At 60.9% G+C, this 54,360-nt stretch carries 59 protein-coding genes and 1 tRNA gene (1 of these 60 only partly in view); 36 read left to right on the top strand and 24 right to left on the bottom strand.

What is annotated here, in order from left to right:
* On the top strand, positions 1–252 hold the end of the coding sequence (locus tag ABWV42_RS15650; protein WP_353340990.1) for a choice-of-anchor L domain-containing protein. Its footprint begins 1,275 nt before the window's first position; only the last 252 of its 1,527 coding nucleotides appear in the window; its start codon lies off the left edge, out of view; it ends in the stop codon at positions 250–252.
* A 99-nt stretch (positions 253–351) separates the two neighbouring features.
* Entirely contained in the window at positions 352–1,428 is a 1,077-nt protein-coding gene (locus ABWV42_RS15645) for a transporter substrate-binding domain-containing protein (protein WP_353340988.1), read from the top strand.
* A 57-nt stretch (positions 1,429–1,485) separates the two neighbouring features.
* Here the strand turns inward: ABWV42_RS15645 and dapD are convergent, their stop codons facing one another.
* Complete coding sequence (gene dapD, locus ABWV42_RS15640) at positions 1,486–2,313, bottom strand: 2,3,4,5-tetrahydropyridine-2,6-dicarboxylate N-succinyltransferase (protein WP_255108983.1); 828 nt, start codon at positions 2,311–2,313, stop codon at positions 1,486–1,488.
* A 182-nt stretch (positions 2,314–2,495) separates the two neighbouring features.
* On the opposite strand from dapD, the gene ABWV42_RS15635 reads away from it, so the two are divergent.
* Positions 2,496–3,332 (top strand): LOG family protein, encoded by an 837-nt coding sequence (locus ABWV42_RS15635; protein WP_255108981.1) that lies wholly within the window; start codon positions 2,496–2,498, stop codon positions 3,330–3,332.
* Here the strand turns inward: ABWV42_RS15635 and ABWV42_RS15630 are convergent.
* Together ABWV42_RS15630 and rlmN are read right to left on the bottom strand one after the other, a co-directional pair.
* Positions 3,329–3,538, bottom strand: coding sequence for a hypothetical protein (locus tag ABWV42_RS15630; protein ID WP_255108979.1), 210 nt, complete (start codon positions 3,536–3,538; stop codon positions 3,329–3,331). The two genes, ABWV42_RS15635 and ABWV42_RS15630, sit on opposite strands and share 4 nt — an antisense overlap.
* A gap of 341 nt (positions 3,539–3,879) precedes the next feature.
* The gene (rlmN, locus tag ABWV42_RS15625; RefSeq protein ID WP_353340987.1) at positions 3,880–5,073 is read right to left on the bottom strand and encodes a dual-specificity RNA methyltransferase RlmN; all 1,194 of its coding nucleotides are present in this window, start codon (positions 5,071–5,073) and stop codon (positions 3,880–3,882) included.
* Positions 5,074–5,235: 162 nt separating this feature from the next.
* Here rlmN and ABWV42_RS15620 point away from each other — a divergent pair, with 162 nt between their 5' ends.
* On the top strand, positions 5,236–5,538 hold the full coding sequence (locus tag ABWV42_RS15620) for a hypothetical protein (RefSeq protein ID WP_353340986.1): 303 nt from the start codon (positions 5,236–5,238) through the stop codon (positions 5,536–5,538).
* A 5-nt stretch (positions 5,539–5,543) separates the two neighbouring features.
* Positions 5,544–6,212 (top strand): helix-turn-helix transcriptional regulator, encoded by a 669-nt coding sequence (locus ABWV42_RS15615; RefSeq protein WP_353340985.1) that lies wholly within the window; start codon positions 5,544–5,546, stop codon positions 6,210–6,212.
* Between the two features lie 10 nt (positions 6,213–6,222).
* On the opposite strand, the gene ABWV42_RS15610 is transcribed toward ABWV42_RS15615, so the two are convergent.
* Together ABWV42_RS15610 and ABWV42_RS15605 are read right to left on the bottom strand one after the other, a co-directional pair.
* Positions 6,223–6,867 (bottom strand): Hint domain-containing protein, encoded by a 645-nt coding sequence (locus ABWV42_RS15610; RefSeq protein WP_255108971.1) that lies wholly within the window; start codon positions 6,865–6,867, stop codon positions 6,223–6,225.
* A 167-nt stretch (positions 6,868–7,034) separates the two neighbouring features.
* Positions 7,035–7,562 (bottom strand): invasion associated locus B family protein, encoded by a 528-nt coding sequence (locus tag ABWV42_RS15605; protein WP_255108969.1) that lies wholly within the window; start codon positions 7,560–7,562, stop codon positions 7,035–7,037.
* A 166-nt stretch (positions 7,563–7,728) separates the two neighbouring features.
* On the opposite strand from ABWV42_RS15605, the gene ABWV42_RS15600 reads away from it, so the two are divergent.
* The gene (locus ABWV42_RS15600) at positions 7,729–8,724 is read left to right on the top strand and encodes an asparaginase (protein WP_353340984.1); all 996 of its coding nucleotides are present in this window, start codon (positions 7,729–7,731) and stop codon (positions 8,722–8,724) included.
* Positions 8,682–9,119, top strand: a complete 438-nt coding sequence (locus tag ABWV42_RS15595) for a VOC family protein (protein ID WP_353341402.1) — start codon at positions 8,682–8,684, stop codon at positions 9,117–9,119. The genes ABWV42_RS15600 and ABWV42_RS15595 overlap by 43 nt, the downstream gene beginning before the upstream one ends.
* A 128-nt stretch (positions 9,120–9,247) precedes the next feature.
* Here ABWV42_RS15595 and ABWV42_RS15590 read toward each other — a convergent pair whose 3' ends face one another.
* The 3 genes from ABWV42_RS15590 to ABWV42_RS15580 form a co-directional block, all read right to left on the bottom strand.
* Positions 9,248–9,781, bottom strand: a complete 534-nt coding sequence (locus tag ABWV42_RS15590; protein ID WP_353340983.1) for an NADPH-dependent FMN reductase — start codon at positions 9,779–9,781, stop codon at positions 9,248–9,250.
* A 104-nt stretch (positions 9,782–9,885) separates the two neighbouring features.
* On the bottom strand, positions 9,886–10,539 hold the full coding sequence (locus tag ABWV42_RS15585) for a YiaD family glycine zipper/OmpA-like lipoprotein (protein WP_353340982.1): 654 nt from the start codon (positions 10,537–10,539) through the stop codon (positions 9,886–9,888).
* 124 nt (positions 10,540–10,663) lie between these two features.
* Positions 10,664–11,512: a methylated-DNA--[protein]-cysteine S-methyltransferase gene (locus ABWV42_RS15580; protein ID WP_255108959.1), complete on the bottom strand. Its 849-nt coding sequence runs from the start codon at positions 11,510–11,512 to the stop codon at positions 10,664–10,666.
* Positions 11,513–11,624: 112 nt separating this feature from the next.
* Here ABWV42_RS15580 and ABWV42_RS15575 point away from each other — a divergent pair, with 112 nt between their 5' ends.
* The 7 genes from ABWV42_RS15575 (at position 11,625) to ABWV42_RS15545 (ending at position 16,936) form a co-directional block, all read left to right on the top strand.
* Positions 11,625–12,512, top strand: coding sequence for a fatty acid desaturase (locus ABWV42_RS15575; protein ID WP_353340981.1), 888 nt, complete (start codon positions 11,625–11,627; stop codon positions 12,510–12,512).
* A 40-nt stretch (positions 12,513–12,552) separates the two neighbouring features.
* Positions 12,553–13,374, top strand: a complete 822-nt coding sequence (locus tag ABWV42_RS15570) for an ion transporter (protein ID WP_353340980.1) — start codon at positions 12,553–12,555, stop codon at positions 13,372–13,374.
* A gap of 35 nt (positions 13,375–13,409) precedes the next feature.
* Entirely contained in the window at positions 13,410–13,757 is a 348-nt protein-coding gene (locus ABWV42_RS15565; protein WP_353340979.1) for a hypothetical protein, read from the top strand.
* A 107-nt stretch (positions 13,758–13,864) separates the two neighbouring features.
* Complete coding sequence (locus ABWV42_RS15560; RefSeq protein WP_353340978.1) at positions 13,865–14,413, top strand: TetR/AcrR family transcriptional regulator; 549 nt, start codon at positions 13,865–13,867, stop codon at positions 14,411–14,413.
* Entirely contained in the window at positions 14,410–15,252 is an 843-nt protein-coding gene (locus tag ABWV42_RS15555) for a sterol desaturase family protein (protein ID WP_353340977.1), read from the top strand. The genes ABWV42_RS15560 and ABWV42_RS15555 overlap by 4 nt, the downstream gene beginning before the upstream one ends.
* 50 nt (positions 15,253–15,302) lie before the next feature.
* Complete coding sequence (gene nth, locus ABWV42_RS15550; protein ID WP_353340976.1) at positions 15,303–15,947, top strand: endonuclease III; 645 nt, start codon at positions 15,303–15,305, stop codon at positions 15,945–15,947.
* Entirely contained in the window at positions 15,944–16,936 is a 993-nt protein-coding gene (locus ABWV42_RS15545; RefSeq protein ID WP_353340975.1) for an adenosine kinase, read from the top strand. The genes nth and ABWV42_RS15545 overlap by 4 nt, the downstream gene beginning before the upstream one ends.
* Before the next feature lie 78 nt (positions 16,937–17,014).
* Here ABWV42_RS15545 and ABWV42_RS15540 read toward each other — a convergent pair whose 3' ends face one another.
* Both ABWV42_RS15540 and ABWV42_RS15535 read right to left on the bottom strand, forming a co-directional pair.
* Positions 17,015–17,431, bottom strand: a complete 417-nt coding sequence (locus ABWV42_RS15540; RefSeq protein ID WP_353340974.1) for an OsmC family protein — start codon at positions 17,429–17,431, stop codon at positions 17,015–17,017.
* Between the two features lie 24 nt (positions 17,432–17,455).
* Positions 17,456–18,274 (bottom strand): sulfotransferase family protein, encoded by an 819-nt coding sequence (locus tag ABWV42_RS15535; RefSeq protein WP_255108945.1) that lies wholly within the window; start codon positions 18,272–18,274, stop codon positions 17,456–17,458.
* 150 nt (positions 18,275–18,424) lie between these two features.
* Here ABWV42_RS15535 and ABWV42_RS15530 point away from each other — a divergent pair, with 150 nt between their 5' ends.
* Positions 18,425–20,002 carry a DUF5928 domain-containing protein gene (locus tag ABWV42_RS15530; RefSeq protein WP_353340973.1) on the top strand — a complete coding sequence of 526 codons (1,578 nt, stop codon included), beginning with the start codon at positions 18,425–18,427 and terminating at the stop codon, positions 20,000–20,002.
* A 93-nt stretch (positions 20,003–20,095) separates the two neighbouring features.
* On the opposite strand, the gene ABWV42_RS15525 is transcribed toward ABWV42_RS15530, so the two are convergent.
* Positions 20,096–21,028 (bottom strand): ABC transporter ATP-binding protein, encoded by a 933-nt coding sequence (locus ABWV42_RS15525; protein WP_353340972.1) that lies wholly within the window; start codon positions 21,026–21,028, stop codon positions 20,096–20,098.
* 97 nt (positions 21,029–21,125) lie between these two features.
* Between ABWV42_RS15525 and ABWV42_RS15520 the strand changes: the two genes are divergently transcribed.
* The gene (locus tag ABWV42_RS15520) at positions 21,126–21,308 is read left to right on the top strand and encodes a zinc-finger domain-containing protein (protein WP_255108939.1); all 183 of its coding nucleotides are present in this window, start codon (positions 21,126–21,128) and stop codon (positions 21,306–21,308) included.
* Positions 21,309–21,382: 74 nt separating this feature from the next.
* Here the strand turns inward: ABWV42_RS15520 and ABWV42_RS15515 are convergent, their stop codons facing one another.
* Positions 21,383–22,042, bottom strand: a complete 660-nt coding sequence (locus tag ABWV42_RS15515) for a histidine phosphatase family protein (protein WP_353340971.1) — start codon at positions 22,040–22,042, stop codon at positions 21,383–21,385.
* A 208-nt stretch (positions 22,043–22,250) separates the two neighbouring features.
* On the opposite strand from ABWV42_RS15515, the gene fdhF reads away from it, so the two are divergent.
* The 3 genes from fdhF (at position 22,251) to ABWV42_RS15500 (ending at position 27,262) form a co-directional block, all read left to right on the top strand.
* Positions 22,251–25,025: a formate dehydrogenase subunit alpha gene (gene fdhF, locus ABWV42_RS15510; RefSeq protein WP_353340970.1), complete on the top strand. Its 2,775-nt coding sequence runs from the start codon at positions 22,251–22,253 to the stop codon at positions 25,023–25,025.
* A gap of 39 nt (positions 25,026–25,064) precedes the next feature.
* Positions 25,065–25,988 carry an HNH endonuclease gene (locus tag ABWV42_RS15505; protein ID WP_255108934.1) on the top strand — a complete coding sequence of 308 codons (924 nt, stop codon included), beginning with the start codon at positions 25,065–25,067 and terminating at the stop codon, positions 25,986–25,988.
* A gap of 74 nt (positions 25,989–26,062) precedes the next feature.
* Positions 26,063–27,262, top strand: coding sequence for a hydantoinase/carbamoylase family amidase (locus tag ABWV42_RS15500; RefSeq protein ID WP_353340968.1), 1,200 nt, complete (start codon positions 26,063–26,065; stop codon positions 27,260–27,262).
* On the opposite strand, the gene ABWV42_RS15495 is transcribed toward ABWV42_RS15500, so the two are convergent.
* The 4 genes from ABWV42_RS15495 to ABWV42_RS15480 form a co-directional block, all read right to left on the bottom strand.
* Entirely contained in the window at positions 27,252–27,500 is a 249-nt protein-coding gene (locus ABWV42_RS15495) for a WGR domain-containing protein (RefSeq protein WP_353340967.1), read from the bottom strand. The two genes, ABWV42_RS15500 and ABWV42_RS15495, sit on opposite strands and share 11 nt — an antisense overlap.
* Positions 27,501–27,735: 235 nt before the next feature.
* On the bottom strand, positions 27,736–28,134 hold the full coding sequence (locus ABWV42_RS15490) for an MAPEG family protein (RefSeq protein WP_255108924.1): 399 nt from the start codon (positions 28,132–28,134) through the stop codon (positions 27,736–27,738).
* 111 nt (positions 28,135–28,245) lie between these two features.
* Entirely contained in the window at positions 28,246–28,950 is a 705-nt protein-coding gene (locus tag ABWV42_RS15485; protein WP_255108922.1) for a response regulator transcription factor, read from the bottom strand.
* A 3-nt stretch (positions 28,951–28,953) separates the two neighbouring features.
* A complete protein-coding gene (locus ABWV42_RS15480; protein WP_353340966.1) occupies positions 28,954–30,861 on the bottom strand; it encodes a hybrid sensor histidine kinase/response regulator in 1,908 nt (635 codons plus the stop codon).
* A 196-nt stretch (positions 30,862–31,057) separates the two neighbouring features.
* Between ABWV42_RS15480 and ABWV42_RS15475 the strand changes: the two genes are divergently transcribed.
* From ABWV42_RS15475 to ABWV42_RS15430, 10 genes are all read left to right on the top strand, one after another.
* The gene (locus ABWV42_RS15475; protein WP_353340965.1) at positions 31,058–33,028 is read left to right on the top strand and encodes an AMP-binding protein; all 1,971 of its coding nucleotides are present in this window, start codon (positions 31,058–31,060) and stop codon (positions 33,026–33,028) included.
* On the top strand, positions 33,025–33,840 hold the full coding sequence (locus tag ABWV42_RS15470) for an ABC transporter ATP-binding protein (protein WP_255108916.1): 816 nt from the start codon (positions 33,025–33,027) through the stop codon (positions 33,838–33,840). Before ABWV42_RS15475 ends, ABWV42_RS15470 begins: the two co-directional genes overlap by 4 nt.
* Before the next feature lie 41 nt (positions 33,841–33,881).
* A complete protein-coding gene (locus ABWV42_RS15465) occupies positions 33,882–34,886 on the top strand; it encodes a branched-chain amino acid ABC transporter permease (protein ID WP_255108915.1) in 1,005 nt (334 codons plus the stop codon).
* Positions 34,887–34,890: 4 nt separating this feature from the next.
* Entirely contained in the window at positions 34,891–35,145 is a 255-nt protein-coding gene (locus tag ABWV42_RS15460) for a hypothetical protein (RefSeq protein ID WP_255108913.1), read from the top strand.
* Between the two features lie 5 nt (positions 35,146–35,150).
* A complete protein-coding gene (locus ABWV42_RS15455) occupies positions 35,151–36,227 on the top strand; it encodes a branched-chain amino acid ABC transporter permease (protein WP_353340964.1) in 1,077 nt (358 codons plus the stop codon).
* A gap of 85 nt (positions 36,228–36,312) precedes the next feature.
* Positions 36,313–37,593, top strand: a complete 1,281-nt coding sequence (locus tag ABWV42_RS15450) for an ABC transporter substrate-binding protein (RefSeq protein WP_255108909.1) — start codon at positions 36,313–36,315, stop codon at positions 37,591–37,593.
* Positions 37,594–37,662: 69 nt separating this feature from the next.
* Positions 37,663–38,487 carry an ABC transporter ATP-binding protein gene (locus tag ABWV42_RS15445; protein ID WP_255108907.1) on the top strand — a complete coding sequence of 275 codons (825 nt, stop codon included), beginning with the start codon at positions 37,663–37,665 and terminating at the stop codon, positions 38,485–38,487.
* 182 nt (positions 38,488–38,669) lie between these two features.
* The gene (locus tag ABWV42_RS15440; RefSeq protein WP_353340963.1) at positions 38,670–39,890 is read left to right on the top strand and encodes a phenylacetate--CoA ligase family protein; all 1,221 of its coding nucleotides are present in this window, start codon (positions 38,670–38,672) and stop codon (positions 39,888–39,890) included.
* A gap of 197 nt (positions 39,891–40,087) precedes the next feature.
* Positions 40,088–41,161 (top strand): cysteine synthase A, encoded by a 1,074-nt coding sequence (gene cysK / locus ABWV42_RS15435; protein ID WP_353340962.1) that lies wholly within the window; start codon positions 40,088–40,090, stop codon positions 41,159–41,161.
* A 130-nt stretch (positions 41,162–41,291) separates the two neighbouring features.
* A complete protein-coding gene (locus ABWV42_RS15430) occupies positions 41,292–41,624 on the top strand; it encodes a DUF1330 domain-containing protein (RefSeq protein ID WP_255108902.1) in 333 nt (110 codons plus the stop codon).
* A 2-nt stretch (positions 41,625–41,626) separates the two neighbouring features.
* On the opposite strand, the gene ABWV42_RS15425 is transcribed toward ABWV42_RS15430, so the two are convergent.
* From ABWV42_RS15425 to ABWV42_RS15415, 3 genes are all read right to left on the bottom strand, one after another.
* Positions 41,627–42,121: a hypothetical protein gene (locus ABWV42_RS15425; protein ID WP_353340961.1), complete on the bottom strand. Its 495-nt coding sequence runs from the start codon at positions 42,119–42,121 to the stop codon at positions 41,627–41,629.
* Between the two features lie 134 nt (positions 42,122–42,255).
* A complete protein-coding gene (ykgO, locus tag ABWV42_RS15420; protein ID WP_012177066.1) occupies positions 42,256–42,381 on the bottom strand; it encodes a type B 50S ribosomal protein L36 in 126 nt (41 codons plus the stop codon).
* 78 nt (positions 42,382–42,459) lie between these two features.
* A tRNA-Val gene (locus tag ABWV42_RS15415) sits at positions 42,460–42,534 on the bottom strand.
* Positions 42,535–42,684: 150 nt separating this feature from the next.
* Here ABWV42_RS15415 and ABWV42_RS15410 point away from each other — a divergent pair.
* The gene (locus ABWV42_RS15410; RefSeq protein WP_255108898.1) at positions 42,685–43,545 is read left to right on the top strand and encodes an N-formylglutamate amidohydrolase; all 861 of its coding nucleotides are present in this window, start codon (positions 42,685–42,687) and stop codon (positions 43,543–43,545) included.
* 6 nt (positions 43,546–43,551) lie between these two features.
* On the opposite strand, the gene ABWV42_RS15405 is transcribed toward ABWV42_RS15410, so the two are convergent.
* Positions 43,552–44,805, bottom strand: a complete 1,254-nt coding sequence (locus tag ABWV42_RS15405; protein WP_353340960.1) for a DNA polymerase IV — start codon at positions 44,803–44,805, stop codon at positions 43,552–43,554.
* Between the two features lie 30 nt (positions 44,806–44,835).
* On the opposite strand from ABWV42_RS15405, the gene ABWV42_RS15400 reads away from it, so the two are divergent.
* Positions 44,836–45,267, top strand: coding sequence for an NUDIX hydrolase (locus ABWV42_RS15400; protein WP_353340958.1), 432 nt, complete (start codon positions 44,836–44,838; stop codon positions 45,265–45,267).
* 66 nt (positions 45,268–45,333) lie between these two features.
* Here ABWV42_RS15400 and pyrF read toward each other — a convergent pair whose 3' ends face one another.
* Positions 45,334–46,029, bottom strand: coding sequence for an orotidine-5'-phosphate decarboxylase (pyrF, locus tag ABWV42_RS15395; RefSeq protein ID WP_353340956.1), 696 nt, complete (start codon positions 46,027–46,029; stop codon positions 45,334–45,336).
* An 80-nt stretch (positions 46,030–46,109) separates the two neighbouring features.
* Entirely contained in the window at positions 46,110–46,364 is a 255-nt protein-coding gene (locus tag ABWV42_RS15390) for a hypothetical protein (RefSeq protein ID WP_353340954.1), read from the bottom strand.
* Positions 46,365–46,579: 215 nt separating this feature from the next.
* Here ABWV42_RS15390 and clpB point away from each other — a divergent pair, with 215 nt between their 5' ends.
* Positions 46,580–49,195: an ATP-dependent chaperone ClpB gene (gene clpB / locus ABWV42_RS15385; protein WP_353340953.1), complete on the top strand. Its 2,616-nt coding sequence runs from the start codon at positions 46,580–46,582 to the stop codon at positions 49,193–49,195.
* A 158-nt stretch (positions 49,196–49,353) separates the two neighbouring features.
* Here the strand turns inward: clpB and ABWV42_RS15380 are convergent, their stop codons facing one another.
* The gene (locus tag ABWV42_RS15380; RefSeq protein WP_353340951.1) at positions 49,354–49,797 is read right to left on the bottom strand and encodes a DUF302 domain-containing protein; all 444 of its coding nucleotides are present in this window, start codon (positions 49,795–49,797) and stop codon (positions 49,354–49,356) included.
* 129 nt (positions 49,798–49,926) lie between these two features.
* Here ABWV42_RS15380 and ABWV42_RS15375 point away from each other — a divergent pair, with 129 nt between their 5' ends.
* From ABWV42_RS15375 to ABWV42_RS15365, 3 genes are all read left to right on the top strand, one after another.
* Positions 49,927–51,420 carry an FMN-binding glutamate synthase family protein gene (locus tag ABWV42_RS15375; protein WP_502930973.1) on the top strand — a complete coding sequence of 498 codons (1,494 nt, stop codon included), beginning with the start codon at positions 49,927–49,929 and terminating at the stop codon, positions 51,418–51,420.
* Positions 51,421–51,490: 70 nt separating this feature from the next.
* Positions 51,491–52,393 carry a protein-methionine-sulfoxide reductase catalytic subunit MsrP gene (gene msrP, locus ABWV42_RS15370; protein WP_353340949.1) on the top strand — a complete coding sequence of 301 codons (903 nt, stop codon included), beginning with the start codon at positions 51,491–51,493 and terminating at the stop codon, positions 52,391–52,393.
* Positions 52,393–52,602: a GDCCVxC domain-containing (seleno)protein gene (locus tag ABWV42_RS15365; RefSeq protein ID WP_255108884.1), complete on the top strand. Its 210-nt coding sequence runs from the start codon at positions 52,393–52,395 to the stop codon at positions 52,600–52,602. The genes msrP and ABWV42_RS15365 overlap by 1 nt, the downstream gene beginning before the upstream one ends.
* Before the next feature lie 16 nt (positions 52,603–52,618).
* Here ABWV42_RS15365 and ABWV42_RS15360 read toward each other — a convergent pair whose 3' ends face one another.
* Positions 52,619–53,278: a hypothetical protein gene (locus tag ABWV42_RS15360; RefSeq protein ID WP_353340948.1), complete on the bottom strand. Its 660-nt coding sequence runs from the start codon at positions 53,276–53,278 to the stop codon at positions 52,619–52,621.
* Between the two features lie 148 nt (positions 53,279–53,426).
* Here ABWV42_RS15360 and msrQ point away from each other — a divergent pair, with 148 nt between their 5' ends.
* A complete protein-coding gene (gene msrQ, locus ABWV42_RS15355) occupies positions 53,427–54,029 on the top strand; it encodes a protein-methionine-sulfoxide reductase heme-binding subunit MsrQ (protein ID WP_353340947.1) in 603 nt (200 codons plus the stop codon).
* The last annotated feature ends 331 nt before the right edge of the window (positions 54,030–54,360 follow it).

The raw sequence follows: 54,360 nt of genomic DNA, 5'->3' as shown, positions 1-54,360 counted from the left end.
CGTCGTGCCGATGGATCGGACGTGACCTATGTACACATCCTGTTTGACCGCCACGAGATCGTGCGCGGCAACGGTCTGGACAGCGAGAGCTATCATCCGGGCGAGGAAACTGTCGGGGCGTTTGACGCCGAAACCCGCGAAGAGATCCTGCGGCTGATGCCATCGCGCGACTGGTCGAAGGGTTTTGACTATGGTCCAAGCGCGCGGATTTCGCTTCGTGGTTTCGAAGCGCGGGCGCTGCTTGTCCAATAACGTGTATTTACAGGTGACGTAGCGCCATGCCGCGTTGACCCTGCCGCCATGACGGGCCATGAAGGAAGACGGTCCGAACAAATGGGATGGGTTGGGTCTATGAAAATCGTGAAGACCGTCACGCTTGCCGTGGCGCTATTGGTATCCGTGGTTCAGTCGTCTTATGCGCAGAGCACGGACTCCTTAGTCTTCTCGTCGGTCCACCGCCCGCCTTTTGCCATTCTCGATGAGGGCGAGGCATCTGGCTTCAGCATTGACCTGATGCGCGAGATCGCGACGCGCCTTGGCCACGAGGTACGCTTTGTGCCCTCGCCGACGTTTGGCGAGATGTTGGACCAGGTGCGCAACGACAGCGTCGATGGTGCGATTGCCAATATCTCGATCACCGCGGCCCGCGAAAGCGAGATGGATTTCTCGCTGCCGATCTTTGAAAGCGGCTTGCAGATCATGCTGCCGCGCGAAGAGGGCACCTTTCAGCAGATCGGCGTTCTGATGACCCGAGAAATCCTGTTCCTCGGGCTGATCGCGCTGGGCGTGCTGTTCGGTGGCGGCATGTTGATGTGGGTTTTCGAACGGCGGCACCAGCCGTTTTTCGACCGCTCTGCCAAGGATGCGATGTTCCCGTCCTTCTGGTGGGCGCTGAACCTCGTGGTGAACGGCGGTTTCGAAGAGCGGATGCCGATGTCGCGCTTCGGGCGGTTTTTTGCGGTGGTTCTGGTGGTGTCGAGCCTGTTCGTGGTGTCGGTCTTCGTGGCGACGATCACGGCTGCGGTGACGGTGGACGCGCTGCAGTCGAACGTGGATTCGATCAACGATCTGGACAACCGGACCGTGGCCACCGTGAGCGGCTCGACCAGTTCCGAATTCCTTGCCGGGCGTCAGATCGATTATGTCGGTCATGATGATCCGCAAAAGATGCTGCGCGCCTTTGCAACCGGCGACGCGGATGCGGTGGTCTTTGATGGCCCGATCCTTGCCTACTATGCGCAGGGCGAAGGGGCCGGTAAGGCGCGCCTGATCGACCGGGTGTACCGGCCGGAGAACTATGGCATCGCCCTGCCCACCGGCAGCATGATGCGCGAGCCGATCAACCGCACCCTGCTCGAGTTGCAGGAAGACGGCACCTATAACGCGCTTCTGGAAAAGTGGTTCGGGTCGACCTACCGGGCGGATTAAAAAAGCCGCGCGAGACAGGGTCTCGCACGGCTTGGATCATCAGGCTGGCGTCCGGGATCAGTCGCGCAGCAGATCGTTGATCGAGGTTTTCGAACGGGTCTTGGCGTCAACGCGTTTCACGATCACGGCGCAGTAGAGGTTGATGCCGTTCTTCGAGGGCATCGAGCCCGCAACAACAACCGAACCTGCCGGCACTTCGCCGTACATTACTTCGCCGGTTTCGCGATCGACGATCTTGGTCGACTGGCCGATGAAAACACCCATGCCAAGGACCGAGCCTTCGCGCACGATGCAGCCTTCGACAACTTCCGAACGGGCGCCGATAAAGCAGTTGTCCTCGATGATGGTCGGACCGGCCTGCATCGGTTCCAGAACGCCGCCGATACCGACGCCACCGGAGAGGTGCACGTTCTTGCCGATCTGCGCGCAGGAGCCAACGGTGGCCCAGGTGTCAACCATGGTGCCTTCGTCGACATAGGCGCCGAGGTTCACGAAGGACGGCATCAGGACCGCACCCGGTGCGATGAAGGCGGATTTGCGGACAACGCAGTTCGGCACGGCACGGAAGCCGGCTTCTTTCCACTCGTGGTCGCCCCAGCCCTTGAACTTGGAGTCGACCTTGTCCCACCAGCCGCCGCCCTGCGGGCCGCCGTCGTGGATTTCCATGTCCTTGATGCGGAAGCCAAGGAGGACGGCTTTCTTGGCCCATTGGTTCACGTGCCAGTCGCCGTTTTCCATCTTCTCGGCAACACGCAGTTTGCCCGAATCCAGCGCGTTCAGCGTGTCTTCGATGGCTTCACGGGTTTCACCGCCGGTCGAGGGGGTGATGGTATCGCGGGCTTCCCACGCGGCTTCGATGGCGGCTTCAAGTTGCGCGTTCGACATGTTTTCAAGGCTCCAAGGTTCAGGATTCGCGACTTTCTAACGGCATCGGAGGGGTCTGGCCAGTTCACAATGCGACGCGGCGGGCGTGCAGACCGGCAAAATGCGTCACGGGGGTGTCACTGGCCAAGGGCGGGCATCTGGGATACGCCTGAAAGAAAGTGTCGAACAGGAAAGTACCAGTGATGAACGAACAGAGCCGCCGCAACCCGCTGCCGAGCGCCCATACGGATGCCGATACCGCCAGCCACGTGCCGCAGACGCCGCAGACCATGTCGCCGGCCTATCGGCTGGCCTATGCGGATCAGGATTTTCTGTGTCGGGACGAAATGCGGTCGGTGCGGCTTCAGCTTGAGCTGCACAAGCCCGAGTTGGAACTGGTGGACCAGGGGGTCGAAGGCACCATCGTGATGTTTGGTGGGGCGCGCATTCCGGAGCCTGCCAAACGTGACACCGCGCGCACCGAGACGCTAGCCAACCTGTCGAAGTATTACGATGAGGCGCGCGAGTTTGCCCGGCTGATGACCCTGCGCAGTGATGGCAAGACCAACGTGATCGTGACGGGCGGTGGCCCCGGTGTGATGGAGGCCGGCAACCGTGGTGCGATTGATGCGGGTGGCAAGTCGATCGGTCTGAATATCGTGTTGCCGCACGAGCAGGCGCCGAATGAGTTCGTGACGCCGGAGCTGTGTTTCAACTTCCACTATTTCGCGATCCGCAAGATGCACTTCCTGATGCGGGCGCAGGCGATCTGCTGCTTCCCGGGCGGGTTTGGCACGCTTGACGAGATGTTCGAGTCGCTGACCCTGATCCAGACCGGGCGCATGGAATGCGTGCCCTTCCTGCTGTTCGGGCGCGACTTCTGGGAGAAGATCATCAACTGGGAGGCGCTGGCGGATGCGGGCACCATCTCGGCGGACGATCTCGAGCTGTTCCGTTTCGTGGAGACGGCCCAAGAGGCGATCGAGGTGATCGACAGCTGGGGCGACTGTGCCCCGCGGGATGTGATCCCGGGCCGTTAGTGGATCTGCGAGGGAAGCACGCCCAGTTCGGTGCCCTGCGGCAGCTTGGTGACGACCTGGGCGCCTTTGACGTCCTTGATCGCATAGCCGTAGCCGGCAAGACGGAATTTCCATTCGCGGGTGCTCAGCGCCTTGCTGCGCTCGCGGGTGATCAGGTCGAGGGTCGGCGAATCGATGCAAGCGCCGCCAATATCTGCATGTGCCATGGGTCGTTTCCTTCCAAAGGTTAACTGTTCACAGTTTGGAAACTGACTGTTGATCTGGGCGGTTTTCTACCGGAAATGAGGAAAGTTTGGGGCAGGTGCGGGGGCTTTGCCCCCCACGACGCCCCCACCCGAAGGGCGGTTGCGCCGCTCCCCCAGGGTATTTTTCCAAGAAGAAGCAAGGTTTCCTTAATCCCGACCGTGTTCAATAGACGCGCGGTACAGGCTGGGGAGCCGATGGCCGCCCAAGGAGAAGACGCCCCGAACTCCGCTTTGGAATTCGGGGCGCATCTTTTCTTCTTGGGGCAAATACCCCGGAGCGCGAGGCAGCGCCTCGCAAAATATCAGCTGCCGGAGAGGCCCGCTTCGGCCTCGATCTGCTTGCGCGACTTGCGGGCGCGTTCGGTGGCCGATTTCAGCTGCCCGCAGGCGGCCATGATGTCTTCGCCGCGCGGGGTGCGGATCGGCGAGGCATAACCGGCCTGGTAGATGATGTTGGCGAAAGCGCGGATGCGGTTGTTGGACGACCGTTTGTAGGGTGAGCCGGGCCATTCGTTGAACGGGATCAGGTTGATCTTGGCCGGGATGTCGTGGCGCTTGATGTGGTCGATCAGGCGGTGGGCGTCTTCGTCGCTGTCGTTCACGCCGGCCAGCATCACGTATTCAAAGGTGATGCGTTCCGAGTTCGAGGCCTTGGGATAGGAGGCCAGCGCCTCGAGCAGGGTTTCGATGTTCCAGCGTTTGTTGATCGGCACCAGCACGTCGCGGGTTTCATCGGTGGTGGCGTGGAAAGAGATCGCCAGCAGGCAGCCGATTTCCTGTGCCGTGCGGGCGATTTCCGGCACCACGCCGGAGGTGGAAAGCGTGATGCGGCGGCGCGAGAGCGAGATGCCCTCGGGGTCCATCGCGATCTTCATCGCGTCGCGGACGTTTTCGAAATTGTAGAGCGGTTCGCCCATGCCCATCAGCACGATGTTCGACAGGAGGCGGGTTTCGTCCTTGGGTGCGCCGCGTTCCGGCCATTCGCCAAGGTCGTCGCGCGCCATCATGATCTGGCCGACGATTTCGGCCGCCGTCAGGTTGCGCACGAGTTTCTGGGTGCCGGTGTGGCAGAAGGAACAGGTGAGGGTGCAGCCGACCTGCGAGGAGACGCAGAGGGTGCCGCGATCTTCCTCGGGGATATAGACCACTTCGACCTCGTGGCCGCCGGCAATGCGGACGAGGTATTTGCGGGTGCCGTCTTCGCTGACCTGTTTGCTGACCACCTCGGGCACGGCGACTTCGAACTTTTCGTCGAGTTCGGCGCGGTAGGCCTTGGAGAGGTTGGTCATCTCGTGGAAGTCACGCACGCCCCATTGGTAGATCCACTGCCAGATCTGGCCGGTGCGCATCTTGGCCTGTTTCTCGGGGGTGCCATTGGCGATCAGCACCTCGCGCATGGCGTCACGCGTCAGGCCGACAAGGTTGATCTTGTCGCCTTCGGGGGTTTTCCGCGGGATGGTCATCACGTCCTGCGTGATCGGTGCGCTGGCGGTCATGGGCTTTGGGTCCTGGGTGTGAAATCAGACGCGTCAGATATACCATTAGCACGAAATTGCAAGAAAACCTGGCAATTTTGGTTTCATGTGTGGCCAACTGACAGACCCTGTCAGTTGGGGGCTGTCATGAGGGCGGCATCACAACTGAAAAGGAGACACGTGATGTCAGTCATCGAAACCGTTCGATTTTCCCTCAACCCCGGCGTTGGTGCCGAAGAGATCAAGATGGCCTGGTGCGGCAGCGAAGGCTTTGTACGCGCGCAGCCAGGGTTTCAGCGGCGGCGGCTTGTCGAGGGGGAAGACGGCACCTGGCAGGATATTGTTGAATGGCAGGACATGGAGAGCGCCAAGGCCGCCAGCGCCGCTTTTGATCCCGAGGCGCATCCGGAACTGGGGCAGTTGATGGCGGCGATTGATCCGGGCACTGTGCAGATGAGCCACGCCACCGTTCACGGAGAAATGTAACCCCGATGCGCCGGACCGATCGTCTTTTTGATCTCATCCAGGTGTTGCGCGATGGACGTCTGCACAAGGCGCAGGACCTGGCGGAGCGGATGGAGGTATCGGTCCGGACCATCTATCGCGACATGGATTCGCTGGTGGCGAGCGGTATCCCCGTCGAGGGGGAGCGCGGCGTGGGATATCTCTTGCGCGCGCCGGTGTTCCTGCCGCCGATGTCCTTCACGCAGATCGAGCTGGAGGCGCTGCACCTTGGGGCGGCGCTTGTGCGGCAGACTTCGGACCCGGAGTTGCAGCAGGCGGCGGCGCGGGTTCTGGGCAAGGTGGATGCGGCGATGCCGGAGCCAGAGGCCGCGCCCGACAGCGGTGTTTCGGTCTATGCCTCGCCCGAGATCGAGGCCGGGTTTGCCCATATGCCGGTGATCCGGTCCGCCATTCGCGGCCGCGAGGTGCTGGCGTTAAAATACAGGCGGCTGGATGGGGTGGGCAGCACGCGGCATGTCTGGCCACTTCAGTTGGAATACTGGGGGCGCGTCTGGACGATGTGCGCCTGGTGCGAGTTGCGCGAAGATTTTCGGGTGTTCCGGGTGGACCGGATCGAGGCGACCCTGCCGACGGGGCGGTTTTACGAGGATATGCCGGGGCGGACACTGCGCGATTACCTCGCGCAGTACGACTAGCCCCTCGGACTTAATGGCGGCGGTGGCTGGCCATCGCGCTTTGGGCCTCAGTCCGGTCAAGACGGCGGCGGGGGGCGCCTCCGGCTCCGGCGAGGTGGGTGAGTTCGGGGAACAGGGCGATCATGGCGTCGCGGGCGGTGCAGGCGAAGGCATCGAGTGAGCCGCCGGGATGCACGCTTTCGACCTGAAGGCCGTCGGCGACGATGATCTCGCTCTGGTCGAACAGTACGAGATGGTATTCCGCGTCGGGCACATAGGTGACCTGTGAGATGCCGTGCCAGCCAACAAGGTGACGGGCCGGGATCAGAACTTCGTGCGAGGCAAAGAGATCTTTGAAGGCCGCGCCGCGCAGCCAGAGGCGTTGATCGGGGGCGACATAGAGATCACGGATCGGGACATTGCGGCCAAGCGCGCCGCGCGGGATTTTCACCGGGGCCTCGTCCGAGGTGAGGTGGCTGTCGACTTGGAGAACGCCGATCCAGCGCACGGTGGCAAGACCGCGATCGCGCGAGACAACGCGGTCTCCGGCCTGAAGGTCTTCGACGGGAATCTCGCCGCGTTGCGTGGCAATCATGGTGCCGCGCAGGACGCACGGCAGACCGGCTGCGGATACGGGTTTGGGTTCAGGCAACGCCTGTTGCGCCTGTAGTTTCACTGCTCTGCCCCCCTTTGACGGTTTGCCCGGCCGTTCGTGCGGCCGATGTCCTCCGTGGGTGTGCCTGTTATATGGGCCCTTTGTGGGTCCCGGTGTGCCCTTACTTTGGGATGCACTTGTTATTCTGGTGCCATCGGGCGCGTGGGCGTCCGGATGGCGGGGCTGACTTACTTACACTGTTTGTCAGCTTCCTCGACGGCGGCGGTGAAGCCGAGCAGCGAGAAGCTGTCTTCGGTCTTGGTGCCGCGGGCCGACATGGCGGTCAGCTTGGCCTTGGAGCCGCGTTTCATGGCGGTGACGATCTTGGCGTCATCGGCGGTCGAGGCAGGCCAGGCCCATTCACCCTCGGTGAACAGTTCGAAGCTCTGGCCGTCGATATTGAGGTTCACGGTCGAGCCGCCCTTGAACGGGTAGCCGCCGGTAAAGCCGACCTGGCCGGCGACATTCACCTCGGGGCGGAAGACCACCATGAACAGGATGTCGGAACGGCGCACGGCCACGACGTTGCCATCCTTGGTGTTCACGCTTTCCTCGGCGGTGGAAACGGCCCAGCATTCCTTGGGGCTGTTTTCCTTGAAAACGCTCCACGAGGTCATCGCGGCGATCTGGTTCGTGCTTGCCTCCTGCGCATGCGCAGCGAATGCACCCAGTGCCATCGTTGCCGTGGCAACAAGTTTCACAAGACGTGATCCCATATAAACAGCCTCCAAGCTGTGCTTTGCCTCTGGTTGTTCCGTCTCGGGCTTGTTGCCCGTTTTTGTCCCGCGGAACATTTCTTTCTCGATACAATCATATTAGCCTGATTTGGCCAGTGGGGAAAAGACCTGTTGGCACAAATTTGCCCATATGAACGAGTGAAACATGACTGAACCTGTCCCGATGGTAGAGCTTTGGCGCGGACCGTTCCTTGAAAGTGTGCATCGCGGCCACGCGGTGGTGTGCGACGCGAGTGGCCAGATTGTCGAAGCCTGGGGCGATCCCGAGGCTGTTGTGCTGCCGCGATCGTCTTCGAAGATGCTTCAGGCGCTGCCCCTGATCGAAAGCGGGGCGGCGGATGCGGCGGGGCTGACAGACGAGCAGCTGGCACTGGCCTGTGCCTCGCATAACGGGGCCGAGATCCATTCGGTTCGGGTGAAGGCATGGCTGGAGGACCTTGGGTTCAGCGACGAGGATTTCCGCTGTGGCCCGCAGGAGCCGCGCGATATCGAGGCGCGGGACGCGCTGATCCGCGAAGGCAAGCCGGTGTGCCGCTATCACAACAACTGTTCGGGCAAGCATTCGGGGTTCCTGACGCTGACCAGACACCTTGGCGCGGGGCCGGAATATGTTGATCCCGACCATCCGGTGCAGGTGGCGGTGAAGGCGGCCTTTGAAGAGGTCACGCAGGAGGAGACGCCGGGGTTCGGGATTGATGGCTGCTCCGCCCCGAACTTTGCCACCACCATGCACGGCATGGCGCGTGCGATGGCCTTCTTCGCGGCGGCCGATCGCGAGGGGAACACGCGCGAAAGGGCGGCGGCGCGGTTGCGCGATGCGATGGCGGTCTATCCCGAACTGGTGGCGGGCGAAGGGCGGGCCTGTACCGAACTGATGCGGGCGATGGATCACAAGGTGGCGGTGAAAACCGGGGCCGAGGCCTATTTCATCGCGATCATTCCCGAAAAGAAGATGGGCGTGTCGGTCAAGGTGGTCGACGGTGGCACCCGCGGTGCGGAATGCGTTATGGCGGCAATCCTCGTGCGTTTGGGCGTGCTGGACACGGCCCATCCGACGGCGCAGAAGTTCGTGAACGGGGCGATCCGTAATTGGGACGGATTGGTCACCGGGCGCATGAAGCCGACGGCGGCCCTGTTGTGAAGTCGGTGCTGTCGTCGCTTGATCACCTCGTGCTGACCGTCGCCGATGTGGCGGCAACGCGCGCGTTCTATTGCGATGTGCTGGGCATGGAGGCGGAAGAGTTCCGCCCTGCTGACGGGACGGTGCGCTGGGCTTTGAAGTTCGGGGCGCAGAAGATCAATCTGCACCAGAGCGGGGCCGAGTTCGAGCCCAAGGCGGCGCGGGTGATGGCGGGATCGGCCGACCTGTGTTTCCTGAGCGAGGTGCCAGTTGCGGAGTGGCAGGCGCATTTGGCGGCCAAGGGCATCGAGGTCGAGGAAGGCCCGGTGCGCCGGACGGGGGCGACGGGGCCGATCCTGTCGGTCTATCTGCGTGATCCGGATGGCAACCTGATCGAGGTCAGCAACCGGATTTAGCGGGTACTTCTTGAGATAGAGATGAAGAGTCGAGGGCTGTGCCTGCCTGGGCGGGCGCAATTGCGCCTGCCGGGGGGCAGGCAGGCGCAGCCCGGCGGGAGCGCCGGGCGGACCTGTGCTGTGCGGCTCTAGCGGGCGATTTCGGCGCGTAGGGTGTCCATCAGCGCGGTCAGGTTCTTGACGTAGCTATCGGCGATGCGGCCATCCTCGTCGAACTGGCTGCCGGAGGCGGCAACCATGACTTCGGGGCCGTTCACGACGCGGGCGCGGAAAGGGGCCATGGCAAGGCGCAGGTTGTTGTGGGCGCGGGCACCACCTGCGCGACCGGCCGCTGCCGTCATCAGGGCGACGGGCTTGTCGGTCCAGGGTTTCACGTCGGCGCGGCTGGCCCAGTCGAGGGCGTTTTTCAGAACACCGGGGATGCCGCTGTTATATTCGGGCGAGGAAATCAACACCGCGTCTGCCTCGGCGATCTGCTGCACGAGGGTCTGCGCGGCGGCGGGCAGGCCGGAGGCCTCTTCGAGGTCGCCGTCGTAAAGCGGCATGTTCAGATCTGCTTCGACATAGGTGGCATCGCCGAACAGGCGGGCCGCCTCGCGCAGGAGTTTGCGGTTGGTGGACTCGCGGCGCAGGGCACCGGACAGGCCGAGAAGTTTGGTCATGGGGAAATCCTGTTCGCTGTTGTCTGATCAGAACCTATGACGGGCGAGTAGGAAAACAACAGGGGCCTGCCGCGCAGACCCCTGTGCAGGAATGCAGAGGTGGATCAGGTCGCGTTCGGAAGGATCACGATCTCGACGCGGCGGTTCTGGGCCTTGCCGTCCTCGGTCAGGTTCGAGGCGATGGGCTGGTTCTCGCCACGGCCGATGGTCTGGATGCGGTCGAAATCGACGCCGGCTTCCATCAAGCGGTCGGCCACGGCTTCGGCGCGGCGTTCGGAGAGATCCTGATTGTGTTCGGCAGAGCCGGTGTTGTCGGTGTGGCCGATCACCTGCACAACCGAGTCGGGATACTTCTGAAGGCTGCGGGCGACGGCGACCAGATCGTCGGACAGGGCTGGGCTGACATAGGCGCTGTCGGAGTCGAACAGGATGTCCTGTGGCAGGGTGACGATCAGGCGATCGCCGGTGTTTTCGATGGTGACATCGTCATCCAGTTCGCTGCGCAGCTCGGCCTCTTGCTTGTCGAGGTGGTTGCCGATCAGGGCGCCCGCACCGGCCCCGATCACGGCGCCCTTGAGGGCATCGCCGCCCGTGACCTTGGCGGCGCCGGCCCCAAGCAAGCCACCCAGCAGGGCGCCCTGTTTGGTCTGGCGATAGCGGTCGCGCTCGCCCGCGTCACCGGTCACGTAACCGGGATCGGTACAGGCGGCCAAGCCACCGAGCGCGAGGGCGAAAAGGGGAAGGGTGATACGTTTCATGACTGCTGCCTCGTTTTGACTGTCGTTGCCGTCTTTTGCGGCCTTTCTTCCAATATAGGCGAACAGATGCCATCCCCCAAAGGTTTAGAGGGGGAAAAATAGGCGGATTTCGGCAAATTGGGGTCTATTCCGCGTCTGCGCGCGCCCCTTCATAGGCCAAAAGGCAGCGTTTGACCGGCAGTCCCCAGTGATAGCCGCCCAGCGCGCCGGATTTGCGCAGCGCCCGGTGGCAGGGGATCAGCCAGCTGACCGGGTTGCGGCCGACGGCGGTGCCAACCGCACGCACGGCACGCGGCATACCGATCGACTGGGCGATTTCCGAATAGGTGCTGACCTGCCCCGAGGGGATGCGCATGAGGGCTTCCCAGACCTTGATCTGCAGCGGCGAGCCGATCATGTAGAGCGGCGTCTTGTCGAGGGCGGCGCTGTCGGTCTGGTAGGCCGCAAGCACCCAGGGGCGCAGGAACATCGGATCTTCGACAAAGGTGGCCTTGGGCCAGCGCGACACGAGATCCTGCATCGCCCATTCCTCGCCGGTTTCCGAGGCAAAGCCGATGCCGCAGATGCCCTTTTCGGTGCCCATCACGAGGGACAGGCCGAAGGGGCTGTCGAACCAGCCCCAATAGATGGTCAGACCCGCGCCCTTGCGGGCGTATTCGCCGGGGCTCATGGCTTCCCAGCGCAGGAACAGATCGTGCAGGCGGCCCGACCCGGAGAGACCCACAGAGTTCGATGTTTCCAGCGTGGTGAAGTGATCGTGCAGCAGGGCCTTGGCATGGCCGAGGGTGAGGTATTGCTGGTATTTCTTGGGGCTGACGCCGGCCCACTTGGTGAAGAGGCGCTGGAAATGGGCCGGGCTCATGTCCATCGCGCGGGCGAGATCTTCGAGCGACATCGACTCGCCGCCCTGATCGATCAGGTCGATGGCGCGGCGCATGACGTTGAAATGATAGCCTTCGGTCATGTCGTTCATGGAAGCTCTCCTCGCTGCTTTTCCTGACAATAGGTGCGTGGCGGGCGCAATTCGACCCGATTGTTGCGCTTTTGACTTTGACCCGCTGGGCCAAGATGGCGTTACTGGGCGCATGGACCACAAGACGTTTCTGAAATCCCTTCCCGCCGAGGTGTCCGGGGCTTTGACGCGGCGCAGTGATGCGGCGGGTCTGCGGCATCTGGTGGCGCATCTGGGGTTGATTGCCCTTGCGGCGGTCTGGATCGCATCGGGCGGCCCGCTGTGGTGGGCGGTGGTGCCGGTGCAGGGTGTCATGATCGTTTTCCTGTTCACGCTCGAGCATGAGGCGACACACAAGACGCCCTTTGCCAGTGAGGCGCTGAACGAGTGGGTGGGCCGGTTCTGCGGCCTGCTTCTGCTGTTGCCGTTCGAGTGGTTCCGGTATTTCCACCTTGCGCATCACCGGTTCACCAACATCCCTGGCAAAGACCCGGAACTGGCCGATTATGACCGCAAACTTGACGCCTGGGGGCCGTTCCTGTGGCACGTGACGGGGTTGCCGTACTGGGGATCGCTGGCGAAACAGCTTTGGGTCAATGCGCGCGGGCGGGCGGATGCGCCCTATCTGCCCGAGCGGGTGAAGCCGCGCCTGAAACAAGAGGCGCGGATCATGCTGGGCCTTTACCTTTTGCTGGCGCTGAGCCTGTTGGTCACGCCGGTGGTGTTGTGGGTCTGGGTGTTGCCGGTGCTGGTCGGACAGCCGTTTCTGCGGCTCTACCTGATGGCGGAACATGGGCGCTGTCCGAAGGTGGCGAACATGTTCGACAACACGCGCACGACCTATACCAACGCGATTGTCCGCTTTCTTGCCTGGAACATGCCCTACCACACCGAGCATCATGTTTTCCCCGCGGTGCCATTCTACAAGTTGCCGGAATTGCATGGGGTGATGAAGGCGCATCTGCTGCATGAACAGACGGGATACGCGGAATTCACCAAGGAGACGATCAAAGGCTTCTGAGCCTGTTGTCGTATGCACGGACCTGCCCCATATACGCCCCATGACACAGGCCCCTGATTCCCCCGTTTCGAGCTTGCGCGACCGCATTGGTGCGGTTCTGGATCGCGCGATTGTCCGCAATGTCATCCTTGGCGTGATCCTGTTCAACGCGATCATCCTTGGGTTGGAAACTTCGCCCGCCGTGATGGCGCAGGTTGGCGGGCTGATCCATTTCCTTGACGTGATCTGTCTGACGATTTTCGTGGTCGAGATCGTGGCCAAGCTGTTCGTGCACCGGATGCGGTTCTGGCGAGACGGTTGGAACATCTTCGACTTCATCATCGTGGCGGTGTCTCTTGTGCCAGCGGCCCAAGGGCTTTCGGTGCTGCGGGCGATGCGTATCCTGCGTCTGTTGCGGGTGGTGTCGGTTGCACCGTCGCTGCGCCGCGTGATCGAGGGGCTGATCAACGCCCTGCCGGGGATGGGATCGGTGTTCCTTCTGATGGGGCTGATCTTCTATATCGGCGCGGTGATGGCGACCAAGCTGTTTGGCGAGTTGTTCCCTGAGTGGTTCGGCACCCTTGGCCAGTCGATGTATTCGCTGTTCCAGATCATGACGCTGGAAAGCTGGTCGATGGGGATCGTTCGCCCGGTGATGGAGGTTGCGCCCTACGCCTGGGCGTTTTTCGTGCCCTTCATCCTTGCCACGACCTTTATCATCCTGAACCTCGTGGTGGGTCTGGTGGTGAACTCGATGCAGGATGCACACCACGCCGAGGCGGACGAGCGCACCGATACCTACCGTGACGAGGTGCTGAACCGTCTGGGCGAGATCGAAGCGATGCTAAAGGCCCAGGCACGAGACAAAGACACGCAAGCGTGACTTGTGAGCCGCATGGCCTGCCGTATGGTGGGGCCATGCGATACCTGATCCCTTTTCTTCTTTTAGCCACGCCCGCGTTGGCGGAGTTTCCCGTTGTCGAGTCCGCGAAGGCGCAGAAGGCGGGGTCGGGATGGCGCTATGACGTGACGCTAAGCCACCCGGACACGGGATGGGAGCACTATGCCGATGGCTGGCGGGTGGAAACGCCCGAGGGTGAGGTGCTTGGGGTGCGCGAGTTGCTGCATCCCCATGTGACCGAACAACCCTTTACGCGCTCCTTGTCGGGCGTGGTGGTTCCGGAGGGGCTCAAAACGGTGCACATCCGGGCGCGCTGCAATCTTGATGGGTGGTCTGACACGGTGTTTGTGCTGCCGCTGGAGTAGACAGCCGCCGCGCAAGTTTGAAAAAATAACCTTTGATTACCGTGCTTTGCACGGTTTTGCTTTGCGTATTATTGACATTTTTGTCTCGAATGAGACATTTGTGTATCATGATGAGTAAAACAGAAACATCCATAATCGAAGCGGGCTTTGCTGTCTTTGCGGCGAAACCCACCGCCACCCTTGCCGATGTGGCCGAGGCCGCCGGTGTTGGCCGTGCCACCCTGCATCGCCATTTCAAGGGCCGCGAGGACCTGATGATCGCGCTTGCGCATCGGGCGATGGAAGAGCTGGACGCGGCTGTCGAGGCCGCGACCAAGAACGCCACCAGCTATACCGAGGGCCTGCGCCTTGCGCTTGAGGCGATGATCCCTCTGGCCGAACGGCAGATGTTCCTCGAGAAAGAGCCGCTGGACAACGTGCCGTCGATTGCCGAGGCGCGAAAACGCGACGCGCTCGAGCTTGCCGAAGCTGTTGAAGAGGCCAAGGCCGAAGGCGGGTTTGCACAGGATGTGCCGACGCCCTGGATCGTGCAGGCCTATGAAAACCTGCTGTTCGCCGCGTGGACCATGGTGCGCGACGGTGAGGCAACCCATCGACAGGCAGCGGCGCTGGCCTGGCGCACCCTTCAATCCGGCGTACGGGGAGGCACGGCATGACATCCGAAACCTTTACCACTCTGGCCACCCAGATCGACGAGGTGTTCTTTCTGATCGGCGCGGCCATCCTGTTGATCGAGATCGCCGAGGCCGCCTTCAAGGGCACTTTCCGCCGCAAGACATTCTTTGAGATGATCGCCAGCGCTTCGACGCAGATCCCCTATCTGCTGATCGAGATCACGCTGATGACCTTTGCCTACGGGGTTCTGTTCGTGCTGAGCGCGACGTTCATATCTTGGCAGATCCCGACCACCTGGGTGACGGTTGTGGCCGCCATCGCGCTGGCCGATTTCACCTATTACTGGGAGCACCGGATCGCCCACGAGGTGCGCCTGCTGTGGACACAGCACGCGGTGCATCATTCCTCGCGGGATTATAACATCATCACCGGCATCCGGTTTGGCCCGCTGGAAAGTCTGTGGTCGCTGATCGCCCATGTGCCCATGGTCCTGATCGGGTTCAGCCCTGAAGTGGTCCTTGGATCGGCCCTCGTGGTGCTGGCCTACCAGACCTGGCTGCACACCGAGCTGATCGGCAAACTGGGTCCGTTGGAGTGGGTGCTGAACACCCCGTCGCACCACCGGGTGCATCACGGCAGCGATGCTAAGTACCTTGATCGCAACTATGGTGGCATCACCATCATCTGGGATCGCCTGTTCAACACCTTCCAGGTGGAAGAAGAGCGGCCGCGCTATGGGCTGACCACCGATTTCGACAGCCAGAACCCGATCAAGGTGTGGTTCTCGGAAATCCCGGCGCTGGTGCGTGATCTGCGACGCGCGAAAGCGGGGCGTGAAGTCTGGCACTATCTGTTCTCCGGACCCGGCTGGAAACCCTGAGCCGTGCATTGCCCCTTGCCGGGTCAACCGGCAAAGGGCATACCGCACACATGGCCAAGCAAATTGATTATCATACAATCCGCGAGATCTTTACGCGGTTCCAGGCAGCCGAAGCCGAGCCCAAGGGCGAGCTGGACCACGTCAACGCCTTTACGCTGGTGGTGGCGGTGGCCCTGTCTGCGCAAGCCACCGACAAGGGCGTGAACCGCGCCACGGCCGAACTGTTCAAGATCGCCGACACGCCCGACAAGATGCTGGCGCTGGGCGAAGAAGGGGTGATCGAACACATCAAGACGATCGGTCTCTACCGGAACAAGGCAAAGAACGTCATCAAGCTGTCGCGCATCCTTGTTGAACAATACGGCGGTGAAGTTCCCTGTTCGCGGGCCGCGCTCGAGAGCCTGCCAGGCGTCGGGCGCAAGACGGCAAACGTGGTGCTGAACATGTGGTGGCACTATCCGGCACAGGCCGTGGACACCCATATCTACCGGTTCGGCAACCGCTCGGGCGTGTGTCCGGGCAAGGACGTGGTCGCGGTTGAACGCGCCATCGAAGACAATATACCTGTGGATTTCCAACTCCACGCTCACCACTGGATGATTCTGCACGGACGCTATGTCTGCAAGGCGCGCAAACCCCTGTGCGGCACCTGTCTCATCCGTGATCTCTGCATGTTTGAGGACAAGAACCTATGAGCAAGACCTACAAGGTTGTCGGCATCGGCAACGCCATCGTGGATGTGCTGACCACGGCGGAAGACACTTTCCTTGAGATGATGGGCATCGAAAAGGGCATCATGCAGCTGGTCGAGAAGGACCGCGCCGAGGTGCTTTACGGCGCGATGGACAACCGCAAGCAGGCCGCCGGTGGTTCGGTCGCAAACACGCTGGCGGGGATCGGCAAGTTGGGTCTGAAAACCGGCTTTGTCGGGCGTGTGCATGATGACGCGCTGGGCCATTTCTATGCCGACGCGATGGAGATGGACGGCACCCGTTTCGTGAACCCGCCGGTGGCGGGCGGCGAACTGCCGACCTCGCGCTCGATGATCTTCGTCTCGCCCGATGGCGAGCGATCGATGAACACCTACCTTGGCATTTCCGCCGAACTTGGCCCCGAGGACGTGGACGCCGCCGTGGCCGCCGATACCGAGATTGTCTTCCTCGAGGGCTATCTGTTCGACAAGGACAAGGGCAAGGAAGCCTTTATCGCGATGGCCCGGGCCTGCCGCGCCGCGGGCGGCAAGGCGGGGATCGCGATTTCCGATCCCTTCTGTGTCGAGCGGCACCGCACCGATTTCCTGATGCTGATCGAACACGAGCTGGACTATGTCATCGGCAACGAGGACGAGATCAAATCGCTGTTCGAGACCGATGACCTCGAAGCGGCGCTCGAGAAAACCGCCGCGATCTGCCCGCTTGTGGCCTGTACCCGCTCGGGCGATGGCGTCTCGATCATCCAGAACGGTGTTCGGGTCGACGTGCCGGTCGAAAAGATCATCCCGGTGGATGCCACCGGTGCCGGCGACGGTTTTGCCGCCGGTTTCCTGTTTGGCCTCGCCACCGGCGCCGACATCCGCACCTGTGGAGAGATGGGCTGTACCGTGGCCGGCGAAGTGATCCGCCACATGGGCCCGCGCGCCGACCGCAACCTTCAGGCCCTGTTCCGCGACAAGGGGCTGCTCTAAGCGCCCCTGTCTTCTTCTTGGAAAAATACCCCGGGGTGAGCCCGCAGGGCGAGGGGCAGAGCCCCTTTCTCGCGGGGCTTACTCGGTGTCCACCACTTCAAAGTCGTGAGTAACCTCTGCCGTGGCCGCCATCATGGCCGAGGCCGAGCAATACTTGTCGACCGAAAGCGCGATGGCCTTTTCGACCTGGGCTTCACCGACACCACGGCCCTTGACGATGAAATGCAGGTGGATGCGGGTAAAGACCTTGGGGTCGGTCTCGGCGCGGTCGGCGTCAACCTCGACCTGCACGTCCTCGATGCGCTGGCGCTGTTTCTCGAGGATCGACACCACGTCATAGGCCGAACAGCCCGCGGTGCCGAGCAGCAAAAGCTCCATCGGGCTCGGGCCGGGGGTGCCGCCTTCGCCGTGGCTGGTGCCCAGAACGATGCTGTGGCCCGTGCCCGAGGTGCCGACAAAGCTGCGGCCCTCGGCCCATTTGATCCGTGCTTTCATGGTGGTCTTCCTGACTACGGGGCCTTAGTCGCCCAGCTTTGCGTGGACTTCTTCAAGGTCGATCTCGCCGATCGGCATCTTGTTGGACGGGTCTTCGAAATCGTATTTGAACAGATCGAAATCGCGTTTGTAGATTTCGTAGACCAGATGCATCGACAGGTCGTCGAAATAGTCTTCAACCGGGTGGGCACGCTTGGGGCCGTGGCCTTCGGATTCGTTGAATCGCGGGATGGCGTTGATGTCGACCTCGGCCTTGGTGTCGATGGCGTCCAGCACCGATTGCATGCCGTCGTTGAACTTTTCGGTCCAGAAGATGTTGTCGTACCGCCCGCCGTTCACGATGAAGGTCGAGACGTGGCCGGACATGGCCGACCAGTGGATGTCGGGGTCCATCGGGCGACGCCAGCGGATGGTGTCGCGGGCGAACAGCAGGAAGCGGCGGAAGCTCTTGATCTGGTCGAACTCCTGCTTGCCGTCATCGCCACCGACCTCGATGCCGTATTTCTGGATCAGCATCGGCACGAGATTGCCGCGGTAACGTTTGCCGTTGCGCTGGATGCCGCAGATCTTGTCGAAGAAGGACGACAGGATGCGGGTATAGGGGTTGCGCACGCAGGTGAAGGCGTAAGAGCCGTGTGACTGCACGTTGCGCGTGATCGGATCCTGGCTCGCGTCGATGGCCCACTTGTGCATGCCGCCGGTGGCATCGTGAATATCGCCGTCAAAAAATTCGCCGTGATCGGAATAATACATGATCTGACCGATGGTCGAACACGCGCATTTGGGAACAACGCGGTAAACCACGCTTTCGCTTTCGGTCATCCAGGTGCCGGGAAAGCCCATATCTCAATTGCCTCCAGTATCACCGTGATCCGGACATTTCGGCCACAGTTTGGTTTGCCCGTAAAAAAGCAAAGAAAGTCTGTTTATTCAACGTCCGTTCAGCATTATTGAGATAAACAATCAATGTAAAACGGGGTGTTGGTTTCCAATATGGCAAAAATCGCCTTTATTCTTCTGTGTCATAAGGACCCCGAGGCGATCGTAAAGCAAGCTCAGATGCTGACTGCGGCGGGGGATTATATTTCGATCCACTTCGACGCGCGCGCCAAGAAAGAGTATTTTCAGCTCATCCAGGACGGTCTCGCCGACAATCCGAACGTGGCCTATGCGACCAAGCGGATCAAGTGCGGCTGGGGTGAATGGTCGCTTGTAGAGGCCACGCTTTATGCCGTCGAAGCCGCGGTCGAGGCCTTTCCGCGTGCCACCCATTTCTACATGCTGTCGGGCGATTGCCAGCCGATCAAGACGGCGGACTATATCCATGACTATCTCGATGACAACGACTGCGACGTGATCGAGAGTTTTGATTTCATCGAAAGCGACTGGATCAAGACCGGGATGAAGATGGATCGCCTGATCTATCGTCACTGGTTCAACGAACGGACCCAGAAACGGCGGTTCTATGCCTCCTACAATCTTCAGAAACGTCTTGGCCTGACGCGCGAGATCCCGCCGGACATCCAGGTGCAGATCGGATCGCAATGGTGGTGTCTGCGGCGCCAGACCATCGAGGCGGTGCTGGAGTTCACCCGCAAGCGCAAGGATGTGATGCGGTTCTTCCGCACGACCTGGATTCCCGATGAGACGTTTTTCCAGACCATCGTGCGCCACCTTGTGCCCGAACGGGAAATCCGCACCCGCACGCTGACCTTCCTGATGTTCACCGATTACGGGATGCCGCTGACCTTCTACAACGATCACTATGACCTGTTGCTGAGTCAGGACTACCTGTTTGCCCGCAAGATCAGCCCCGAGGCGCTGGACCTCAAGCAGCGGCTGGCCGATCTGTTTACCGCCAAGGACGTGCGGTTCCAGATTTCGGCGGAAGGGCCGAGCCTGTTCAAGTTCCTGACCGGTCGCGGCCGGATCGGGCGGCGGTTTGCCTCGCGGTTCTGGGAGACGGAATCGACGCTTGGGCGGGACCGCGAATTGCTGATCATCGTCTGCAAGAAGTGGCACGTCGCCAAGCGGCTGACCGAGAATATCGCCCAGACCACGGGGCTGGCGGCGATTGCCTATCTGTTCAACGAAGAAAGCACGCCACTGCCCGATCTTGGCGGCATTCAGGCCACGCTGGGCAAGCGGACGCGCCACCGCCGGGCGCTGATGCGGATGCTGTTTGACTATTTCGATACCAACCGGCTGGTGATCTGTCTTGATCCCTCGTCGGTGGACTTGCTCTATGACTTCTTTGGCGACCGCTCCGGCACGCGTCTGCTTGAGCTTGAGTGCAAATTTTCCGATGAGTACCTCGTCGGCCATGCCTCGCGGATTGGTCTGGCGGGATCGCAGACCCCGGCCGAGACGATCCAGCGCCTGTTGCCGACCATCCGTCAGGATATTGTTCTGGAAGGCGACCGCATTCGCGATGCAAACTTCGAAAACCACGTGCGGATGCGCGAAGGCGACGATGTGGCGGACCACGTTGCGGCTTTGAAAGAGTTCCTGTCGATCAATGACGAGGCGGCAGAGAAACTTGCGAAGACACAACACCTTTTCGCGGATTGATCGCGCGGGAAAGCGGGCAATCATTTTCCGATCTAACGAGCCGATAGGGGGACGCCCGGCGGCACCGCCGGGCTGCAATGATCGGCTGTTGTGTCAGCGGCTTGAGGTGAGGGACAGGAAGACGTCTTCGAGATCGGCCTGTTCGGTTTTCACGTCACGGATGCGGATACCGGCGCTGTGGACGGCTTCGAGCACGGCTTCGGCGGTGATCTTGCTGGCCTCGTAACTGAAGGCGAGGGTGCCATCGTCGCGGCGGCAGGCGCTCAGGCCTTCTATCTCGGGCAGGGTCTCGGGGCGGTCCATCGGGTCGATCACCATGGTCTTGCGGTCGATCTGGCCCAGAAGATTGCGCGTACTGTCGCGGGCCACCAGTTCGCCGTGGTTGATGATGGCGATCTCGTCACACATTTCCTCGGCTTCCTCGAGATAGTGGGTGGTGAGGATGATGGTCATGCCGCGGTCGCGGTTCAGCTTGCGGATGTTGGTCCAGAGCATTTGGCGCAATTCGATGTCGACGCCCGCCGTGGGTTCGTCGAGCACGAGGATCTGCGGATGGTGGACCAGCGCCTTGCCCAGCAAAAGGCGACGACGCATGCCTCCAGACAGGGTGCGGGCATAGGCCTCGGCCTTGTCGGAAAGGCCGATCATTTCGAGGATCTCGTCAGAGCGGCGTTGAGATTTCGGGACACCGTACAGTCCGGCCTGCACTTCCAGCGCGCCTCGGGGAGAGAAGAACGGGTCGAGGTTCAGCTCCTGTGGCATGACGCCGATGGCGGCCCGCGATTGGCGCGGGTTCTGGTCCTGGTCGAACCCCCAGATGTTCACGCTGCCCGCGCTTTTGGTGACAAGACCGGCCATGATGTTGATCATGGTCGACTTTCCGGCACCATTGGGGCCCAGCAGGCCAAAGATCGACCCGGCGGGAATATCAAGGTCGATGCCCTTGAGAGCGTGTTTCTCGGGTTCTCCCTTGCTGCCACGGTAGGTCTTTTTCAGGCCGCGAATCTCGATGGCGTTCTGCGTCATGGCTGCTCTTGCTCCCGGGGCTTTGATCGCTCATATTCGCGCATAACGAAACCGGTGCGAATGAACAACCGGAACGACATCAGAAGGACGATAGGCAATGACGACTGAAGCGCCCGAAACCAAGATCGTAGACAGCTACAAGGTGGCCTGTGACGGCGGCGAAGGCGCGCTTGGCCATCCCCGCGTCTACCTGCAAATTCCCGCCGAAGAGGGGTTTGTCGAATGCCCCTATTGCGATTGCAAATACATCCATCGCGATTTCGCCGACAAGGCAGCCTGATCAAGCCCTTTAGCGGCGCATCTGAAAGACACGGGCAGACCCCCTGACGGGGTTTGCCCCTTGGTGCCTGCGGCTCAGAGGTGGGTCTGGGCGTATTGGCGATCCGGCGCTTCGAGGTGGGCAACGCCGTTGAACTGAACCAGCAGCGGTTGCTCCAGCACCATCTGCCAGCGATGCACCGAGGTGTTCATGATCGCGAGGCACATCTTGGCCCAGCCCTGCACATCAAGAGACAGGGTCTGGCGCAGGACCATGCCGATCAGCCCCCCCGACGTGACCACCAGTGCGCGGCCCTGACCGGCGGCAATTTCGGCCATGACATCGCGGACCCGCGATTCGAACTGGGCATAGGTTTCCGGCGCGCCTTCGATCTCTCCACGTTCCCATGCGCCCAGCACGGTTGGCAGGTGTTCGACAAAGCCTTCGCGCTCGGACGGGACCGACAGGCCGTGCTGTTCTTCCATCAGCTGGGACAGGGTGAAGTAGGTGAATTCATTGAGACGTTCGTCGCGGACGATGGTCGCGTGGGCCTCGGCCCCCATGCTGCTGGCGGTCTCAATATGGCGGGTCAGCGTGCCGCAATACACACGTTGAAACCGGTCCCCCGTGGCCTCCATATGCGCCCCCAGCCAGCGCGCCTGTTGATGGCCGAGGTCGGACAGGCGGTCATAGGAGATTTCATCGCGGGCATCGGTGTTGGCCTGACCGTGGCGAACAAGTGTAATGTGGGGCATCGGGATATCCTTTGACTATGCCCCTTGCCTAAGCCAGCGGGCGACGCGCGGAAAGGGCAAATGCGCCGCCAAGTGCCGCGTGACGCATCGGAATTTCCGGTGTGCAAAGGTGTGCCGCTTGGCGCAAATATACCCCGGCCTGTCGGATTGAGCGACTCGGCCAAGCGCGACGCTGGGGTATGGTGGCGCGGAATCCATGGAGACACGCATGTCCGAAACCATCAAATTCACGCTGGACGGGGAAACCGTCGAAGCCAACCCCGGAGAGACCATCTGGGAAGTCGCCAACGGCCGTGGTCTGGTCATTCCGCATCTGTGCCACAAGCCTGCGCCGGGCTATCGCCCTGACGGTAACTGCCGCGCCTGTATGGTCGAGATCGAGGGCGAACGTACCCTTGCCGCCTCCTGTATCCGCGAGCCGCAGGAGGGCATGGTGGTCACCACCAACAACGCCCGCGCCACCAGTGCCCGCAAGATGGTCATGGAAATGCTCGTGGCGGACCAGCCCGAGAAGGCAGAGGCGCACGACAAGTCGAGCCATCTTTGGGACATGGCCGAGCTGAACGGTGTCGAGGAAAGCCGTTTTCCGAAGCTGGAAGAGGGCCGTATCCCGCTGTTGGATGACAGCCATGTCGCGATGCGCGTGAACCTGGATGCCTGTATTTCCTGTGGTCTCTGCGTGCGGGCCTGCCGCGAAGTGCAGGTGAACGACGTTATCGGCATGGCCGGCCGTGGCCATGATGCCTATCCGACTTTCGACATCATGGACCCGATGGGCCAGTCGACCTGTGTGGCCTGTGGCGAATGTGTTCAGGCCTGCCCGACCGGCGCGCTGATGCCGGCCACGGTGATGGATGACGTCCAGGTTGGCGACAGCAAGGATTACGATAGCGAAACCGAAAGCGTCTGCCCGTTCTGCGGTGTGGGCTGCAAGGTGTCGCTCAAGGTGAAGGACGGCAAGGTCAAGTATGTCGAGGGCATCAATGGCCCGGCGAACGAAGGTCGCCTCTGTGTCAAAGGCCGTTTCGGGTTTGACTATATCCACCACCCCCACCGCCTGACCAAGCCTCTGATCCGCCGTGATGACGCACCGGCCAAGGGCCTGAACGTCGATCCGGGCAACCTGTCGACCCACTTCCGCGAAGCATCGTGGGAAGAGGCGATGGACCTGGCCGCCAAGGGCCTGATGAAGCTGCGCGAGGAAGATCCGCGTTCGGTGGCGGGCTTTGGCTCGGCGAAATGCACCAACGAAGAGGCCTATCTCTTCCAGAAGTTCATCCGCCAGGGGTTCAAGCACAACAACGTCGACCACTGCACCCGCCTGTGCCACGCTTCTTCGGTGGCGGCGCTGATCGAGAACGTGGGTTCGGGCGCCGTGACCGCGACCTTCAACGAGATCGAAAACGCCGACGTGGCCATCGTGATCGGGTCTAACCCGATCGAGAACCACCCGGTTGCCGCGACCTACTTCAAGCAGTTCACCAAGCGTGGCGGCAAGCTGATCGTGATGGATCCGCGCGGTGTGGGCCTGCGTCGTTTTGCAACCGAGATGGTTCAGTTCCGTCCCGGTGCCGACGTGTCGATGCTGAACGCGATCATGAACGTGATCGTCGAGGAAGAACTCTACGACAGCCAGTATATCCACCGCTGGACCGAGAATTGGGACGCCGAGAAAGAGCACCTGAAGCAGTTCACCCCGGAGAAGATGTCGGAAATCTGCGGCGTCAGCCCCGAGCAGCTGCGCCGCGTGGCGCGCACCTTTGCCGGTGGCAAGGCAGGCCTGATTTTCTGGGGCATGGGCGTATCGCAACACATCCACGGTACTGACAATTCGCGCTGTCTGATCTCGCTGGCGCTTATGACCGGCAATGTCGGCAAGCCGGGGGCAGGTCTGCACCCGCTGCGCGGCCAGAACAACGTACAGGGCGCGTCGGACGCGGGCCTGATCCCGATGTTCCTGCCGGACTATCAAACCGTGACCTCGGACGAGGTGCGCGAAAAGTTCACGCAGGTCTGGGAGTCGGAGGACTTCTCGAACGAGAAGGGCCTGACCGTGACCGAGATCGTGGACCAGGCCTATGCCGGCAACATCAAGGGCATGTACATCCAGGGTGAGAACCCGGCGATGTCGGACCCGGACGCCGATCACGCGCGGGATGCCTTTGCCAAGCTGGAGCTGATGATCGTGCAGGACATCTTCCTGACCGAAACGGCGAACTATGCCGATATCATCCTGCCGGCCTCGGCGCTGTATGAAAAGAACGGCACCGTGTCGAACACCAACCGCCAAGTGCAGCGTGTGCGGCCCGCGGTGACGCCTCCGGGTGAGGCGCGCGAGGACTGGTCGATCACGGTCGAACTGGCGCAGCGCATTGGTCTGAACTGGGATTACACCGATGTGAGCCAGGTCTTTGACGAGATGAAGAAGACCATGAAGTCGCTCGACAACATCACCTGGGAGCGTCTCAAGACCGAGACCATCACCTATCCGTCGCTGCACGAGACCGATCCCGGTCAGGCGATCGTGTTCGGTGATGGCTTCCCGCGTCCCGAGGGCCGTGCCCGCTTTACCCCGGCTTCGGTGATCCCGCCGGATGAGGCGCCGGATGAAGAGTTCCCGATGATCATGACCACCGGGCGTCAGCTGGAACACTGGCACACCGGGTCGATGACCCGCCGCTCGAAGGTGCTGGATGCGGTCGAGCCGGAAGCGAACTGTTCGCTGAACCCGCGCACGCTCAAGCTGATGGGGATCGAGCCGGGCGAGATGATCCGCCTGTCGACCCGCCGTGGCTCAATCGAGATCATGGCGCGCGCCGACCGCGCGATTGCCGAGGACATGGTGTTCGTGCCGTTCGCCTATGTGGAAGCGGCCGCCAACATCCTGACCAACCCGGCGCTGGACCCTTATGGCAAGATCCCCGAGTTCAAGTTCTCGGCAGTGAAGGTCGAGAAGATCGAGGGCCAGATCGCGGCGGAATAAGCTCTTGAAAATCATAGCCATAGGGCGTTCTATCGCCCTATGGCCAATTCAGTTTTCATTCAAAACCCAATTTCGATTTACGACGATCGCCCTGGCATCGCCTACCACTTTCCCAAGATTTACCTTCGTCGCGTTGAAGAATGCCTAGGTGATTGGGTTATTATCTATGAAGGAAAAAAGGGTGCTCTTGGTTACACGTCAGTTGTAAAGATTGACGCGATTGTCGAAGATCCTTCGAAGCCGAACCACTATTTTGCAGTCTTTGAAGAAGGCACCCAGTGGGAATTTGAACAAACAGTACCACGCAACAATCCATTTGGGCTGGCCTATGAGCACAGTCTAAGAGGTCATGACGGCTCTGCAATGTCCGGTGGTGCGAGCGTTTCAGCGGTTCGTCGCATATCATTTGATGAGTTTTCATCCATTGTGAGTGCGGGCTTGAAGCCACTGGAAGGGCCGAACGCATTACCGCGCGAGGCAATGTTTGATGCCCAAGGCTCCACTGGTTTCGCGGATGGTCAGGCGCCGTTTGTCGGCCCGCTATTGCAAGAGTTTCGAAAGGAAGTTTTGACGTCCCGGCCGGCGCGAGACCAGTCTTTCGCCCGAGCGGTCAAAGCCGCATATCAAGGACGCTGTGCAATATCCGGTCTGGACTTGAGGAACGGAGGTGGTCGCGCTGAAGTTCAGGCCGCGCATATCAGACCAGTCAAAGACAAGGGTCCCGACATAGTCATAAACGGTTTGGCGCTCTCAGGAACTGTCCATTGGATGTTTGACAGAGGTCTCATTTCAGTAGGGGAGAACTTCGAGATTTTGGTTTCCGAAAACAAAGTTTCGTCTGAAGTTCGAGGCCGGCTAATCGCTCCTGGCGGCAAGTTGTTTCTACCTAGAAACCCTCGGCATCATCCTCACCCAGAGTTTCTAAAATACCATAGAGAGAATATTTTCGGAGCTGCAGCTTAAGTCACGACTGTTACGGAGATTGCGGGTGCCTCCGGCGGGAGTATTTTGGGGCGCATTGAAGAGAGGGTGTGGTCATGAAAGTGGATTCGGCGCGGTTTCTTGCGGATTTGCATGGCTTGCGGCAGTTCGGGGCATCTGGTGTCGGCAAGGGCGTGGTGCGGCCGGCGTTTTCCGAGCCGGACGTGGCGGCGCGACGGTGGTTGATGGACCGGATGCAGGCGGCGGGACTGTCGGTGCATGTTGATCCGGTGGGGTCGGTCTGGGGACTGGCCGAGGGGCCGTCCTTGTTGTTGGGATCGCATAGTGACAGCCAGCCGGAAGGCGGATGGCTGGACGGGGCGCTTGGGGTGATTGCGGCGCTCGAGATCGCCCGCGCGGCGCAGGAGGCCGGTGGGCCGGCGGTGTCGGTGGTCTCGTTCCAGGACGAGGAAGGCCGGTTTGGCGTGACCACGGGCAGCGCGATCTGGGGCGGCGTCCTGCCGCTCGAGACGGCGGATGCGCTGACCGATCGTGACGGGGTGCGGTTTGCGGATGCGCGGGCCGCCATGGCGGATATGGCTGGGGAATTTGTGGATCCGGGCCGGTTCACCGGTTTTATCGAGATGCATATCGAGCAGGGTCCCTGGCTGGATCAGGCGGGTGAGACGATTGGTGTGGTGACCGACATCGTGGGTATTCGTGACATGCGGATCACCCTTGAGGGCGAGCAGAATCACGCGGGCACCACACCGATGCACCTGCGCCGGGACGCGGTTCAGGGGATGGTGGAGTTTGCCACGCGGTTGAACGCGGCACTGGCCGGGGTGGTCACGCCGGAGACGGTCTGGACCATTGGCCATGTGAACGTGCATCCGAATGCTTCTTCTATTGTGCCGGGCAAGGTGACGTTCTCGATGCAGTGGCGCGACGCCGAGACGGCGCGGTTGCAGGAGATGGAGGACATCATTCGCAGCCTTGCCGAGGAGGTTGCCGGGGCGCGGGGGCTGGATTTGAGTTTCGGGCCGATGTTGGGGCTGGAGCCGGTGGCGATGGATGACCGGCTGCGCGGGGCCTTGGCCGAGAGCGCCGAGCGGCAGGCCGCGGGGCGGTGGCGCGAGATGCCTTCGGGGGCGCTGCATGATGCCACCAACGTGGCGCGGCACATGCCGGTGGCGATGTTGTTCGTGCCGTCGATCAACGGCATCAGCCATGCCTTTGCCGAGGATACGGCAGAGGCCGATCTGGTGACGGGGCTGGAGGTTCTGGCTGGCGCGGTGGCGCGGCTTACGAACTGATCAGCGCGCGGTCGCTGCGGCTGTAGCCACGGCGCAGGGCGCGGTTGCGAAACCGGTCGGCGGCCCGTGAGGCATCGAGCAGGTTGCCGAAGAGGTCGATGCGCGACACCGGTTTGCCGCCGGAAATACCCCATTCGCGCAGAACGGAGACTTCGTTGAAGAGGTTGAAGGCGATCTCGACGCGGTAGTAACGCGGGCGGGCCGCGCGGCTGCGTCGATAGAGAATGCAAACAGGCATGGGGTGAGTCTATTGCACCGCGAATCCGGGTGCAATAGAGACTGAATGCGAGACTAATTCACCTTAAATGAAGATTTTTCGATCTGCCGCCCCGTGGCGCGACGCTTGCATTCCGGGCGTGCCGATTTGCGCGGCTTGAGGGCGAAGCCCTGTTCCTTGCCTAAGTTCAAAAAAGGCCCCCATGACCAGAGAGGGGTTCATGGGGGCAGAGGGAGTGAACCCTTGTGGGAGGAGCTCAGATCACTCCGAAAACGCGCAGGGCCAGACCGATCGTGGAGAAGGCCGCCAGCGCGAATGCCAGCGTGCGCAGGACCACGATGCCCAGCACGTAAATTATGTAGTGAGCGATAATTCCGATGAAGAAGGTCATCGCCAGAATGCCGGGATAGCCATCCTCGGGCATCTTGATCATCGCGAGAATGGCCAGCGGGGCGAACGCGGCGAAAGCTTCAACTGAAACCAGATGCGCGCGTTGCGCCCGCTGAGCCCATGCCGATTGTGGCGTGGCGTCAGGATCGTAGTTCGCAAGTGCGCCCATCAGACCGCGCACCATGATCCGATCCAGGATGTAGGGCACCCATGCCACGGCGATCCACAATGCGGTAAGGGCTGTGTACTGCTCGAGACTGCTCATAGTTGTTTCCTACCTGTCTGCACGGGTAGGATAACATAATATGGGGGATTTACCTACATTTTGTTGTTTTTGAGGTTCTGAGATCAATTTATGGGGGTGTTTAGGGCGATCTCAACCCCAGGAAACATCCCCCAGAAAGATATAGCCGGCACCGTATATCGTCTTGATAAGGCGGGGGTTCTTGGGATCTTCCTTGAGCTTGGTGCGCAGGCGCGAGATGCGCACATCCATGGCGCGGTCAAAGCTCTCACCGGCGGCACCACCAAGGGTTTCCTGCATGTGCGCCCGGCTGATCAGGCGTTTGGGGCTGTCAAGGAACAGGCGCAGGACTTCGCCTTCGGCATGGCTGAAGGTGGTTTCGGTGCCGGTCTCATCTTCCAGCACGTAGCGGTCGAAATAGGCGGTCCAGCCGTTGAAGCGCGCGGTGTTGCTCGAGGCGGGTGAGGCCGGGCGTTCCTTGCGCAGACGGGCGCGGACGCGGGCGACCACTTCGGCAGGATCGAAGGGTTTGATGATATAGTCATCGGCCCCAAGTTCGAGGCCGGTAACCCGATCCTGTACCTGTGCGCGGCCCGAGATGATGATCACTGCGGCCCCCTGTTCAAGTGCCAGACGGTGCACAAGGGTCAGGCCGTCCTTGTCGGGCAGGCCGAGATCCACGAGGCAGACATCGGGCGTGGTGGTTTGCAGGGCCGCTTCGAATTCGGTTGCACGGCCAAAGCCCATGGTGCGAAAACCCGCGTCTTCGAGCGCATCGGCGAGCATCGAGCGGATTTCGGGTTCGTCATCAAGAATGGTCACGAGCGGAGCGGTCATGGGTCACCTCGCATGCAGGAAGGCATCAAGCTGTCCGGCGCTGAACGGTTTTGACAGAACAGGGGCACGGGCAGCCCCCTCGATATAGAGGGGGTGGGTCTGCGGCAAGGAGGTCATCAGGAAAGATGGCACCCCGTCGCTTGGCAATGTGCGGATCAGGTCTACGCCGGTGGCTTCACCTTCAAGGGAAATATCCGACAGGACAATCGAGATGTCGGGCACCTGCGCCAGCAGGATCTGGGCTTCGTCGACGCTGGCGGCTTCGATCACGGTGTGGCCCATCTCGGTCAGCATGTCCCGGATCAAGCCACGAAGGTCGGGGTTGTCCTCGACCAGCAGGGCAAGGCCGGGTGTTGAATCACGCTTGGCACGGCGCAGCGGCAGGCGCAGGGTCACGCAGCCGCCAACATCGGTGTTTTCCAGCCGCACCTCGCCGCCCGCCAGTTTGGTCACGTCATAGACCATGGCAAGACCAAGGCCCGATCCCTCGCTGCCCTTGGTGGTGAAGAACGGATCAAGCGCGTGTTTCAGGGCTTCTTCGGAAAAGCCCGTCCCGGTGTCACAGACCCGCAGTTGCACCCAGGTGTCGTGAACAATGTCGGCGTCGAGCGTGATAGCCCCGTGGCCGGTGCAGGCATCGCGCGCGTTCAGGACAAGATTGAGTAGCGAATCCTGCAACATGCCGGGATCGACAAGCAGGGTTTCGTTGGGAATGCGGTCATTGATGGTCAGCGATATGCCCGCCGGAAGGGTTGATGTAGCCAGCGTGTTCAGGTCGGCAAAGAAGGCGGCCATGTTGGTGGGCTGCATTTCCGGTGCGCGGTGGCCTGTCATGTCGGCGATGCGGTTGAGCAGGGTTCCGCCGCGATGGGTTGCGGCCAGCGTGGCTTCGACCAGTTCGCTGGCGTCTTCCGACAGGGGCATCTTCTGAAGTTTCGACTGCATCCCGAGGATGATTGTCAGCAGGTTCGAGAAATCATGCGCAAGGCCGCTTGTCATCTGCGCGGCGATTTCGCGGCGCCGGGTCTGTTGCAGGGCGACGCGGGTCTGGGTTTCCTCGGTGATGTCCATCGACAGGATATAGACGCCCCGTTCCTCGCCGGTTCCGCTGTCAGGGGTAAAGGCGGTGCGGATGCGCCGCGTGCTCATGTGGTCGTTGAATTCAAATGCCGAGGCCTTGCCCTTGAAAGCATCGTCGAGATGCGGGCGAATGGCCTTGTAGGCGGAGTCGCCAAGGGCGTCGCGAATATGCTGGCCGATGATGTTAGAGGGCCGGCCCGGCATCACGGAATTCAGCCTGCGGTTGGAATAGGTGTAGCGCCGGTCAGGGCCGACATGGGCGATATGCGCCGGCATCATCTCGGTGGTCAGGCGGGTGCGGGCCTCGGAAATCGAGATCTGGCGCTTTGCCTCTTCCAGCGCGGTGATGGTTGATTCGAGCTGTCGGTTGGTGGCCGAAAGCTCTTCGGCGTATTGCAGCAGCTGATCCGAGAGTTCCTCGGAGCGCGAGCGCAGCAGCAACTCCTGCCTACGGGTGGCGGTGATGTCGGTGTAAACGGCGACCCACCCCCCTTCGGGCAAGGGGAAGCCCTCGATACTGACCCAGCGGCCGTTTGACCGCTGACGTTCCACATAGTGCGCTTCGAATGCGAGGGCCTGATCAACCTTGCCTTGAACGAAGGTTTCGATGTCTTCGATCTCGCCGTATTCTCCGCGCTCCGTAAGGTAGCGTATGGTCTCTGCAAAATCGGCACCGGGTGTCGCCAAATGGCTGGGAAGACGGAACATTTCCCGAAATCGTGCATTGGAAACGGCCAGTTTCAGATCGCTGTCATAGATCGAAAGCGCCTGTTGGATCAGGTTCAGGCCGGCCATTGTCATGGCCTGAATCGTGCCGGAAGTGGCGGGCATTTTCAGGTCCTCCTTCACTATGGCTAACACCGGTTTCACGGGAACGAAAAGCAGGAAATGTGCCCTGTTACAATTCGTAAGGATTGGGAAATGTTCAGGAAAAAGTTGACGCACAGTCTGAAACCCGCACCTTAGTGGTGGAGGAATCGTTTCGGCGATTTGGCCCGTAGAGGCGGGCTTTAGGGAGGATTAGAATTTGGCACAGTCGTCACAGGCGACCGGTGGGCTTGCGTCCATTCCGGCGCTTTTGCAGCGTAACGCCACCCTGTACGCAGAAAAGTCTGCATATCGGGAGAAGGAGTTCGGGATCTGGCAGACCTGGACTTGGGCAGAAACCGAGAAAGAGATTGAAGCGCTAGCGCTTGGGTTGATCAACCTCGGCGTTAACGAGGGCGATTTCGTCGCCATCATCGGCCGCAATCGGCCGTATTTCTACTTCGCGATGGTCGCCGCCCAGTCGGTCGGTGCCGTTCCGGTGCCGGTCTACAACGACAGCGCTGCGGAAGAGATGGAGTACATCCTTGGTCACTGCGGCGCGCGTTTCGCCATCGTGGAAGACCAGGAACAGGTCGACAAGATCATCGAGATCCAGGAGCACCTGCACCAGTTCGAGCACATGATCTACATCGATCCGCGTGGCATGCGTAAGTACGACCACCACGCGCTGCACGAGTACAGCCACGTGCAGAACCAGGGCCGTGCCGCCTATGACGAGTTCATCACCGATCTCAAGGAGCGCCGTGAGAAGCTGACTTACGACAGCACCTGCGTGATGCTCTACACCTCGGGCACCACCGGCCGCCCCAAGGGCGTGGTTCTGTCGAACCGCAACGTGATCGAATCGGCCAAGAACGCGTCCGAGTTCGACAACCTGACTTCGGAAGAGGAAATCCTCTCCTACCTGCCGATGGCATGGGTGGGTGACTTCATCTTCTCGGTGGGCCAGGCCTACTGGTGTGGCTTCTGCGTGAACTGCCCGGAATCGGCGGACACCATGATGACCGACCTCCGCGAGATCGGCCCGACCTACTTCTTCGCACCGCCGCGCGTGTTCGAAACCCAGCTGACCAACGTGATGATCCGCATGGAAGACGCGGGTAGCTTCAAGCGTAAGACGTTCCACAAATACATGGAGCACGCCAAGAAGGTTGGTGGCGACATTCTGGACGGCAAGCCCGTGAGCGGTGCTGATCGTCTCAAGTATGCAATCGGTAATGCGCTGGTGTACGGCCCGCTGAAAGACACGCTTGGCCTTGGCCGCGTGCGTGTGGGCTATACCGCGGGTGAAGCGATTGGTCCGGAAATCTTTGAATTCTACCGTTCGCTGGGTATTAACCTGAAGCAGCTTTACGGCCAGACCGAAGCGACCGTCTTCATCACCGTTCAGCCTGATGGCGAAGTGCGTGCCGACACCGTTGGCGTGCCTGCACCGGATGTCGAGATCAAGATCGACGACAGCGGCGAGATCTTCTACCGCTCGCCCGGCGTGTTCGTCGAATACTACAACAACCCGGATTCCACTGCGTCGACCAAGGACGCCGAGGGTTGGGTTGCCACGGGTGACGCGGGCTTTTTCGAAGAGAAATCCGGCCACCTCCGCATCATCGACCGCGCCAAGGACGTTGGCAAAATGGCCGACGGCAGCATGTTCGCGCCGAAGTTCGTTGAGAACAAACTCAAGTTCTATCCAGACATCCTCGAGGCGGTTCTGTTTGGCAATGGCAAGGACAAGTGCGTTGCCTTTATCAACATCGACCTGACCGCCGTGGGCAACTGGGCCGAGCGTAACAACGTGGCTTATGCGTCCTATCAGGAACTGGCGGGTCACCCCAAGGTTCTGGACACCATCCAGGAACACGTTGAGACGGTGAACAAATCGGTTGCCGAAGACCCGATGCTGTCGGGCTGTCAGATCCACCGCTTCCTTGTTCTGCACAAGGAACTGGACGCCGATGACGGTGAAATGACCCGGACCCGCAAAGTGCGCCGTGTCGTGGTTGCCGACAAGTTCAAGGATCTGGTGGACGGTCTGTATGACGGCTCGACCTCCGTCGATACCACCACCGAGGTGACCTATGAAGATGGCCGCAAGGGCAGCATCAGCGCGACGCTGGAACTGCGTGACGCCGCCGTGGTCTCAACCGCAGCAAAGGTAGCCGCAGAATGAGCACGCAGGAAAGCTACGTCACCGAAGACGGCCGCACGATCGGTCCGACCGTGATGGAAATGAAGAACATCACGCTGCGCTTTGGCGGTGTGAAGGCGATCACCGACATTTCGTTCGACATCCGCGAGGGCGAAATCCGCGCCATCATCGGCCCGAACGGTGCCGGCAAATCGTCGATGCTGAACGTCATCTCGGGCTTCTACGTCCCGCAGGAGGGTGAGGTCTGGTACAAGGGCAAGAAACGCCCGCCGATGAAACCCTATCAGGTGGCCGAACAGGGCATCGCCCGGACCTTCCAGAACATCGCGCTTTTCGAAGGCATGACCGTTCTCGACAACGTCATGACCGGCCGTATCCGCCAGATGAATGCGGGCCTGTTCAGCCAGGCGATCTGGAAGGGCAAGGCCGAGCAGGAAGAGATCGAGAACCGCGAGTTCGTGGAAAAGATCATCGACTTCCTCGAGATCCAGCACATCCGGAAAACCCCGGTTGGCCGTCTGCCTTATGGTCTCAAGAAGCGGGTGGAACTGGCGCGTGCGCTGGCGGCGGAACCGTCGATCCTGCTGCTTGACGAACCGATGGCCGGCATGAACGTCGAAGAGAAGGAAGACATGTCGCGCTTCATCCTCGACATGAATGACGAATTCGGCACCACCATCGCCCTGATCGAACACGACATGGGCGTTGTGATGGACCTTTCCGACCGTGTTGTCGTGATGGATTACGGCAAGAAGATCGGTGATGGCACGCCCGACGAAGTGCGCTCGAACCAGGCGGTGATCGACGCCTATCTGGGGGTGTCGCATGACTAATCAACGCACTGAGAAACAAACGAAAATCGGAGGTGTGAAGCATGCCTGAACAACTCGTATTTGCCATGGAGGTTTTCCTCAACGGCTTGATGGCAGGCGTGCTCTATGCCCTCGTGGCGCTGGGCTTCGTTCTCATCTACAAGGCCTCGGGGATCTTCAACTTTGCCCAGGGTGTTATGGCGCTGTTCGCAGCGATGACCCTTGTCGGCATCCAGAAGGGCCAAGTGCCCTTTGCCCACCTGATCAACGCCATGCTTGGCACGCACATTCACCACTTCGGCTGGCACATCCATTCGTTCATCGCGATCCTGCTGACGGTTGGTGTCATGATCCTGTTGGCCTGGGCGGTTCAGAAGGTCGTCTTCAAACACCTGGTTGGCCAGGAGCCGATCATCCTGTTCATGGCAACCATCGGCCTTGCCTACTTCCTTGAAGGGTTTGCCGACCTGATGTGGAACTCGGAGATCAAGAAGCTTGATGTCTGCATGACCGCGAACGCCTGTCTGCCGCAGGGTATCAACATCCCGATCGACGAATTCACCTATGGCATCTTCGGCTATGGTTTCTTCATCGACAACCTCGACATCACCGCAACCATCGTCGCCATCATCCTTGTTGCTGCACTGGTTATCTTCAGCCAGTACACCAAGCAGGGCCGCGCAATGCGCGCCGTGGCGGACGATCACCAGGCGGCACTGTCGGTGGGGATCTCGCTGAACTTCATCTGGGTTCTGGTGTGGTCGGTTGCCGGGTTCGTGGCCCTTGTCGCAGGCATCATGTGGGGCGCCAAATCAGGCGTGCAGTTCTCGCTGTCGCTGATCGCGCTCAAGGCCCTGCCGGTTCTGATGCTGGGTGGCTTTACCTCGATCCCCGGAGCGATTGTCGGTGGCCTGATCATCGGTGTGGGTGAGAAACTGTTCGAATTCGCAATCGGCCCGATGGTCGGCGGCGCGACCGAGAACTGGTTCGCCTACGTCCTCGCCCTGATCTTCCTCGTGTTCCGTCCGCAAGGCCTGTTCGGCGAGAAGATCATCGAGAGGGTATAAGTCCATGACCAAGCTGATCGCCATCCTCAATGTTGTTGCCTGGTCCGGCTTCTGGGCCTTCGGATACCTCGCCGTGACGGCGGAAGACTTCGACGACGGGCAAGTGACGATGGCGGTCATCCTGGCCTTTGCCGGACTTATCATCGGTATCTTCGCCTATTTCAAACTTGTGCGCGCCGCCGAAGCGAGCGGCTATGCCAAGAAGTCCAACCAACTTGACGCCGAAGCGCGCAATCGTGCGCACGCGCAAGGGAGCTAAGAAACATGTTCTATCGTGAAGCGGGCGATTTCAAAACGTCCTACGCATCCGACAACCAGACCTTCCCGATCCGGTTCGACCGTCTGGGGTACTACACCGCAATGGTGGTGGCCTTCCTCGTGGTCCCGTTCCTGATCAACGACTACTGGGCAAACGCGATCCTGCTGCCCTTCCTGATCTACGCCATCGCGGCGATCGGCCTTAACATCCTTGTCGGCTATTGCGGGCAGGTATCGCTGGGGACCGGTGGTTTCATGGCGGTGGGCGCCTATGCCTGCTACAAGCTGATGACCGCGATGCCGGAAGTGAATATCTTCTTCCACGTGCTGATTTCGGGCGGCATCACGGCCTTTGTCTGCGTCCTCTTCGGCCTGCCGTCACTGCGCATCAAGGGTTTCTACCTCGCGGTGGCAACGCTTGCGGCACAGTTCTTCCTGGTGTGGCTCTTCAACCGTGTGCCGTGGTTCTACAACTACTCGGCTTCGGGCCAGATCAACGCGCCCGAGCGTACCCTGTTCGGCATCGAAGTGACCGGCCCCAACACCCAGGCCTGGGCAACCTACCTGTTCTGCCTCGTCTTCCTGGTGGGCAGCGCCTGGATCGCCCGCAACCTGACCCGCGGCATGACCGGCCGTAAGTGGATGGCGATTCGCGACATGGACATCGCCGCCGAGATCATCGGTGTGAACCCGCTCAAGGCCAAGATCAGCGCCTTTGCAGTCTCCGGCTTCTTTGTCGGCATCTCGGGCGCGCTGTTCTTCTCGGTCTATCTTGGCGCGGTGGAAGTTGGCGAAGCCTTCGGCATCAACAAATCGTTCCTCGTGCTCTTCATGGTGATCATCGGCGGCCTTGGCTCGATGTTCGGCTCCTTTGCCGGCGCGGCCTTCCTGGTGCTGCTGCCCGTCGTCCTGAAAGTGGTCGGCGTGGACTGGCTGGGCATGCCCACCGACCTGGTGGCGCACCTTCAGCTGGTGATCGTAGGGGGGCTGATCGTGGTCTTCCTGATCCTCGAACCTCATGGCCTCGCGCAACTGTGGCGCGTTGCCAAAGAAAAACTGCGGCTGTGGCCCTTCCCGCACTAAGGCGGGGCCTCATCCAACCGGAATTCGGGGGCTGGAGGAGCCCCCGGACAACAACATCGGACAAACCAAAGGGAGGAGAAACCCGATGAAAAAGACTTTTGTAACTGCAGTTGCTGCCCTGATGGCCGCAGCGCCGGCAATGGCCGATCTGGTCTTCCCGTCGCTGAGCTACCGCACCGGCCCCTACGCCGCAGGCGGCATCCCGTTCGCCGACGGCTACGCAGACTATTTCACCCTGCTGAACGAGCGTGACGGCGGTATCGGCGGCGTGATGACCAAGCTGCTCGAGTGTGAAACCGGCTACAACACCGAAAAAGGCGTTGAGTGCTACGAGTCGACCAAAGGCCAGGGTGCACTTGTGTACCAGCCGCTGTCGACCGGTATCACCTACCAGCTGATCCCCAAAACCATGGCAGACGACATTCCGATGCACACCATGGGTTATGGTCGTACCTCGGCCGCCAACGGTGACGTCTTCAGCCACACCTTCAACTATCCGGGCACCTACTGGAATGGTGCGTCGGGTGCGGTGAACTACCTGCTGGAAAGCAACGGTGGCGACATCAGCGGCAAGAAAATCGCGCTGGTCTACCACAACTCGGCATACGGAAAAGAGCCGATCCGTACCCTGGAAGAGCTGCAGAAGAAGCACGGCTTCGAACTGAGCCTGCTGCCCGTTGACCACCCCGGTCAGGAGCAGAAGTCGCAGTGGCTGCAAATCCGTCGCGAGCGTCCCGACTTTGTCCTGATGTGGGGCTGGGGCGTGATGAACCAGGTTGCCATCCAGGAAGCCGCGAACATCCGTTTCCCGATGGAAAACTTCATCGGTATCTGGTGGTCGGGTGCAGAGCATGACGTTCTGTCGGCTGGCGACAAGGCGAACGGCTACAAGGCGCTGACCTTCCACAACGTTGGTCGTGACTTCCCGATCTTCGACGACATCCAGAAGTATGTTGTTGACACTGGTAAGGCGGCAGGTGCCGGCGACCAGATCGGTAACGTTCTCTATAACCGCGGTATGTATGCAGCGATGCTTGCAGCCGAAGCCGCCAAGACCGCCCAGGCGATCCACGGCACCGCAGATATCAACGCGTCGCAAATGCGTGACGGTATGGAAGCGCTGGAAATCACCGAAGAGAAAATGGCCGCTCTCGGCATGCCGAACTTCGGTCCGTCCTTCACCGTTACCTGTGAAAACCACGGTGGCCCCGGCCTCGTTGGTGTGACCCAGTGGGACGCAGCTTCGAAGACCTGGTCGCTGATCTCGGACTTCAAACCGACCGACATGGAAGTGATCGGTGGTCTGATCGCCGAAGACTCGGCCGCCTATGCTTCGGAAAACAACATCCCGTCGAACTGTAAGTAAGACATAGACAAAGTTCCGGCCGGGTTTTGGCCCGGCCGGTAACTCCAACCTCTAGGAAAGACGTTTCATATGCTCGACGCTGGTCACACAGAAGAGACCCTGCTTGAGGTCAACAACATCGAGGTGATCTACAACCACGTGATCCTCGTGCTGAAAGGGGTCAGCCTGTCGGTGCCCAAGGGCGGTATCACCGCGCTTCTGGGAGGCAACGGCGCAGGCAAGACCACCACGCTCAAGGCGGTTTCCAACCTGCTGCATTCGGAACGCGGCGAAGTCACCAAGGGTTCGATCAACTATCGCGGCAACCGCGTTCAGGATCTCGACCCGGCAGACCTTGTTAAGCGCGGCGTGATCCAGGTGATGGAAGGCCGGCATTGTTTTGAACACCTGACCGTAGAAGAAAACCTGCTGACGGGTGCCTATACCCGGACTGACGGTGGCGCGAACATCCAGCAGGACCTTGAGATGGTCTACAACTATTTCCCCCGTCTGAAGGAGCGCCGCAAATCGCAGGCTGGCTATACTTCGGGTGGTGAGCAACAGATGGTTGCGATGGGCCGCGCACTGATGTCGCGCCCCGAGACGATCCTTCTTGACGAGCCGTCGATGGGCCTTGCCCCGCAGCTTGTGGAAGAGATCTTCAACATCGTGAAGGATCTGAACGAGAAAGAAGGCGTGAGCTTCCTTCTCGCGGAGCAGAACACCAACGTGGCGCTGCGTTTTGCCCACTATGGTTACATCCTCGAGAACGGGCGCGTGGTGATGGACGGCCCTGCCGCGGAACTGCGCGAGAACCCGGACGTTAAGGAATTCTATCTCGGCATGTCGGATGAAGGCCGCAAATCGTTCCGCGACGTGCGGTCGTACCGTCGCCGCAAGCGTTGGCTGAGCTAACGCCTCACAGCGGTGGGTTGGACAGCCGCCCCCAAGTGTCCGCACGAAGGTAACACGAGACCTGACACGTTTCGGGACAGGGCGATATCGGCCTGTCCACAGGAGAGCTACGCCCGCACAAGACCGGGCCAGCAGGGAGAGGGCCAACAAAGGTGGCCCGTGAGAATAAAGAGGACGGCCAGATGAGCCAGTATTTTGACGACCTTGAAACGCGTTCGGCCGAAGACCGGGCGGCGGATCTTGCCAAGGCATTGCCGGAACAGATCGCAAGGGCGAAGGGGTTACCGGGCTATGCTGAGGCGTTTGCCGAAGTGGATCCGTCTTCGATCACCTCCGCTGAGGACCTCGTGAAACTTCCAGTTCTGCGCAAATCGGAACTGAGCAAGGCACAGGCGGCAAACCCGCCGCTGGGGGGCTTCAACGCCATTCCCGTTAGCGACTTTGCCCACATCTTTCAGTCGCCAGGGCCGATCTATGAACCGGGCAACACCACGCATGACTGGTGGCGCATGGGGCGCGCGATGCACGCGGCGGGCTTTGGCTCGGACGACGTGGTTCAGAACTGTTTTGCCTATCATCTGACGCCGGCGGGCATGATCTTTGAAAACGCCGCCAAGGCCGTGGGCGCAGCCGTGGTTCCGGCGGGGATCGGCCAGACCGAACTTCAGGTTCAGGCCGCCGCGGCGATTGGTGTGACCGCCTATGCAGGTACGCCGGACTACCTCAAGATCATTCTCGACAAGGCCGCCGAGATGGGCGTCGAGCTGAACATCACCAAAGCCGCCGTTGGCGGTGGTGCCCTGTTCCCCAGCCTGCGCCAGGAATATGCCGATCGCGGCATCACCTGCCTGCAATCCTATGCCACTGCCGATCTGGGCAACATCGCCTATGAAAGCGATGCGATGGAAGGCATGATCGTGGACGAGGGTGTGATCGTCGAGATTGTCACCCCCGGCACCGGAACCCCTGTCGCGCCGGGTGAAGTGGGTGAGGTCGTGGTGACCACGCTGAATGCCGAGTATCCGCTGATCCGTTTCGCCACCGGCGACCTGTCGGCTGTTCTGGAAGGGCAATCCCCCTGTGGCCGCACCAACATGCGGATCAAGGGCTGGATGGGGCGTGCCGACCAGACCGCCAAGATCAAGGGCATGTTCGTGCGCCCCGAGCAGGTGGCCGCGCTGGTTGAGAAACATGACGAGATTGCCAAGGCCCGCGTCATCGCCACCCGCGAGGGCGAGATGGACGTGATGACGGTGCAGGTAGAGGCAGCGGGCGGTGATGCGGGCATTTATGCCAAGTCGGTAGCCGAAACGCTCAAGCTCAAGGGCAAGGTCGAGATCGTTGCCCCCGGCAGCCTGCCCAAGGATGGCATCGTGATCGAGGATCAGCGCAAATACGACTGATCTCCTGAAGGTTCTCTTCCCGAGAGAGAGGGCGCAGACCGCTACTGATCCCAACTCGGTGGCATGGTCTGCGCCTTTATTCTTGGCGCGACGCGAAGTCTGGAACCCTATCCCTGATTGCGTGCAACGGGTTTACTCGGGGCGCAAGAACGCCTTTGTTTATGCACATGAATTCGCTGACGACGAGGGAGTCTCACATGACCATCAGACAAACCAATGGCCGCGGCCAGCGCTATGACAGTGTTCTGGAAACCGTCGGCAACACCCCGGTGATCCGCATCAACCGCATTGCCCCTGAGCACGTGAATGTCTTCGTGAAATTCGAGGCCTTCAACCCCGGTGGGTCGGTCAAGGACCGTCTTGCGCTTAACATCATCGAGGCCGCCGAGCGCGATGGCCGCCTGAAACCCGGCCAAACCGTGGTCGAGGCGACTTCGGGGAACACCGGTATCGGCCTTGCGATGGTCTGTGCGGCCAAGGGCTATCCTCTGGTGATCACAATGGCCGAAAGCTTCTCGGTCGAGCGTCGCCGCTTGATGCGCTTTCTGGGGGCCAAGGTTGTTTTGACGCCGAAGGAACTCAAGGGTTTCGGCATGTATTCCAAGGCCAAGGAACTGGCTGAGGAAAACGGCTGGTTCCTGGCAAGCCAGTTCGAAACGCCGGACAATGCCGACATCCACGAGAACACCACCGCGCGCGAAATCCTTGCCGACTTTGACGGCGAGTCGCTGGACTACTGGGTGACCGGCTATGGCACCGGTGGCACCGTGTCGGGCGTGGGCCGTGCCCTGCGTGCGAGCAGCCCGGACACCAAGATTATCCTGGCCGAGCCGGAGGCCGCTGCGATCCTGTCTTCGGGTTATATCAACACCCGGAACGATGAAAACCAGCCGACCGAAGGCCACCCGCATTTCGCGCCGCACCCGATCCAGGGCTGGACGCCGGACTTTATCCCCCACGTGCTGCAAGAGGCGATGGACAAGGCGTTCTACGATTCGCTTCTCAAGGTGCCGGGACCGGATGGCATTGCCTGGTCGCGCCGTCTGGCGGCCGAGGAAGGCATCTTTACCGGCATCTCGGCAGGCGCCACGTTTGCCGCCGCGATGGAGGTGGCAAAGGATGCGCCTGAAGGGGCAAACATCCTTGTCATGCTGCCTGATACCGGTGAGCGTTACCTGTCGACGCCGCTGTTCGAGGGCATTGCCGAGGACATGAGTGAAGAGGAGTGGGAGATCTCGCTCTCGACACCCGGCCAACAGATGCAAAAGTGACGATTTAGCCCCCTTTTTCGACGTGTCAAAGGGGGCGGACTCACATATAGAGCGATAGTGCGGTATGATTGGGTGCCGGATGCGTTGCGTCCGGCGATGTTTGATCCAAGAATTTTGGTAGGAGACCATTATGCCAGTGACAGTTGTAGCTCTGCTGTCGATCAATGAAAGCGACCCGATGGCGCTTGGGAAATACTTCGAGGTTACGGGGCCGTTGCTCGAGCGGGCAGGGGCAAAGATCGTCAAGCGTTTTGATGTGAACGAGGTGGTCGTTGGCAAGCGCAAGGCACAGACGGTTGTGATCGTGGAATATCCGGACAAAGCCGCTGTAGACAGCGTGTTCGGTAGCCCGGAATACGCCAGCATTGCCGAGGTGCGTGATCGCGCCTTTAACGAGTATCACATCAATGTGGTCTCGGATCCTGACGAGGGCCGCGAAGTCGCTGCCGCGGCGACCGACTAAGGTCACAGCTGGCCGGTGCGCTTTCTCCAGAGCAGCCAGCCGAAGAATCCGCCCACCACGCTGGCCCCGCCACCGAGGGCCAGCATGTAGGGCACTGTAATCATCCACATTCCGAGCATGAGGATCACCGCGTTGGCAAAGCCGCCGGGGCCGGAATATGTGGTCAATCCGAACAGCGAATACCCCTGGTAGACAAAGAGCCCCAGGAAGGCCCCGACGTACATGTGCAACCGCATGGAAAGCTGTTCGGGGTTCTCCGCCAGCGCCGACTTGAGCTTGCGATGCACATAGATTGCCAGCACCACGAAGGGGATTTCGAAAAAGATGGCGAGGGGAATCATCAGCTGGATGCCGCGCGACCAGCTGACGACGGAAACGCCGCGCGCTTCGAGTGTGATGCGCGCGATGATGCCCACCGCAACGGTAAGCAACAGGCCTCCGATCACGATTGTCGAGACCAGACGTCTTGCAGCGGGGGGGAGGGGTGTCTCGGCCATTCGAATACCTCTTTGATGGGGCATTCTAGACCTTTTGGAAGCGGAGCGCCTTGATCTGCTCGCTTGCATCCTACCAAAAGAAAAAGCCGCCCAGATGGACGGCCTTCCTGATAACGCTAAGGCGTCTTGGGCAATTAGCCCTGACGTGCCTTGAAGCGGCGCTGCGTCTTGTTGATGACATAAACGCGGCCCTTGCGGCGCACAACACGGCAGTCGCGGTGACGCTGCTTGAGCGAGCGGAGCGAGTTCTTGACCTTCATGGCCTTTCTCCTCTTACGTGGCGCGACATGCGCCGGGTTGACGGGTACTTCGCAGTGCTGCGAAGCGATGAATTAGAATGGTGGGCGATACTAGGATCGAACTAGTGACCCCTTCGATGTCAACGAAGTGCTCTACCGCTGAGCTAATCGCCCACTCTGGCCGGCTCAAATCCAACCCCCTTAATCAAAGGGGGCGCGGAAATCCGCGCCGGTAGCGGGGTCTATAAAAGGAGTCGCGCCGGGGCGCAAGGGCTTTCGACCACGTTATTTTTTGTTCTATATTTTTCGAGTACAGGAGAGACAATGCCGAAACGCGCCTACAGCCTTATGCAGCCAGAACAGCGGAGATCCTCTGTTGTCTTTGCGTCGCCCCACAGCGGGTGCGACTACCCGGAATGGTTCGTGCGGCGCTCGTTGTTGAATGCCCATAGCATCCGCAGTTCGGAAGACGCCTTTGTAGACAGGCTTTTCGAGGTCGCGCCGCAGTTCGGCTCGCCGTTTCTGGTGGCCGGTGCGCCGCGTGCGTTTCTTGATCTGAACCGTGCGCCCGATGAATTGGACCCGGCGCTGATCCACGGTGTTAAGAAGGGCGGGCACAACCCGCGCGTGGCTTCGGGCCTCGGGGTGATTCCCCGCGTGGTCGCCAACGGGCGGCCGATTTATCACGGGAAAATCGACATGGTTGAGGCCGAGGCGAGAATCGCGCGCTATTGGCGGCCCTATCATGACCGTCTGCAAAGCCTTCTCGACGAATCACGGGCCCAGTTCGGGCGTGCGATCCTGATCGATTGCCATTCCATGCCGCATGAGGCGGTCGAGAACCTGTCGCGCAGCGGCGGGGGGCGTCCTGATATCGTACTGGGCGATCGTTTCGGCGCGGCCGCAGAGCCCGACATCGTGGATGAGATCGAACAGGCCTTTGTGGATGTCGGCCTCAAGGTGTCGCGCAATACGCCCTTTGCCGGTGCCTTTGTGACGCAGCACTATGGTCGCCCCTCGCGCAAGCAGCACGCCATCCAGATCGAGATCGACCGCTCGCTCTATATGGATGAGGCGAGGGTTGAGCCGAATGGCAACTTTGAAGCCTTCCGAGCCAAGATCGAACAGGTCATCGCCCGCATCGTGGCCATCGGTCTGCCCCGCCAGAGCCTCGCGGCGGAGTAACCGGGATCACCGCATCGCACGCCCTTTGAGAATCGCGTCACTGCCAAAGCGTTTGCGGATTTCATCGGTGGCGCGTTCCGCCTTGCGGCGCTGCGCGGCCCTGGGGTCGAGAAGATCGCCCGAGAGGTCGGCGGCGGCTTCGGGGACAAGATCGGCCAGTCCCACACCAATCAGCCTGTAAGGCCCCTGATTGCCGACCTGATCAAACAGACCGCGGGCGGTGGAATAGAGCGTGTCCGCCATCTGCGTGGCATCACGCAGGGCGATACGGCGCGAGATCAGGCTGTGATCGGCGCGTTTCAGCTTGAGGGTGACAACACGGCCTGCCTTGCCCTTGGCCTTGGCACGGTCCGAGACCTTTTCCGACATGCGCCAGAGGTGGCCGTCAAGAATATCGGCGTCGCCCGTGTCCTCGAAAAACGTTGTCTCGTTGCTGATGCTTTTCATCGGCGCATTGGCGGAAACGCGACGGCGGTCCTGTCCGCGTGCAAGATGCCAGAGGCGTGTGCCCATCGAGCCGAATCGCGCGGTCAGGTCGCGTTCGTCCCAGCGCAGCAGATCGGCAAAGGTATGGATGCCCGCACGATCGAGCGATGATTGCGTTGCCGCCCCCACGCCCCAGATCATGCGCACCGGTTTGTCATGCAGGAAGGCGGCGGTCTCGGCCTGTCCGATCACGGAAAACCCGCGTGGCTTTTCGAGGTCAGAGGCCACCTTGGCGAGGAACTTGTTGTGGCTGAGGCCGATAGAGCCGGTCAGCCCAAGTTCGTCTTTCATGCGTTTGACCAGCCGCGCCAGCATCACGGCGGGCGGTTTGCCGTGCAGGCGGGCGGTACCGGAGAGGTCCATGAAGGCCTCGTCCAGTGACAGGGGTTCGATGTCGGGGGTGAGTTCATCCATCATCGCGCGAATCTGGCGCGAGGCCTCGGCATAGACCGACATGCGCGGCTTGATGATCACCGCATCGGGACACAGTTTGGTGGCCTGGAACATGGGCATGGCCGACCGCACGCCACGAATGCGCGCGACATAACAGGCGGTGGACACCACCCCGCGCCGACCGCCGCCGATGATGACGGGTTTGTCGCGCAATTCGGGATTGTCGCGTTTCTCGACGCTGGCATAAAAGGCGTCGCAGTCCATATGCGCGATCGAGAGATCAAACAGTTCGGGGTGACGCACGACGCGCAGGCTGCCACAAGAGGGGCAGCGACCTTCGCTTTCGAAGGGGGTCAGGCAATCGCGGCACAGGGCAGGCATCGGGCTCTCGAACGGATCAGGGATCGGACCATGAGTGTATCATTTGACGGCGGAATGGACACCGACTTTCACGGCGCAAAGCTGGCCTTGTTCATCGGGGACAGGCTGCTGACGATCCTGAGGGATGACAAGCCCGGCATTCCCTGGCCCGCGCATTGGGATATGCCCGGTGGCGGGCGGGAAGGCACGGAAAGCGGTGCGGCCTGTGTGTTGCGTGAGGTGCAAGAGGAACTGGGGCTGATACTGAGTGAGGCGACGCTGTCCTGGGGGCGTATCTACTGGCGCAAGGGGCTGGCGTTCTGGTTTTTCGCGGCGCATCTGCCCGAAGGGGCGGACGGGGACATCCGGTTTGGCGACGAGGGGCAGGAATGGGCCTTGTGGGAGGCGCATGACTACCTGCGGCACGCGCGCGCCATCCCCCAGTTTCAATCCCGATTGGCCGACTACCTCGCCGGGGCATAGAGCCTTAGCGGCAGATGCCTCCGGCGGGAGTATTTCGGGTGCATTGAAGCGGTGCCGATGCGACCTTCAGAGGCTGGAGAGTTCGTCGCCGATGGCCTGTGCTGCGGCCCGAGGGTCTTCGGCCTGCCAGATCGGACGACCGACAACGATATGGTCGGCGCCGTCTGCAATGGCGCTGGAGGGGGTGGCGACCCGTTTTTGATCGCCAAGCGCCGCGCCGGTGGGGCGCACGCCGGGGGTGACGATCAGGCGGCCTTCTGCTTCGGGCAGGGCACGGATCAGGGCGGCCTCTTGCGGCGAGGCGATCACCCCGTCGGCACCGGCCTCGAACGCCTTGCCCGCGCGTTCCTGAACCAGGTCCTTGATTTCGCCCGGTTTGATCAGCGCGCCGTCGAGGTCATTGCGGTCCAGCGATGTCAGGATAGTCACGCCGAGGATTTTGAGGTCTTTGCCTGCGGCCCCTTCCTTGGCGGCTTTGACGACGTAGGGGTCACCATGCACGGTCAGAAAATCGAGGTCGAACTGTGCCAGCCCGCGCACCGCGTTTTCCACGGTGGCGCCGATGTCGAACAGTTTCATGTCGAGGAAGATGCGTTTGCCGTGGTCCTGCTTGAGTTCGTTGGCCAGTGCGAGGCCACCGCCGGTCAGCATGCCGAGGCCGATCTTGTAGAAGGAGGCCGCGTCACCGATGGTTTCCGCCAGCTTCAGGCCTTGCAGTGCGTTGGGGACGTCGAGGGCAACGATCAGGCGATCATCGGACATGGGGCAGACTCCTTTGGGGCATGGGGGTATCGGCACTGGCCTTACTCCCCTTGCCCGAAGGCGTCAAACATTTGCGGCGTTCAGAGCGCGTTGTCGGGCAGAAGGCCCGGTTCAAAGTCGATCTGGCCGCGGCCGTTGCGGTATTCCGGCATCCGGTGGACCTGGCGCAGGGCCTCGCGGATGAAGGCGATGCGGCGCATGACCTTGTCCTGCAAGCCCTCTTCCTTGATTGCGCACATCACCTGGATCTGGCGTTCGTAAGAACAAAAGGAGACGCTGCCAAGCGTTTCGCCGCCGTTGGGTATTTCGTTGATTTCTATCTCGGTCACATACATTGATCTGCCCCTTGCTTCTGCTCTTGTGACAAAACTGTGCCCGACAAATCGAGGGGAAATAAGGCAGACTTCGCTCATTTCGGGGGCTTTCTTGTTCACATCCTCTTGAAGGTACCACCTGCAGTTGCCACATTGATTTCGAGGCCCGGAATAGGGGCGTGCCGCAAAGCGGGCGCATCGAGAACAACCGGGTGCTTGAGAGAAGGAGAGTGACCATGGACTTGAGCAAGTTCACGGAGCGGTCGCGCGGTTTTGTACAGGCTGCACAGACCATTGCCATGCGGGAAAACCACCAGCGCATGGTGCCAGAACATATTCTGAAAGCGTTGATGGACGATGATCAGGGGCTTGCCGCCAACCTGATCAAACGTGCTGGCGGCGCGCCCGAGCGGGTGCGTGACGCGGTTGACCTGGCGATGACCAAGATCCCGCAGGTCAGCGGCGATACCGGCCAGCCCTATCTCGACAATGCCACCGTCAAGGTGCTGAGCGAGGCAGAGAAGCTCGCCAAGAAGGCGGGCGACAGTTTCGTGCCGGTCGAGCGTATCCTGATGGCGCTGGTCATGGTGAAATCCAAGGCCAAGGATGCGCTGGAAAGCGGCGCGGTCTCTGCGCAAGCGCTGAATGCGGCGATCAATGACATTCGCAAGGGGCGCACCGCCGACAGCGCCTCGGCGGAAGAGGGCTATGATGCGCTCAAGAAATACGCCCAGGACCTGACCGAACGTGCCAGCGAGGGCAAGATCGATCCGATCATCGGGCGCGATGACGAAATCCGCCGCGCCATGCAGGTGCTGAGCCGCCGGACCAAGAACAACCCGGTCCTGATCGGGGAGCCGGGGGTGGGTAAGACCGCGATTGCCGAGGGGATGGCGCTGCGCATCGTCAACGGCGACGTGCCGGAATCCCTGCGCAACAAGAAACTTCTGGCGCTGGACATGGGCGCGCTGATTGCCGGTGCGAAATATCGCGGTGAGTTCGAAGAGCGCCTCAAGGCGGTTCTGACCGAAGTGACCGAAGCTGCCGGCGAGGTGATCCTGTTCATCGACGAGATGCACACGCTGGTTGGCGCAGGCAAGACCGATGGCGCGATGGACGCCGCCAACCTGATCAAGCCGGCGCTGGCGCGGGGTGAATTGCACTGTATCGGTGCCACCACGCTGGATGAATATCGCAAATACGTGGAGAAGGACGCGGCCCTGGCCCGCCGTTTCCAGCCGGTGATGATTGCCGAGCCGACGGTCGAGGACACCATCTCGATCCTGCGCGGCATCAAGGAGAAATACGAGCTGCACCACGGGGTGCGGATTTCCGACAGCGCGCTTGTGACGGCCTCGACCCTGTCGCACCGCTATATCACCGACCGGTTCCTGCCCGACAAGGCCATTGACCTTGTGGACGAGGCGGCGAGCCGTCTGCGGATGGAGGTTGATTCCAAGCCGGAAGAGCTGGATGCGCTGGACCGTCAGATCCTGCAATTGCAGATCGAGGAAGAGGCGCTGAAGCTCGAGGATGATGCGGCGTCGAAGGATCGCCTCGAGACGCTTCAGAAAGACCTTGCCGAGCTGAAAGAGAAATCCGCCGAGATGACGGCGAAATGGCAGGCTGGCCGAGACAAGCTGGCCTCGGCCCGTGATCTCAAGGAGCAGCTTGATCAGGCCCGCGCCGATCTGGAAATCGCCAAGCGCGAGGGCAACCTCGGCAAGGCGGGGGAGCTGTCTTATGGCGTGATCCCCGGGCTTGAAAAGCAACTGGCCGATGCCGAGGCGCAGGAAGGTGACATGACGGTCGAAGAGGCCGTGCGCCCCGAGCAGATCGCCGCAGTCGTCGAACGCTGGACGGGCATTCCGACCTCGAAGATGCTGGAAGGCGAGCGCGAAAAGCTGTTGCGCATGGAAGATGACTTGCACCGCCGGGTGATCGGTCAGAACAGCGCGGTGACCGCCGTGGCCAATGCCGTGCGCCGTGCGCGTGCGGGGCTGAACGACGAAAACCGGCCGCTGGGTTCGTTCCTGTTCCTCGGGCCGACCGGTGTCGGGAAAACCGAACTGACCAAGGCCGTGGCCGAGTTCCTGTTTGATGATGACAGCGCGATGGTGCGCATCGACATGTCCGAGTTCATGGAGAAACACGCCGTGGCCCGTTTGATCGGCGCGCCTCCGGGCTATGTCGGCTATGACGAAGGCGGGGTTCTGACCGAGGCCGTGCGTCGCCGCCCCTATCAGGTGGTGCTGTTCGACGAGGTGGAAAAGGCCCATCCCGATGTCTTCAACGTGCTGTTGCAGGTGCTGGATGACGGTGTGCTGACCGATGGTCAGGGCCGCACCGTGGACTTCAAGCAGACGCTGATCATCCTGACCTCGAACCTTGGGGCGCAGGCGCTGTCGCAACTGCCGGATGGGGCGGATGCAGGGGATGCGCGTCGCGACGTGATGGATGCGGTGCGCGCCCATTTCCGCCCGGAGTTCCTGAACCGGCTGGACGAGACGATCATCTTCGATCGCCTGGCCCGCGCGGATATGGACGGGATCGTCGACATTCAGCTGGCACGTCTCAAGAAACGTCTTGCCGGTCGCAAGATCGAGATCATGCTGGACGAAGATGCCCGCAAGTGGCTGGCGGACGAAGGCTATGATCCGGTGTTCGGTGCCCGCCCGCTCAAGCGCGTGATCCAGCGCGCGTTGCAGAACCCGCTGGCGGAGATGCTCTTGGGTGGTGAGGTGAAGGATGGCGAGGCCATCCCGGTGACCGCGGGTCCGGAAGGGCTCATCATCGGCGACCGCGTCGGCACATCAGATCGCGCCAAACCGGACGACGCCGTGGTGCATTGAGCCGAATGGCAGAAAAGTGAGAAGCCCGCCTGAGAAGGCGGGCTTTTTCTATTTGAGAAGGATGTATGGCACGGGCGGATCGCCCGGGCCGCGCCCGACCCTCCCCCCGGGAGGGCGCATTTGCGCCCACCCAGGCTCGGGCGCGACCCTTGAGGGGGTTATTCCGAAATCGCTTCCTGAACGATCTCTTCCAGCATCGCCTGCACACGTTTCATCGGGCCTTCGGGCATGATGCGGTAGCCGATGGTGGTTTGATCGGGGTTTTCGGGGGTCTGCATGACGAAGATGCCATAGGGGCAGAACTGGAGGTTCATCGGCTCCGCTTCCATGACCTCGCGCGAGATCTTGGCCGAGCAGAAATTGTAGACCTCGGCCTGAAGGAAGATGGTTTTGGTGCCGCCCACGTCTTCCTTGGTGCGTTCCAGCATTTCGCCCACGTGGTTCACCGCGTCGATGATCAGCCCGCGGTCGGTGATGGCGCTTTCGAGGCCGAAGGTGACATCGCCGTATTCCTGATCGACGGTATAGGTGATGGCGGTTTCATCTGCCGGGGCCATCGAGGCGAGGACGGTCAGGCCTGCGGCCAAAACGAGGTTTTTCATTACAATTCTCTCCCGAAAAGTTTGGGCAAACGTGACTTGCAGCATGAATGTTGAGGCCGCACTGTAAAGTCCAGAGCCGGGGTGGCTTTGATGCAGGTCAATAACAGGATCATACATATGAATATGTCGATGGATAGGGCGTTTTACATTGTTGAGGTGCTTGGGCTGATCTTTGTGGCCTTGGTTGGCCTCGCGGTTCTGGTGGCCATGGTGCTTTTCGTGCTGGACCGGCTCCAGACCGGTGATGCGGTGCGGCGCAACTATCCCCTGATCGGGCGCTTTCGGCACCTGTTTTCGGAACTGGGCGAATTCTTCCGCCAGTATTTCTTTGCCATGGACCGGGAGGAACTGCCGTTCAACCGGGCTCAGCGCGACTGGATCACCCGTTCCGGCGAGGGCAAGGGCAATACCATCGCCTTCGGCTCGACCCGCAACCTGAGCGTTGTTGGCACGCCGATCTTTGTGAACGATCCCTTTCCGCCGCTAGATGACCAGTTCGCCAAGACAGAACCGCTGTTGATCGGCCCGACGGCGCGCGCCCCCTATCTCGCGCCGTCGATCTTCAACATCTCGGGCATGTCTTACGGCGCCCTGTCAAAACCCGCCGTGCAGGCCCTGTCGCAGGGCGCGAAAGAGGCGGGTGTCTGGCTGAACACCGGAGAAGGCGGCGTCTCGCCGTTCCATCTCGAAGGCGGGTGTGATCTCGTTTTCCAGATCGGCACCGCCAAGTTCGGGGTGCGGGATGAAAACGGGGATCTCTCGGACAAGAAGCTGCGCAAGGTGGCGGAACACGAAAACATCCGCATGTTCGAGATCAAGATGGCCCAGGGCGCGAAGCCGGGCAAAGGCGGCATTCTTCCCGGTGAAAAGGTGAACGAAGAAATTGCCGCCATTCGCGGCCTTCAGGTCGGGCAGGACGGGATTTCGCCCAACCGCCACAAGGAGATCGACAACTTTGACCACCTCCTGGACATGATCGTGCGTATCCGCGAGGTGACGGGCAAACCGGTGGGCATCAAGACGGTGGCCGGATCGGAACCGGCGGTGCGCGAGCTGTTCGAGACCATTGACCGCCGGGGATCGGATGCCGCCCCGGATTTCATCACCATTGACGGCGGCGAAGGTGGCACGGGGGCCGCGCCGATGCCCCTGATCGACCTTGTCGGCATGCCGGTGCGCGAGGCGCTTCCGATGGTGGTGGACCTGCGGGATGAATTCCACCTGCACGACCGCATTCGCATCGTGGCCAGCGGCAAGCTGGTCAACCCCGGGGACATCGCCTGGGCACTGGCTGCCGGCGCCGATTTCGTCACCTCGGCGCGGGGCTTCATGTTCTCGCTGGGCTGTATCCAGGCGCTGAAATGCAACAAGAACACCTGCCCCACGGGCATCACCACCCATGACCCCCGGTTCCAGAAGGGCCTCGTGGTCGAGCGCAAATACAAGCGCGTCGCGCGCTATGCCAAGACCATCATCAAGGAAGTCGAGACCATCGCCCATTCGGTAGGCGTGTCCGAACCCCGTCAGATGCGCCGCCGCCACGTGCGGATCGTTCAACCCAATGGCCGGTCGGTGCCAATGAACAAGATCTATCCAAGTTACAATTCCCCCACGCCATCGTGAGGCAACGTGCTTTGGTTTTTGCGCCCGTCGCAGATACATCCTTGGGTAACGAGAGAAGAAGGAGTGACAGATGGCCAAGCGCTGGACCAATGATCTGACCCATGCCGATGTGACCCCCGAGGGCGCCTATCTCAACCGCCGCCAGGTCATGGCTGGCATGGTTGGCCTTGGCGTTGCCGGTCTGGCGGCGAATGTGGCCCATGCTGCCGGTCTCAAGCCGGACAGCTGGGAGACCATTACCAACTACAACAACTTCTATGAGTTCGGCACCGGCAAGGGCGACCCCGCGAAATATGCCCACAGCCTGACGACCGAACCATGGAGCATCAAGATTGACGGCATGGTAAACCGCCCCGGCACATATGCGCTGGGCGACATCCTGTCGAAGATGACCATCGAAGAGCGCATCTACCGCTTCCGCTGTGTCGAGGCCTGGTCGATGGTTGTGCCGTGGAACGGGTTCGAACTGGCCGATCTGCTGGATATGGCCGGGGTCAAGGCGGGCGCAAAATACGTGGCCTTTGAAACCCTGATGCGCCCCGAGGAGATGCCGGGCCAGAAATATCCTGTTTTGGAATGGCCCTATGTCGAGGGTCTGCGCCTGGATGAGGCGATGCACCCGCTGACCCTTATGGCGACGGGCATCTACGGCAAGACCATCCCGAACCAGAACGGCGCGCCTGTGCGTCTCGTGGTGCCGTGGAAGTATGGCTTCAAGTCGATCAAGTCGATCGTGCGTATCACCCTGACCGACCGTGAACCCCCGACCAGCTGGAACAAGGCCAACCGCCGCGAATACGGGTTCTATTCCAACGTGAACCCGAACGTTGATCACCCGCGCTGGTCGCAGGCATCGGAACGAACCATTGGTGGCGGTCTTCTTGCCCGGCGCAAGGAAACCCTGATGTTCAACGGCTATGAGAAAGAGGTGGCCAAGCTCTACAAGGGTATGGATCTGGCCAAGCACTTCTGATGGTCGAGACGCAGTCGGTTCTCACCTGCCCAATCTGCGGCCATGTTGATCTGTTCGATATGCCTACCGATGCCTGCCAGTTCTTCTTTGAATGCCAGGAGTGTCACACCGTTCTTCGTCCCCTCGAAGGTGACTGTTGTGTCTTCTGCTCCTACGGCACGGTCCCCTGTCCTCCGGTCCAGGAGGGCAGGGGATGCGCTGGCGGTTGAAATGAACCGGCTTGCGCTACAGCCCGAGGCGATCGCGCAGCTTGGGCATGGGCGGCACCACGCCATTGTTCAGGTTGTCGTCGATGATCGCCTGCATCCGCGTAACAAAGGTGTCGCGGTGAGACAGAAACTTGGGCAGGTAGAGCGGCGCCTGTTTTCCAAACTGCAGCACAAGGGCCGGGCGCGACTCGTGCATCCTGATATCCGTGAGATCCGAAAGCTCACGCTCTTGCCGGCGCAGATCGATGCCAAGGCTGATGATGCGGTCCTCATCAAAGATCACCCGCTGGAAGAACATCAGCATGATCCAGCTGTAAGCGAAGACCAGGCTGGTGAAGGTGTAGATCGTCAGTTGCAGGTTGCCATCATGAATGCCGAGGGACATCAGGAGCGGTCCGAAATCGACGTTTGCCATGAACACGAGGGCAACCACCGGCCCGCCAAGCCGCATCCCCCAGGTGGGGCGCAGTTCGACAAACCCGTTTTGCAACACGCGCGGGGCGTTGTTCCCCAAATCCGACAGGAAGCTGAGGCCGACCGCCTCGAGCGATCCCCCGTCCTGGCTATAGATGGACAAAGGGCCCTTGCTGCGGGTCCAGCGGGCGATCCCGATTGCGACAACGTAGGCGGCGATGAGAGACAGGGTAAGAACTGTCAGTTGGTGATGAAAAAGCATTCTGCAAAATCCGTGGTCTTGGCTGCCATGAAAGATGGCTGGCATGGCTCGTGTCTGACGGCAGACTGGGGTGGCAAAGTGGCCGAATTGCGGCAAGCCTGCGGCACGCGCCAAAATGCGCCTATAGTATAGAGAAGAGGTAAGAGACGTGTTGAAGGACAAGGTGAACACAGTGACCCGGAAACTGCCGACCTGGCCGGTCTACCTGCTGGGCGCGCTCTATCCTGTCTGGCTTCTCTATCAGGGGCTGACCGGCGGTCTGGGGGTGGACCCAGTTAAGGTCATGGAAAACAGTCTCGGAGAAGCCGGGCTGCAACTGCTGATCCTCGGGCTGGTGGTGACACCTCTTCGCAAGTTCACCGGCATCACGCTGCTGAAGTTCCGCAGATCCATTGGTCTCCTCGCCTTCTTCTATATCTTCCTGCACCTTCTCGTCTGGCTGGTGCTGGATGTGCAGATCCTCTCGCAGATCTGGGCCGACATTCTCAAACGCCCTTACATCACTATCGGCATGGCAGGCTTTGTCCTGATGCTGCCGCTGGCCGTGACGTCGAACAACTGGTCGGTGCGCCGGCTGGGGCGTCGCTGGAACAGGCTGCACAAGCTCACATACGGCGTGGCGCTGCTTGGCGGTCTGCACTTCGTGATGCTGGTGAAGGGCTTCCAGATCGAACCCCTGGTCTATGCCGCGGTGATCCTCGTGCTACTGGCCCTGCGCTGGTCGCCGACTCGCCGCTCTGCCCGCGCCTGAATCGCCACCTCCGCAATACCTCTGCAATACTGACGCAATACCGACGTGTGAATCGCCGCCCGATTCACCGATGATTCCACGTTCCGAACCCTGCGATTCCGGCCGGACGCCTATTCGCTGTGGGCATTTCTGTGGATAAGGTTGATTGCGCCAACAGGTGATGCTGCGCTGCGGTAATATTCTTGCGCAAACGGCTCTGGTTTTGAAATTGAAATTGCGTAACCCCTTAAAAACACGATAAAAATCGAGAAAATCGAAAAAAGATGACATTTCTGCAAAAAACCACTTGCGGCTCCCCCGAACTCACCATAGAACCCCCTTCACCGGCGGC

It is taken from the genome of Pelagimonas sp. KU-00592-HH (assembly GCF_040369695.1).
Lineage (GTDB): Bacteria > Pseudomonadota > Alphaproteobacteria > Rhodobacterales > Rhodobacteraceae > Shimia.
This window is presented reverse-complemented; position numbering and strand designations above follow the sequence as displayed.

What these genes read in the sequence shown, in the direction of transcription:
- ABWV42_RS15645 (WP_353340988.1), top strand. Translation starts at nt 352, where the DNA reads ATGAAAATCGTGAAGACCGTCACGCTTGCCGTGGCGCTATTGGTATCC.
- dapD (WP_255108983.1), bottom strand. Translation starts at nt 2,313, where the DNA reads ATGTCGAACGCGCAACTTGAAGCCGCCATCGAAGCCGCGTGGGAAGCC.
- ABWV42_RS15635 (WP_255108981.1), top strand. Translation starts at nt 2,496, where the DNA reads ATGAACGAACAGAGCCGCCGCAACCCGCTGCCGAGCGCCCATACGGAT.
- ABWV42_RS15630 (WP_255108979.1), bottom strand. Translation starts at nt 3,538, where the DNA reads ATGGCACATGCAGATATTGGCGGCGCTTGCATCGATTCGCCGACCCTC.
- rlmN (WP_353340987.1), bottom strand. Translation starts at nt 5,073, where the DNA reads ATGACCGCCAGCGCACCGATCACGCAGGACGTGATGACCATCCCGCGG.
- ABWV42_RS15620 (WP_353340986.1), top strand. Translation starts at nt 5,236, where the DNA reads ATGTCAGTCATCGAAACCGTTCGATTTTCCCTCAACCCCGGCGTTGGT.
- ABWV42_RS15615 (WP_353340985.1), top strand. Translation starts at nt 5,544, where the DNA reads ATGCGCCGGACCGATCGTCTTTTTGATCTCATCCAGGTGTTGCGCGAT.
- ABWV42_RS15605 (WP_255108969.1), bottom strand. Translation starts at nt 7,562, where the DNA reads ATGGGATCACGTCTTGTGAAACTTGTTGCCACGGCAACGATGGCACTG.
- ABWV42_RS15600 (WP_353340984.1), top strand. Translation starts at nt 7,729, where the DNA reads ATGACTGAACCTGTCCCGATGGTAGAGCTTTGGCGCGGACCGTTCCTT.
- ABWV42_RS15590 (WP_353340983.1), bottom strand. Translation starts at nt 9,781, where the DNA reads ATGACCAAACTTCTCGGCCTGTCCGGTGCCCTGCGCCGCGAGTCCACC.
- ABWV42_RS15585 (WP_353340982.1), bottom strand. Translation starts at nt 10,539, where the DNA reads ATGAAACGTATCACCCTTCCCCTTTTCGCCCTCGCGCTCGGTGGCTTG.
- ABWV42_RS15580 (WP_255108959.1), bottom strand. Translation starts at nt 11,512, where the DNA reads ATGAACGACATGACCGAAGGCTATCATTTCAACGTCATGCGCCGCGCC.
- ABWV42_RS15575 (WP_353340981.1), top strand. Translation starts at nt 11,625, where the DNA reads ATGGACCACAAGACGTTTCTGAAATCCCTTCCCGCCGAGGTGTCCGGG.
- ABWV42_RS15570 (WP_353340980.1), top strand. Translation starts at nt 12,553, where the DNA reads ATGACACAGGCCCCTGATTCCCCCGTTTCGAGCTTGCGCGACCGCATT.
- ABWV42_RS15565 (WP_353340979.1), top strand. Translation starts at nt 13,410, where the DNA reads ATGCGATACCTGATCCCTTTTCTTCTTTTAGCCACGCCCGCGTTGGCG.
- ABWV42_RS15560 (WP_353340978.1), top strand. Translation starts at nt 13,865, where the DNA reads ATGATGAGTAAAACAGAAACATCCATAATCGAAGCGGGCTTTGCTGTC.
- ABWV42_RS15555 (WP_353340977.1), top strand. Translation starts at nt 14,410, where the DNA reads ATGACATCCGAAACCTTTACCACTCTGGCCACCCAGATCGACGAGGTG.
- nth (WP_353340976.1), top strand. Translation starts at nt 15,303, where the DNA reads ATGGCCAAGCAAATTGATTATCATACAATCCGCGAGATCTTTACGCGG.
- ABWV42_RS15545 (WP_353340975.1), top strand. Translation starts at nt 15,944, where the DNA reads ATGAGCAAGACCTACAAGGTTGTCGGCATCGGCAACGCCATCGTGGAT.
- ABWV42_RS15540 (WP_353340974.1), bottom strand. Translation starts at nt 17,431, where the DNA reads ATGAAAGCACGGATCAAATGGGCCGAGGGCCGCAGCTTTGTCGGCACC.
- ABWV42_RS15535 (WP_255108945.1), bottom strand. Translation starts at nt 18,274, where the DNA reads ATGGGCTTTCCCGGCACCTGGATGACCGAAAGCGAAAGCGTGGTTTAC.
- ABWV42_RS15530 (WP_353340973.1), top strand. Translation starts at nt 18,425, where the DNA reads ATGGCAAAAATCGCCTTTATTCTTCTGTGTCATAAGGACCCCGAGGCG.
- ABWV42_RS15525 (WP_353340972.1), bottom strand. Translation starts at nt 21,028, where the DNA reads ATGACGCAGAACGCCATCGAGATTCGCGGCCTGAAAAAGACCTACCGT.
- ABWV42_RS15520 (WP_255108939.1), top strand. Translation starts at nt 21,126, where the DNA reads ATGACGACTGAAGCGCCCGAAACCAAGATCGTAGACAGCTACAAGGTG.
- ABWV42_RS15515 (WP_353340971.1), bottom strand. Translation starts at nt 22,042, where the DNA reads ATGCCCCACATTACACTTGTTCGCCACGGTCAGGCCAACACCGATGCC.
- fdhF (WP_353340970.1), top strand. Translation starts at nt 22,251, where the DNA reads ATGTCCGAAACCATCAAATTCACGCTGGACGGGGAAACCGTCGAAGCC.
- ABWV42_RS15505 (WP_255108934.1), top strand. Translation starts at nt 25,065, where the DNA reads ATGGCCAATTCAGTTTTCATTCAAAACCCAATTTCGATTTACGACGAT.
- ABWV42_RS15500 (WP_353340968.1), top strand. Translation starts at nt 26,063, where the DNA reads ATGAAAGTGGATTCGGCGCGGTTTCTTGCGGATTTGCATGGCTTGCGG.
- ABWV42_RS15495 (WP_353340967.1), bottom strand. Translation starts at nt 27,500, where the DNA reads ATGCCTGTTTGCATTCTCTATCGACGCAGCCGCGCGGCCCGCCCGCGT.
- ABWV42_RS15490 (WP_255108924.1), bottom strand. Translation starts at nt 28,134, where the DNA reads ATGAGCAGTCTCGAGCAGTACACAGCCCTTACCGCATTGTGGATCGCC.
- ABWV42_RS15485 (WP_255108922.1), bottom strand. Translation starts at nt 28,950, where the DNA reads ATGACCGCTCCGCTCGTGACCATTCTTGATGACGAACCCGAAATCCGC.
- ABWV42_RS15480 (WP_353340966.1), bottom strand. Translation starts at nt 30,861, where the DNA reads ATGCCCGCCACTTCCGGCACGATTCAGGCCATGACAATGGCCGGCCTG.
- ABWV42_RS15470 (WP_255108916.1), top strand. Translation starts at nt 33,025, where the DNA reads ATGAGCACGCAGGAAAGCTACGTCACCGAAGACGGCCGCACGATCGGT.
- ABWV42_RS15465 (WP_255108915.1), top strand. Translation starts at nt 33,882, where the DNA reads ATGCCTGAACAACTCGTATTTGCCATGGAGGTTTTCCTCAACGGCTTG.
- ABWV42_RS15460 (WP_255108913.1), top strand. Translation starts at nt 34,891, where the DNA reads ATGACCAAGCTGATCGCCATCCTCAATGTTGTTGCCTGGTCCGGCTTC.
- ABWV42_RS15455 (WP_353340964.1), top strand. Translation starts at nt 35,151, where the DNA reads ATGTTCTATCGTGAAGCGGGCGATTTCAAAACGTCCTACGCATCCGAC.
- ABWV42_RS15450 (WP_255108909.1), top strand. Translation starts at nt 36,313, where the DNA reads ATGAAAAAGACTTTTGTAACTGCAGTTGCTGCCCTGATGGCCGCAGCG.
- ABWV42_RS15445 (WP_255108907.1), top strand. Translation starts at nt 37,663, where the DNA reads ATGCTCGACGCTGGTCACACAGAAGAGACCCTGCTTGAGGTCAACAAC.
- ABWV42_RS15440 (WP_353340963.1), top strand. Translation starts at nt 38,670, where the DNA reads ATGAGCCAGTATTTTGACGACCTTGAAACGCGTTCGGCCGAAGACCGG.
- cysK (WP_353340962.1), top strand. Translation starts at nt 40,088, where the DNA reads ATGACCATCAGACAAACCAATGGCCGCGGCCAGCGCTATGACAGTGTT.
- ABWV42_RS15430 (WP_255108902.1), top strand. Translation starts at nt 41,292, where the DNA reads ATGCCAGTGACAGTTGTAGCTCTGCTGTCGATCAATGAAAGCGACCCG.
- ABWV42_RS15425 (WP_353340961.1), bottom strand. Translation starts at nt 42,121, where the DNA reads ATGGCCGAGACACCCCTCCCCCCCGCTGCAAGACGTCTGGTCTCGACA.
- ykgO (WP_012177066.1), bottom strand. Translation starts at nt 42,381, where the DNA reads ATGAAGGTCAAGAACTCGCTCCGCTCGCTCAAGCAGCGTCACCGCGAC.
- ABWV42_RS15410 (WP_255108898.1), top strand. Translation starts at nt 42,685, where the DNA reads ATGCCGAAACGCGCCTACAGCCTTATGCAGCCAGAACAGCGGAGATCC.
- ABWV42_RS15405 (WP_353340960.1), bottom strand. Translation starts at nt 44,805, where the DNA reads ATGCCTGCCCTGTGCCGCGATTGCCTGACCCCCTTCGAAAGCGAAGGT.
- ABWV42_RS15400 (WP_353340958.1), top strand. Translation starts at nt 44,836, where the DNA reads ATGAGTGTATCATTTGACGGCGGAATGGACACCGACTTTCACGGCGCA.
- pyrF (WP_353340956.1), bottom strand. Translation starts at nt 46,029, where the DNA reads ATGTCCGATGATCGCCTGATCGTTGCCCTCGACGTCCCCAACGCACTG.
- ABWV42_RS15390 (WP_353340954.1), bottom strand. Translation starts at nt 46,364, where the DNA reads ATGTATGTGACCGAGATAGAAATCAACGAAATACCCAACGGCGGCGAA.
- clpB (WP_353340953.1), top strand. Translation starts at nt 46,580, where the DNA reads ATGGACTTGAGCAAGTTCACGGAGCGGTCGCGCGGTTTTGTACAGGCT.
- ABWV42_RS15380 (WP_353340951.1), bottom strand. Translation starts at nt 49,797, where the DNA reads ATGAAAAACCTCGTTTTGGCCGCAGGCCTGACCGTCCTCGCCTCGATG.
- ABWV42_RS15375 (WP_502930973.1), top strand. Translation starts at nt 49,927, where the DNA reads ATGGATAGGGCGTTTTACATTGTTGAGGTGCTTGGGCTGATCTTTGTG.
- msrP (WP_353340949.1), top strand. Translation starts at nt 51,491, where the DNA reads ATGGCCAAGCGCTGGACCAATGATCTGACCCATGCCGATGTGACCCCC.
- ABWV42_RS15365 (WP_255108884.1), top strand. Translation starts at nt 52,393, where the DNA reads ATGGTCGAGACGCAGTCGGTTCTCACCTGCCCAATCTGCGGCCATGTT.
- ABWV42_RS15360 (WP_353340948.1), bottom strand. Translation starts at nt 53,278, where the DNA reads ATGCTTTTTCATCACCAACTGACAGTTCTTACCCTGTCTCTCATCGCC.